Genomic DNA, 56,873 nt, shown 5'->3' with positions numbered 1-56,873 from the left:
TTATATTCCCGCTGTCATCATAAATACCTAATGCGATTCCACTCGCCGCCCCCTCACCGGTCTCAATCGCAAATAGTTTATTGTTCTGTGCATCAGCAATACCTGAAAACATCACCCTCGCTCCGCTGGCCGCTGGACCACAATTTTGCAAATTGAGGATGAAGCGTTTTACTGGTGTAAAATCCCCTGTCTGGCTAAATTGAGCACCAGCCACAATCCCCATATCAACCATCTTATTTTGAGAATCCGGCGCCAGCTCACAGGTGTTATCCTGAATAGTTCCGGATATATTGACCTGCCCATCATGAGCCTTAACCGCAGCCCCCCAAAAAAACATCAGCAGAATACTTATGATTTTCACGCGTTCAGTCGTCATATACCCATACTCACTGATAGGTTAAATCAAAATACATCACCGCTGAGGCCTCGCCTGAGGTCACCGGATAACGGGTAGATTTGTAGCGCAGCAGAAAAGAAAGGGTGTTTGTCCCCTCTTCCAGCTCAAACGTTTGTAGAGAATTCGCGTTGAAGGGAATGGTTTTTCCCCCGTTGTCCAGTAGCTCTACCCCAACGCCCGTTGCTGCGGTTCCGGCTCCCCCTGCGTCACTTATCGCTAATAGCGTTGGGTTATCCGCATCGGATACACCAGAAAATTTCACCTGAATGGTAGAAAGCTTTTCGTAACAGTTCGACAGGTTGATGTTCATTGCCTTAAATGCCGACGTGCTACCAATTGCAGGAAAATCCTTGCCGGAAAATGTTCCTATTTTAACTTTCTGATTGATGCTGCCAGTGTCCACGTCACAACCGCTGGCAACCACGTTGCCTGAGACTGCCAGCGTCGTCTCCGCAGCACGAACCGACACGCCGGACAGAATTGAAATTCCGATGACGACAACAGCACTTAGCGAGGTTAATGCATATCTCATAACGACCATCCCTGTTAACGACAGATGACTTTCATCCGGGTGATAGCAGCATTTTCTGCATCCTGGGGCAGCAGATAGTCTGCGCTACAGGTCTGGTCGGCCCCTTCGCCCCACTGCACTTTCAGTTTGCCCTTCGGTGCCAGACCAGAGAGGTAAACCTGTCCGTCTTCCCCGACGATGCTGCCCGCGCCCTCATCATCGCGCGTAACGGTGGCACCAAATGGAATCGGCTCGTTGTTATGCAGCAGCGTCAGCAGCGCACGGATCCCCACGTGAGCTTTGAACGAGGCACGCACCAGCGCCCCTTTTGTCGGCACCACGTCGACCACGGCATCATCAATGTCTACTGTGTCACCCAGCGTTGTAGTATCCAGCGCAATGCGGTTTTTTCGATAGGTATTGGCATACGGTACCACGGCGTATCCGCGCCAGTCGGTCTTGACGCCGGTAGCGTTTTCAACGCGTACCCGGTTCGCGCCCGGAGCCTCAATCAGCACGTTTGTTTCTCCCAGCGGCTGGCTGAAGGTTACGCCGTGTCGATGAGCGACTACGCCGCCAGAGATACCGTAATTAACCTGTTGGGAATCACCGTTATTGCTGTAGTTGTAGCTAATGTTAGAGTTGCCGTAGCCGCCCTGATGCGCCAGGCTGGCGTTGCCGCTGTTGCCAGCACCGTTGTTAGCAAAGCCTTGCTGTATGCTGTAGCTCAGGTTATTACCCTCCAGCATCGTACCGCTGATCCCTGCATTACGCGTGGCGCTACCGTGGTTGTCACGGTTCACGCTGTATGTCGCAAAGGCGTTATTTGGCGTAGTGGTGTCTTTTGGTGACAACCACTTGCCTACAGGCAGAGAAACGTTGAAGGCGATCATTTTATCCGCCTCCGGCTGACCCGACGATTTGCTGTAGTTGTAGCTCAGCCCCATGTTGATATCGTGCCATGAGGTGTTGTACCCCACCTGCAAGAGGGTATCCTTGCCCTCGGTATGCCAGTAGGTCTGCTGACTGCCGCTCACGTACACCGAACCCAGGCCACCAAGCTGCTGAGAAATATTCACCTGCACCTTACCGCGTTTGGTGTAGTAGAGGTTGTAATAGTCATACCAGTGCGGGCGATCGTTATCCGGCTCGGCATCTTCGTTTTCCGGATCGCTGTTATAACCGTCCATGTGCTTATAAGTAGTATCTGCGAAGGTGTAGTAACCGGAGGTGGAGTAGCGATATCCCAGCAACTGGAAGTTAGTACCAAAGTCGTTAAGGGATTTGGCGTACAGCATGCGCAGGGACTGTCCGGTATGCCGGGTGCCATCAATCAGCGTACTCTTTGCACCGGTGATATCCGCTGACAGCGCTCCCCAGTCCCCCATATTGACCCCGGCTCCCAATGCAATCGCTTTATAATTGCCTGAAAACTGCGTGCCGCCATACAGGGTAAAGCCATGTGCCAGACCCCACATCAACGTACCCTGGCCGAACGGGGTCTGATCCTGCTGATCGTTACTGGTGCGATATTTCGCGGCGGTCAGTGAGTATTTCACCCGCCCTTCACGCTGGAGCAGTGGTACTGCCGAGTAAGGCACGCTGTAAGTGCGAATGTTCCCGTCCTGCTCTTTCACTTCCACCATCAGATCTCCGCTTGATGAAGTCGGAAACAGATCGTTAATGGCGAAAGCGCCAGGCGCGACGTAAGTCTGATAGACAATATAACCGTTCTGTTTGATGGTGACCTGAGCGTTACTTTTCGCGATCCCGCGTACCGTGGGCGCAAACCCTTTCAGGCTGTCCGGCAGCATGTTGTCGTCAGAGGCCAGCTGTACACCGCGAAAGCTGACGCTATCAAACACCTCACCGGAGGTGTAACTGTCGCCTGCCGTCAGCTCACTTTTCATTAAGATGATGGTGCGCTCAATAAAGCCGCTAACGTGCTCCCACTCGGTTGACGTTTGTCCATTGCTGCGGGTGTTGCGGTTGAAGGTCGAGTAGTCCCGATAGCGCCATGGGCCAACGTTAACCCCGCCGTTCAGGCCCAGAAAGTTACTGCTGCTGTTACCACTCTGATCTTTGCTGTTCGACCCACTGAAGCTGTAGTTCATCAGCAGCGCATTTATGCCCTGATCCCATTTTTCGGGCGCAATATACCCCCGCGCTGTATTTTTAAGCGCCACCTGCGGCACGCTGAGATCCAGACGCTGGTGTGCGAAATCAAAGCTGGCGGTTGCGCCATCAATAAGAGAGGAGATGTTGATACATTGCCCGTCGCCAGCCGATTTCTTTTCTTCAGGAATACTGAGATCGATGCCCATGTCTGACAGCGTTTTTGCCGACAGACAGGCCACCAGCCCCGTATCGTCGGCGCCTTTTTTGGCATCAGGATTGACCGACGTCAGCGCCTTAAACTCGACGTCATGGCTAACCACAAAATCATTATTGAGGTAAACGTCAACGCGATAGGTACCTGGCGCCTGGCCGCCACCCGTTTCAAAGCTCGACAAGTCTGCGACCTGCCCTTTGCCATCGGTCAAAAAGGCCGGGTTAAAATACTCATCCGCCAGCACATATCCTGAAAACAGGCTGGTGCCAATCATCAGCGCCAGCGGCGAAATGCGCCAGCGCACCACTGATAACATGCGTTTTTCTTTTCGTAAACCCATCTCAGATACCACTTTAGGCCTTGCAGATCAGTGCAGGTGTGACGGCACCGTAGTCATTCAGCGTCTGATATGAGACCGCACCAGCCGCGTTGATTGTCTGGCTGTCTTTTGGCGGCACCATCATGTTCGGCTGTTTTTTTCCTGCGACGGTAAGGTTGACCAGAGTGACAAAATACGGCGATGGGTTAGTCACAGTCAGTTTTGCACCATCAGCCTTGCAGCGAAGCATGGCAGCAGCATCAGCTGGTTTCACTGACAGATGAGCAGGACGAACAAACAGCTTGATTACTGACTGTGTGGCAATCTGTAACGAATTCGTCACCGGTGCCGATTTATCCAGCGAAGGGATCGCTTTGTTATTGAGGAAGAAAACGGACTCTTTATCCTCAGGCAAGCGCGAGCCGTTATAGATAATACGCAGAATATTGTCCTTGCCAGGCTTCAGCACAAACAGCGGTGGCGTGACGACAAACGTGGAGACTTTATTACCCTTATCGTCTGATACCCAGGACTGAACTAAAAATGAATCATGCGTATCGCTATTCATCACATTAATACTGGCCTGTTTAGCATCCTGCGGGTAAATCACGCGAGTCGCACCCAGAGCAACCCCTGCCGCAGCAGCGCTATTTAACAGGCTAAGGGAAATGACAAAAGCCAATAAGCCAACAATGGTTAACGAAATGCGTACAGCACGTAATGATGTCATAATAAATTTCATTGCCCATTCCTAATAACGAGTGAATAATCTCTGTTCCTTTTTTGCACTGCTTACTGATATATCACTGAGAAGTTCACCACCGCGCTGGCATCACCTGCTACAACTTTATCTGACACCGAACGATATTTGGCGGTAAAATATAAAACTGACTTCCCATCAAATACCGGGTATTGAGAAAGCGGTGCTGAATTAGGAATAATCAAATTTCCTGCACTATCAAAAATACCAATACCCAGGCCTTGCGCGGCATCAGCACCAAACCCGGCCTTAAAAACCTGAGGATCTTTAGCATCAACAGAGCCCGTAAAAGCGACCGTGGCAAATTGAAATAGCGCATTACTGCAATCCTCCAGCTTAAGCCAGAAGGTTTTAGGTGCAGCCCAACTGCCACGGGACGAAAAACTGGCAGCCCGGACCTGGTCCAATACGACATTTTGATGAAGACTTTGTGCTTCTACGGAACAGGGAGCATTAACCACAGCGCCAAAAAAATGCATGTCACCACCGTTAAGGTTACTCATATTGCTGGCGCTGGCGAAACAACTGAATAACGGGGTGATAATTATCATAAACAGACGAAGCATTTTCTCTTGCTCATAAAAATAATTATATGGCGCAAAATTACCGCTCTCCCTTTATTTGGGGAGAGCGTCTCGATCAAGAATAGGTGATCTGGAAGGTGGCTACAGACTCTACCGCCCCAGCCGTTGGCTCAGCATTAGTCGTCACATAATCCACGCTCATTGGGATCTTGTTCGTGCCGGTTGACAGAGACTGGCTGGAAGACTCTTTTTCCACATCCAGTTTGTTGCCGTCTGGCCCAAAGAGCTGCAGCGCAACGCCTGTTGCCGCACCGGAACCTGCAGTGTTCGCCAGCACGCCCGCCTGCTCTGGGCTTGACTGACCGTGGAAGGTCACAGTGGCATTTGTATAAGTCGTCACATCGCAATTTTCCAGGCTGATGTTGAATGCCTTAGCCTGGCCAGATGCTTTACCTGCTTCTGTGCCCATGCTGTCGAGGGTGACCTGATCCAGAATCACGATACCGTGTTCAGAATCTGCGCTCACAGAGCAAGGTGCATCAGCAACAGAACCCATAAAATGGATAGTGCCGCCACTCACGGTTAAAGTCGTGCTTGCAGCTTGTGTGGTGAACGCAGTACCTGCGATAAGAGATGCGGCGATAACAGCCAAAATGTGCTTATTCATTATTCAGACTCCAGATACAAAATTAAATTTCCTTTTCATATTTTCAATAAACCACGTTGCCGCGCTTTATCGATGCCGATATTGTTCCCGGTATCATTAACTCTCTCCATCAAAAAATAGTCCTATCCAGGACTCTATACAGGACAAAAAGTGAAGAGACATTATGCGGGCCTCGGGAATAAAATGCTTCATCAGCACGGATTATGCTCACCACATGATTATGGATGAGACTTACTTCCCTGGAGTTTATCGTTGAAAATAATATTATCTGCACTTCTTAGCTGTGTTATTTCGTCAATCTGTTTTTACGCTAATGCCACCGTTAATATTGGCGGCACACGATTGCTTTATGACGGTGCGAAAAAAGAGGTGTCATTAAGCGTACGTAACCCGGATAGTACGCCTTATTTGATCCAAACTGTGGTTGATAATCTGACTAACGATCCGCAAAAGCCGCCGTTTATCATTACCCCTCCTCTCTATAGACTGGATGGCGGTAAAGAAAACCTGATGCGCGTCATTATGTCCGGCAGTCTGCCGCAGGAAAAAGAGTCGATGTATTGGCTGCGCGTTAAGGCGATCCCATCTGCACCGCGTGAAAAAAACACCTTGCAGATTGCCGTCGCGACAAGCATTAAGCTGATTTATCGTCCGACTGCATTGAAAGATATCAATGTTGAAAAAGAGAGTGAGAAACTCAGCTGGCGCGTCTCTGGTAATAAACTAGAGATCACCAACCCTACACCCTGCTTTATTAATTTCAACGAAATTATCGTTGCAGGAAAAAAACTGCAAAATGTTTCTTACGCTGCACCGGGTATTACTACGACATTTGCTCTACCGAATGGGGTAAATGGTGGGAAATTGCAATTTAGTGTCATTAGTGACTTTGGCGCAGTGGGTACACTGCATTCAACATCTGTGTAAACTGGTTATAACTATGAGTAACGTTAAACGATTTATCATCCCGGCAGTAGCCGCACTTTATATCGCTATGGGCTTATCACATTATGCTCTCGCGGGCGATCCGGTAACGCTGAATATTACAGGTAACGTCGTTGCCTCACCATGTGAAGTGAGCGCAGGCAGCGAAAATATGACTATCGATCTGGGCGGTGGTGCAGATCTCCAGACCGTCGACCTTAATGCGGCTGGCAGCAGCTCCGAATGGGTGCCGATTACCGTTTCCCTGGAAAATTGCCCGGCGGGCACATCCAGCGTCACGGCGACCTTCCACGGTACGTCTGATGCTGGCGACCCGGATACGCTTTACAGTAATACGGGTACAGCAACAAACGTTGCCGTGCAGCTGGAAGGAAAATCCGAAGAACCTTACGGTAACGGTAAGACCTCAACAATTACCATTGCTGAGGCCACTGACGGTAAACCAACCTGGGATTTACAGACTCGTGCATTCAGCAAATCGGGCAATGTGACACCTGGGACAATCAGCTCGGTGATTACCATGACCTTTGCTTATAACTGATCCTCCTCAGCAGTGATAAAACAAGAAACAGCCATTTCGGTGGCTGTTTCTTGTTTTTGTTTTTAGAGCTCTTCATGGATGGAAACCTCAAGGATGACGCTGGCATTGTTACGTTTTAACAATCCTGGAGCTTAGATAAAGTTTTGATATACTTTTTTTAAACCTCGCTGGGATTGCTGTCTCTATGAAACCAATAAATGACATAAATAAAATTATATCCGTTATTTCCGATCCTTCTCACATTCGTACCGCTAAAACACGTCAGGTTATTTCCACCAATACGCATCAGGAGCCAATGACGTTGGTGATCCATGAGGACCTTCTCGCCGCTTATCGGAACAGCGATCATCTCCTTTTACGTTATTTCCAGGCACCCTTGATTGTGGGTCTCAATGTGCTAACCGATATGAATGACGGCATCTTTTACAAAGCCTACAGCGACGTTCGTTACGAGTTGCAGCCACGGGAAACTGTTCTGGAAAAAATTGATCATGCGAAGTTGTGGCGTGAGACAGCCATGCTTTTTATGTTTGGCGTAAAACGTTTTGCTGAAGCGCATAAGAACTCAGCGGGTCTGTCAACGTATGAGCTGATTCGTTTAAATTTGCAGGGGCTGATGGAAGAGGAAGAAGAGCTGCGCCTCGCCATTAACGTTAGCGATTATATCCAGGAAAAAACCCATCTCTCGCGTAGTCGGGTGATGAAAATCCTTAGCGATCTGCGCGAGGGAAATTATATTGAAATTAACAGGGGCATTTTAATGAAGGTGAATAAATTGCCAGAAAATTATTGATTGGCTCTCATCACCCGGCGGGCTTACCGCCCACCCTCTGCTCCGCCAGCCACGTCATCGCCCTTTCCCCCGCCTCATCCACCGGGAGATACACCAGCAGCCGCGAGCCGTTTCGCGGTGCGGAGTACCAGTACATCTGCTGCAGCGTAAAATCCCCCAGCTCAGGATGGGTAAACAGCTTGAGCTGGTTTTCCACGCCGCGCACGTCGTTGCGCTGGTGCCACAGGGTTTTGAACTCCTCCGACACCGCGAAGAAGCGCGCCAGTTTGGCTTCCCACAGCGGGTCACCCCGGTGTTCGGCCATCGCCGCGCGGAAATAGGAAACGAAAATCGGCAGCACGTCGTCGCGTCTGCCGAGACGCGCGCGCCACGCCGGATGGGTAAGGAACAGGTAAATACAGTTGCGGTCTTCCGGCGGGATGTCATTGAAATCAACGCCCATCAGGTGCCCGAAGCTGTCGTTCCACGCCACGATGTCGAAGTTGGGCTTCTGAATGCTGGCGGGTTTAGGCATCAGGGTATCAAGCAGGCGGCGGGTGCCTTCGCTGATGTCCTCGCAGCAGACCGCCTGCGGCGCTTCACCCGGCGGCAAGCCGGCGAGCACGAAAAGATGCCGGGCCTCGGTCGGGGTGCACTGCAGCGCTTTTGCGATGGCGGCCATCACCGCGCTGGACGGGTTGACGTCCCTGCCCTGCTCAAGCCAGGTGTACCAGGTCACGCCCACGTCAGCGAGCATCGCCACCTCTTCCCGGCGCAGGCCCGGCGTGCGGCGGCGACCGCTGCGCGGCAGGCCGAGACGCTGCGGATCGAGGCTTTCCCGCCGGGCGCGTAAAAATGCCCCCAGCTGTTTTCGGGTGTCATCCTGAAGTGTGGTGACGGGTTCAGACATCAAGGCCATAAATCCCCCTGCATGGTAGTGCCAGTACCAGTATAAGCAAGAACTGGTACCCGTTTATCAGATGGTTGATGCTACGACCATCTGATGAATGACGCAATGGAGTTACCATGAATACGTCAGTTGCTTCACCGGGCCGCGCTGGCCTGATATTGCTGTTAACCGGCCAGATGCTGCCGATGATTGATACCTCAATCACCAACGTGGCGCTGGACGCCATTACCCACTCGCTGCACGCCACCGCTACCGAGCTGGAGCTGATCGTCGCGCTCTACGGCGTGGCCTTTGCCGTCTGCCTCGCGCTCGGCAGCAAGCTGGGGGATAACCTTGGCCGCCGTCGCCTGTTTATGTGGGGCGTGGCAGTTTTTGGCCTGGCCTCGCTGCTGTGCGGGATGGCGGGAAATATTGAACAACTGCTGGCCGCACGCATCGTTCAGGGCGCGGGGGCAGCGCTCATCATGCCGCAGATCCTCGCCACGCTGCACGTCACGCTAAAAGGTAGCGCCCACGCGAAAGCCATTAGCCTGTTTGGCGGCATTGGCGGGATTGCGTTTATCGTCGGGCAGATGGGAGGCGGCTGGCTGGTGTCGGCGGATATCGCCGGGCTGGGCTGGCGTAACGCCTTCTTTATCAACGTGCCGATTTGTCTGGTGGTGCTGGCGTTAAGCCGCCGCTACGTGCCGGAAACCCGCCGCGATACCCCGTCGCGCATCGACTGGACCGGCACCGTGCTGCTGGCGATCGTTCTTTGCTGCCTGCTGTTCCCGATGGCGCTCGGCCCCCAGTGGCGCTGGCCGTGGTCGCTGAAGGTTATGCTTCTTGCCATTATTCCGCTGGCCTGGCTGATGGCGCAGAACGCGCGCAAAAAGGAGCGTGCGAATGCCCACCCGCTGATCCCGCCGCGTCTGCTTCAGCTTCGCAGCGTTCGCTTTGGCATCGTGATTGCGCTGCTCTTTTTCAGCGTCTGGTCCGGATTTATGTTCTGCATGGCGCTGACCATGCAGACCGGCCTGGGGATGGCGCCGTGGCAGTCCGGTAACAGCTTTATCGCCCTCGGCGTGACCTACTTTATTTCGGCCTGGTTCGCGCCGCGGTTGATTGCCCGCTACAGTACCAGCACGATTCTGCTGACGGGTCTGGCGATCCAGATAATCGGCCTGCTGGCGCTGATCGTCACGTACCGCTACTGGGGATTACAAAATACTGCGTTGACGCTGGCCCCTGCCACCGGGCTGGTGGGCTACGGTCAGGCGCTGATTGTAAACAGCTTCTACCGCATCGGGATGCGCGATATTCAGCCTGACGATGCGGGCGCCGCGAGCGCCATTTTAAGCACGCTGCAGCAGGCCGCGCTGGGGCTTGGCCCTGCCATTTTCGGGGCGATTTTGCTGCACGGGCTGCAGAATCATCACGGGGATTACGCGCAGGCGATTAACCTCTTCCTGGCGGTGGAAACCGGTCTGATGGTTATCCTGGCGCTGGCGACGCTCCGTATGCGTCGCAGGCTGTGCCTGCCGGTGGCGAAGGTCTGCCAGGCCGCCAAATAAGCCCTCGAATTTGCATAATAGATCCGCAGCCGCCATTATGGGGCTGCAACAATACAGGAGATGTTATGCAGGAATTAATTGCTCAGGTTGAAGAGTTAGGCATTGAAATTAATCACACCACCTCTTTAGTGATTATCTTTGGTATTATTTTTCTCACCGCCATCATCGTTCATTTTATTCTGCACAAGCTGGTGCTGCGCGCATTCGAGAAGCGCGCGCAGGCCAGCAGCCATTTGTGGCTGCAGATCATTACCCAGAATAAATTATTTCACCGTCTGGCCTTTACCCTTCAGGGGATAATCGTCAACGTTCAGGCGGTACTGTGGCTACAAAAAGGCAGCGAAGCGGCGGAAATGCTCACCACCTGCGCTAAGCTGTGGGTGATGGTGTATGCCCTGCTCTCCTTCTTCTCGCTGCTGGATGTGATATTTAATCTGTCGCAAAAGATGGCGACCGCGTCGCAGCTGCCGCTGAAGGGGATCTTCCAGGGCATCAAGCTGGTGAGCGCCATTCTGGTGGGGATTTTGATTATCTCCCTGCTGATCGGCCAGTCCCCGGCCATTCTGATCAGCGGTCTGGGCGCCATGGCCGCCGTTCTGATGCTGGTGTTTAAAGACCCGATACTCGGGCTGGTGGCGGGTATTCAGCTCTCCGCTAACGATATGCTCAAGCTCGGCGACTGGCTGGAGATGCCGAAGTACGGTGCCAACGGCACGGTGACGGACATCGGCCTGACCACCGTGAAGGTGCGCAACTTCGATAACACCATAACCACCATCCCGACGTGGGCGCTGGTCTCCGACGCCTTTATCAACTGGAGCGGGATGTCCGCCTCCGGCGGGCGACGCATCAAGCGCAGCCTGAATATCGATACCACCAGCATTCATTTTCTCGACGAGCAGGAGCAGCAGAAGCTGATTCAGGCGAAGCTGCTGAAGCCCTATCTGGTCGCGCGCCATGAGGAAATTAGCCTGTGGAATCAGCAGAACGGCGAAGGGGAATCGGTATTAAACCTGCGCAAGATGACCAATATCGGCACTTTTCGCGCCTACCTGAATGAATATTTGCGCAACCACCCGCGCATTCGCAAAGATATGACGTTAATGGTGCGCCAGCTCGCGCCGGACGCCAACGGTCTGCCGATGGAAATATACGCCTTCACCAACACGGTAGTCTGGGCGGAATATGAGGAGATTCAGGCCGACATCTTCGACCATATTTTCGCGGTGGTGGATGAATTTGGTCTGCGCATTCACCAGTCGCCGACCGGGAACGATATTCGCTCCCTGGCGGGCGTTATCGCAAAATAATCAGGTGCTGGCGCGGGAAATAAAGCGCCAGTCCATCATCACCCTTTCCGTGGGCGCATCCGGGTTATCGATCTTGTTTAAGAGCAGATCGACCGCCTTGCGCCCGATATCCCGCGACGGCTGTTCGATGGTGGTGAGCGAAATCATCTCCGCCAGCTCGGTGCCGTCGAAGCCCACGACCGCAATATCCTCCGGCACCCGCAGCCCGGCCTGCTGAATGGCGCGCAGCGCGCCCGCCGCCAGCGTGTCGGAAACGGCAAATACCGCGTCCGGCGGATTCTCTTTCAGCAGGTTTTGCATCGCGGCCATGCCCGCACCGGAGCTGAGATCGCTGGCATACTCCACGGCCTGATAGTCCAGATCCCGCAGGTGGATCACGCTCTTGTATCCGCGCTCGCGCAGGCGGGCATATTTGTAGCTGAGATCGTGGTTGATCATCGCGATGCGCTTGCGGCCGCCGTCGGCCAGCTGGCTAACGGCATGTTGTGAAGCGTCCACATCATTGATGCCGACGCAGGAAACCGCCCCCGCATCCGCGTATTCCGCGCACTGCACCCACGGCGCGCTGCCGATGAGGGCCGCCAGTTCAGGCAGCTTCGAGAAGGCGTCCATGGTGATAATCCCGTCGACGATTTTGCCGGAAAGCAGGCTTAAGCCCGAGCGGGAGCGCTCAATGTCCGAGCCGGAGTTGCACAGCAGAATGCGGTAGCCGTTTTTCTCGGCCTCGGCTTCGATGCCCTTCACCACCTCGGCGCAGAACGGGTTGGCAATGTTGGACACCATCACCAGGATCATATAGCTGCGGGCGGTGCGCAGCTGACGGGCGAGCAGGTTTGGCTGGTAGTTGCTCTCCTGAATCGCCCGCAGAACGCGCTCGCGGTTTTTCGCCTTCACGGTGTCGCTGTTATTCAGCACGCGGGAGACCGTCGCCACGGAGACCCCGGCCAGCTGAGCGATTTTCTGAATTGACATAGCGACGACACATCCTGCGGTTAGCGTTTTGTGCAGGCTACCATAAATTTATTGCCCGGCGAACCGGGCAACGCGTTATTGTTCCACGCGCACCCAGCGCTGCTGCTGATGGCTTTTCACAATTGCATCAATGATATACATCACGTTTGCGCCATCGTGAAACGTTGCAAACTGCGGCGACTCCGGCATCGCGCCCGCCTGCACGGCGCGGTAGAACTGCCACATCATATTTTTGAAGGCGTCCGGCCAGCCTTCAATATGCCCGCCGGGGAAGTGGGCGCTGTCGGCAACGTCAGGGTTCATCAGCCCCGGATCGTCGGTGAGCGTCTGGTTGGCCTGCGCGCGATGGCCTATCCACAGCTGCTGCGGCACCTCCTGATCCCACGCCAGCGAGCGCTCGCTGCCGTTGATCTCAAACGTCAGGCGGTTTTTACGCCCGGCGCTCACCTGCGAGACGCTAAAGCTGCCCTTGCTGCCGTCGTCAAAGCGGAACAGCACCGAGCCGAAGTCTTCAGTGGTGACCGGTTTGTCTTCATACTCCGCCCGCTCGTCGTGGGAGAAGGTTTGATTCCCGCCCCTGCTGGCCTTGCGCGTCGGCCAGACGATGGCGAGATCCGCCATCACCTCGGTAATGCGCCGCCCGGTGACGAACTGCACCGTGTCGCACCAGTGGGAGCCGATGTCCGCCACCGCGCGCGATGCGCCGCCGAGCGCGGCATCCACCCGCCAGTTGTAGTCGGTTTCCAGCAGCATCCAGTCCTGCAGATAGCTGCCGTGCGAGGCAAAAAGCCGCCCGACGCTGCCCGCACGCAGCATGCTCGCCGCCTGGCGCACCATCGCAAACTGCCGATAGACGAAGCTCACGCCGTGCACCGCGCCTGCCTGCTCCGCCAGCGCCACCAGCTCGCGCGCCTCGTTCGGGGTCATGCACAGCGGCTTTTCGGAAAAGACGTGCTTGCCCGCGCGCAGGATCCGGCGGTTAATCTCGGCGTGAAGGTGGTTCGGCGTGCAGTTGTGCACCACGTGCAGATCGGGGTGCGCCAGCAGATCCTCCACGCTGGCGTAGACGTGCGGCACGTTAAGCTGGCGCGCCTTTTCCTGCGCCTGAGTAAGCGTGCCGTCGCAGAGAGCCACAACCTGCACAAAACCGAGACGCCGCAGCGCCTCGATATGCGCCGGGCCGATAAACCCGCTCCCGATAATACCGACGTTAATCATGCTTGCCTCCAGCGGCGAAATCATCAAACGCGCGCCCGGAGACCGGAATGATGTGGCGGCGAATAAATTCGCTGCCTTCGCGCGCGCCGGTATCGCCGTCCTTCAGGCAGCACTCCCACTCCAGCACCGCCCAGCCGTCATAGTCGTACTGGGTCAGCTTGCTGAAAATGCCCTTAAAGTCGATCTGCCCGTCGCCGAGCGAACGGAAGCGTCCGGCGCGGTTGATCCACGGCTGGTAGCCGCCGTATACGCCGCTGCGCCCGCTGGGGCGGAACTCCGCATCCTTCACGTGGAACGCCTTGATGCGCGCGTGGTGGATGTCGATAAAGGTCAGGTAGTCCATCTGCTGCAGCAGCATATGGCTCGGGTCAAAGAGAATATTGCAGCGCGGATGGTTATCCACCAGCGCCAGAAAACGCTCGAAGGTCACGCCGTCGTGCAGATCTTCCCCCGGGTGCAGCTCAAAGCAGACGTCCACCCCCTGCTCGTCGAAGGTATCCAGTATTGGCCGCCAGCGGTTTGCCAGCGCCTCGAACGCTTCCTGAAAACGCTGTTCGTTATGCGGCGGCCACGGGTAGAAAAACGGCCAGGCCAGCGAGCCGGAGAAGGTGGCGTGCGCTTTCAGGCCTAATCTTGCCGAGGCGACCGCCGCCTGCTTCAGCTTATCCATGGCCCACGCCCGACGCGCCGCATCGTTACCGCGCACGGACGCGGGGGCAAAGTGGTCAAATGCCTCGCTGTAGGCGGGATTTACCGCCACGAGCTGCCCTTCCAGATGGGTCGACAGTTCGCTGACAACCAGCCCGTGCGCGGCCAGCCTGGCGGCGATGTCATCGCAGTAGGTCTGGCTCTCTGCGGCTTTCTCCACGTCAAAAATGTGCGGATGGTTGCTGGGGATCTGTACCGCCTTATAACCTTTACCTGCCGCCCATTCAGCCAGCCCGTCGAGCGAGTTAAACGGCGCTTCTGCACCAATAAACTGCGAGAGAAAAATGCCGGGTCCTTTTATCGTCCTCATACCACCTCCTGAACGTTACGCCTTGTCATCGTCATACTTAAACGTGAGAAGGAAAATCAGCGCGATCGCCGCGGCAGCCACCGCCGGGATCCACCAGAATGTTACCCACGCCTGCGGCACGGACTGCCCGGCCACCAGGCGGTTATAGAGTGCGCCAGAAATCTGCGAGCCGAGGAGCATGCCGATGCCGTAGGTGAACATCACGATCATGCTCTGCGCCTGGCCTTTCACCTTTTCGCCCGCCACGCGGTCGGTGTAGATAAAGCCGACGACAAAGAAGAAATCGTAGCAGACGCCGTGGAGCAGAATGCCGAGATACAGCAGGATGCGCCCCTCCTCACTCACGCCCAGCGCGAACATGGCGTAACGCACAAACCACGCCAGCATGCCGATCAGCAGCATGACCTTCACGCCCAGACGGCGAAACAGCAGCGGAATGACCAGCATGAAGAAGATCTCGGACATCTGCCCGAACGACATGGCGGTGCTGACGTCCGCAATCCCGGCATCCGCCAGGTACGAGGCGGTGTAGGCGTAGTAGGTGCCGAGCGGAACGGAGATCAGCATCGCGCAGACGGAGAAAACGAAGAAGTGGCGGGTTTTGAGCAGCGCAAAGGCATCCGCGCAAAAAAGATCGCGCACCTTCACCGGCAGGCCTTTCGCCGGAGCAGGCGTGTGCGGCAGCGTCAGGCTGTAGAGAGCCAGCAGCACGGAGCTGATTGCCGCCACCTGGAAGATGGTGACGCTGGACGCCACGCCGGTGACGCCGATGAAAATGCCCGCCACGATCCAGCCGATGGTGCCGAACACGCGCACCACCGGGAAGGTTTTGTCCACGTTCGCCAGGCTGTGAAACGCGATGTTGTTGGTCAGCGCCAGCGTCGGCATGTAGCAGAGCGTGTAGCCAAACAGCAGGCCAATCAGCAGCGCGCCGTTTTCAGCAATCAGCGCACCCGGCACGAACCAGAGAATTGCCGCCCCCGCCAGGTGCATCACCGCCATCACCTTCTGCGAGGCGAAGAAGCGGTCCACCAGCATCCCGAGCACGAACGGCGAGAGAATGGAGGCGATTGGCCCGGCGGAGAACGCATCGCCAATCAGCAGAGACATGTTGTGCTGGGTCATCACCAGACCGAGCGTAACCGACCAGCTACCCCAGATAAAAAACTGCAGAAACATCATCAGCGACAGACGCGGCACCAGCAGCCGGTGCTGCGCTATGGCCTTTTCACTACTTTCAGTTGACACCATGATAAGCCCCACCCGGAAAAAGTAATCGATTACAAAACAGTTCAGATAAAAAGTAATCGATTACAAAATAAAGATCCTGTGGATCGTAGAAGATTTGGGAGAGGGGTCACGATAAAGATGGAGCAGTCTTTTGTAGGCCCGGTAAGCGCAGCGCCACCGGGGGTGAAGGCGGGGTGATGGTGCGGCCTGGTGCCCTCACCCCAGCCCTCTCCCACAGGGAGAGGGTGCAAACACTAAAAACGGCAACCAGGTTGCCGTTTTGCTTTTACCTTCGAGAGAGCTTAAACGCAATAAACAGGAACACCACCCACACCGGCAGCAGCATTGCCGAAAGCCGCATCTCATCCATAGTGCACATCAGCACCAGAATCAGCCCCAGGAATGCAATACAAATGTAGTTCCCCGCCGGGTAGAGCAGCGCCTTAAACTGCGTCTCGCGCCCCTTGCGGCGCATCGCCGCGCGGAAACGCAGGTGCGCCAGGCAGATCATGATCCAGTTCAGCAGCAGCGTGGCAACCACCAGCGCCATCAGCAGGCCGAAGGCCTGTTTCGGCAAAAGGTAGATAATTAGCACTACCAGAGAGGTAATCGCGCCGGAAAGGAACAGCGAGTTAACCGGCACGCCGCGACGGCTGACGCGGGTGAGGAACTTCGGCGCGTTGCCCTGTACGGAGAGGCCAAACAGCATACGGCTATTAGAGTAAACGCCGCTGTTATAGACCGACAGCGAGGCCACGAGGATGACAAAGTTCAGCGCCGAAGCCACCACGTTGCTGTTGAGATCGTGGAAAATCATCACGAACGGGCTGCTGTCGGACTTCACTTCCACCCACGGGTAGAGCGCCAGCAGTACCACCAGCGAGCCGATATAGAACAGCAGAATACGGTATACCACCTGGTTGACCGCTTTCGGAATGCTTTTGTGCGGGTCGCGCGCTTCGGCAGCGGTGATGCCGATCAGCTCCAGCCCGCCGAAGGAGAACATGATCACCGCCAGGGAGAGGATCAGCCCTTTCCAGCCGGTTGCCAGAAAACCGCCGTGCTGCCACAGGTTGTCGATAGTGGCCCGCTCGCCGCCGTGGCCGGAGAACAGCAGCCACAGGCCAAAGCCGATCATGCCGATAATTGCCAGCACCTTGATCAGCGCAAACCAGAACTCGGTTTCGCCATACAGGCGCACGTTCACGAGGTTAACGGCGTTAATGATGATGAAGAAGGCCGCCGCCCAGATCCACGTAGGCACGTCCGGGAGCCAGTACTGCATGTAGATGCCTGCGGCGGTCAGCTCTGCCATTCCCACCAGCACAAACATTACCCAGTAGTTCCAGCCGGAAAGGAAGCCTGCGAACGGGCCCCAGTATTTATAGGCAAAGTGTGCGAAGGAGCCTGACACCGGCTCTTCAACGACCATCTCGCCGAGCTGGCGCATGATCAGGAAGGCGATAATCCCGGCGATAGCGTAACCCAGCAGAACCGCCGGGCCGGCCATCTGAATGGCGGGGCCGATACCGAGAAACAGCCCGGTACCTATCGCGCCGCCGAGGGCAATTAACTGAATATGTCGATTTTGCAAACCACGTTGCAGCGTCGGATTCTGATCCGACGAGGCTTCAGCGCTACCATGGCCTGAAGCGGATGACGCGTCTTTCACGCCCTACCCCTGTCTCTTTTTTAGAAGGGGCACGTTTTAACACTTCATGCTGGTGGTAGCAAGCTTAACGCCGGGCCAGCGCGTGCGCCCGGCGGATAAACGTCACGACCCGATAATTCCGCCGTCCGCTTTGACGATCACTACCGTTGACGAACGCGGGCGTCCGTTCGGGCTGGCGTCCGGCCAGTTGGAGACGGCGCGCGGATTGGCCGGATCGGTAATATCATCCCCGCCCTCCCCCGGATGCTGAATGTTGATAAACAGCGTCCGGTTGTCCGGCGTAAACGCAATGCCGGTGATTTCGCACCCGCGCGGCCCGGTCAGGAACCGGCGATACTCGTTGGTGCCCGGAATGGTGGCCACCATCTGGTTATTGCCCATCCCCTCGTAGGCTTTCTTATTGATGGTGCTGGAGGAGACGTCGGTCTGGATCCACAGGACGCCCTGATGATCGAACGACAGTCCGTCCGGGCTGCCGAATGCCGCGCCCTGCATGGAGCCTTTGGCCTTCGGATCGTCGCCGTCGGTGCGTCCGGCCATGACCAGAATATCCCACTTAAAGCGTGCGGCAACAGGGTCCGCTCCGTCTTCGTGCCAGTGCATAATATGACCAAACACGTTGTTGGCGCGCGGGTTGGCGGCATCCACCGGCGCCTTCCCCTCTTTTCCGCGATCGCTGTTGTTGGTGAGCGTACAGTAGACGCTGCCGCTGGCGTGCGGATCGACGGCTATCCACTCGGGACGATCCATTTTGGTTGCCCCCACCGCGTCGGCCGCCAGGCGGGTTTTAATCAGCAGATCGCCCTGGCTTTCAAATCCTTTGCTCTTATCCAGGCCATTTTGCCCGAAGACCAGCGGCAGCCAGTCGCCGCTCCCGTCCTCGTTGAACCTGGCGACGTACAGCGTACCGGAGGTCAGCAGCTGCATATTGGCTTCACGGTTCGCGGGAGCGTATTTTTTGTCCGAGACAAACTTATAGATGTACTCGAACTTCTGATCGTCACCCATGTAGACCACCACGCGGTTATCGGCGGCGAGCGTGACGGCAGCCCCCTCATGCTTGAAGCGGCCCAGGGCGGTGTGCTTGCGCGGGGTGGAGGTCGGGTTGTAGGGATCGATCTCCACGACCCAGCCGAAACGGTTGGGTTCGTTAGGTGTTTTATCGACGCTGAACCGCTCATCCACCTCGTTCCAGCGGTAGGATTCATCGCTGTCGCTGATGCCGTAGCGTTTTTCCAGCGGGTTGCGATCGGCTTTTTTGACAAAAATATCCGACCAGTTTTCCTCGCAGGTGAGATAGGTGCCCCACGGCGTATGCCCGTTGGCGCAGTTTTGCATGGTGCCCAGCACGCGTTCCCCCTGCGGGTCAGCGGCGGTTTTCATTAAGTCCTGATGCCGCGCCGGGCCGGTAAGCTGCATCGGCGTATTGACGGTGATGCGGCGGGCATAGGAGGACGGGCGTACCACCTGCCAGTCGCTGCCCGCTTTTTTCACTTCCACTACCGAGACGCCCATCGCGTTCTGCCCCTTGCGGGCCTTGTCGAGGCTCCAGTTCGCCGTACCGTCGGTAAACAGCATCCCGTTGTCGATGTATTCATGGTTCAGCGCCAGCAGGCCATGCTCCGGATTTTGCTCCCCCTGCGGCAGGCTGAACCACGCCATGCCGTCGTGGTGCATGCCCGCCTGCACGGCCTGTTCGTCCGTGGTGTTGCTGGCGTCCGGCTTAAAGGCCGGCATGTTGCCCTTGATCCCCGTCGGGTCACCCCAGCGATAGAACGGGCGGGCAATATAGCCTTCCGGCACCCTGACCGTATCCTCCGTAGAGACGTCGATGCTGGTAAAGCCCAGGGAAACCGCCTTTGCCAGCGCGGAAGGCTTCGATACCGCGGCAACGGCATTTTCGGGTTTGATCAAAAAGGGGAATGAAACGGCAGCCCCCGCCACGGCGCCCATCTGAAGAAAACGGCGGCGGGAGAGGAACACCTCTGCTACCTCGGAGAATACCGGGTTTGCGCTGCGGTTAGCGATGTCGTCGCGATGTTCTTTTTTAAATACGGATTTGAGGGGTCTGCCCATAGCGGCTTCCTGTCATTGGCCAAGAGGTAAGGAGTTGGCGACCAGTGTAAGAAGCTTTTATTACAATTTTATAACACAGTGACGGAAGGATGGGGGCATCCGTGCCCCGGATAACGAGGTGGAACGCTTAGAACTCGTAGCCAACCGAGACCTTAAAGGTACGCGGCTCGCCCTGAGTGATGTAGGTACCGGAATCGTCCACGCTGGCCCAGTAGTTTTCGTTGGTCACGTTGTCGATGCCCGCGCGCACGGTCATCTGGTTTGCGTTGTGGTTCACCGCGAAGCGATAGCGCATGCCCAGATCCAGCGTGGTGTAGCTGTCGAGCTTTTTGGTGTTCGCGAGGTCAGCATACTGCGTGCCGGAGTGGTTCACGCGCGCGGTCGCCGTCAGGCCGTCAACCGGCTTGATGTCGTACTCCGCGCCCAGCACGGCGTAGAAGTTCGGAATGCCGATCGCATCGTTGCCCTGGTTCACGCCGTTTTTGGTTTTCGTCAGCTCCGCCTGCAGCCAGGTGGCGCTGGCGTTCAGGCGCATCCCGAGCATCGGCTCGCCGAAGACGTTCAGCTCCACGCCCCGGTTACGCTGTTCCGCGTCCAGGCCGTAGTGATTGTTAGCATCGAGGATCGCCGAGGGCATTTTGATCTCAAACAGCGCCAGCGAGCCGCCCACGCGCCCGAAGTCCGCCTTCACGCCCACTTCGTTCTGCTTAGAGTGAACGATGCCGGTGCTCTGGCCGTAGTTGGTGGCGGTGTTAGGTGCGGTTTTGCCCGGCTGCAGCGCTTCGGTGTGGTTAGCGTAGAGGGAAATTTCCTCCCACGGTTTGTAGACCACGCCGTAGGTTGGCATCCAGCGGCTGCCGTCGAAACCGTCCGCGTCGTTCTCTGCGCCGGTAATTTTGTTATACCCGCGAACGACCACTTTCTGATGGCGCGCGCCTGCGGTGAACAGCAGCGTGTCGTCCAGCACGCCCAGCGTGTCGCTCAGCAGCCAGCCCTGAGTGCGGGTGCGCCCGCTGGTCAGCGGATCGCTGTATTTACCGCCGGAGCCGTTGAAGTTGGTGCTGTCCGGCATATCAACGCCGGTGTTGTGGTAGATGTTGGTGGTCGGGTTATCCTTCGTCGCCGACATTTTCCACGCGATTTTTTCGTTTTTGGTCATTGCGGAATACCCGACGTTCACCTTGTGCGAGACGAAGCCGGTGTTGAAGTTGCCGCGAATGCCCGCCATGCCGCTGACGGAATCGCTGATGCGGTTGGTATCCAGACGGCTGACCGTCGCCTTGCCGCTCTTGTCGACCAGCTTCGGCGCGCTGTAGATCCCTTCTTCATGCGCGTGCTGCGCGCCCAGGCCGGTATAGGCCGTCCAGCTATCGGTGATGTCGTACTCGCTGCGCCACATCCCGAACTCGTTTTCGATATCGCTGTAGGCCCACTTCTGCGAGAAGTTACGATCGTTTTTCGGCGGTTCAGGCACGAAATCCACCGCCGAGATGTTGACGCTGGTCGGGCTGCCGTGGAAGGTTTTTTTCTGGTAGCCCAGGTCCAGCGAGGTGCGGAAGCGGTCGCCTTTGTAGTCCAGGCCGGTGGAGAGCAGCGTGGTGCGGCGGCGATCGTTCGGTACGCCGGTTTCCCCTTCACGATGCACGAGGTTCACGCGCGCGCCGAACTGGTCGCTATCGCCAAAGCGACGGCCCGCATCCAGCGTGGTGCCAATCTGGGAATCCGAGGTGTAGTCCACGCCCACTTTCGCCTGCGGGGTGTCGCCCGCGTGTTTTGGCTCAAGGTTGATCATCCCGCCCACGCCGGAGCTTGCCGCGCCGTTCATCAGCGAGTTAGCCCCTTTGAAGATCTCAATGCGGTCGACCATCTGGGCATCCACCACCTGACGCGGCAGCACGCCGGACAGGCCGCCAAAGGTCATGTCGTCGCCGTCAAACTTCAGGCCGCGAATGCGGAAGGTTTCCGCGCTGTTGCCGTACCCCTGAACGAACTGCACGCCCGCGTCGTTGGCGACCACATCAGCAATGGTTTTCGCCTGCTGATCTTCCACCAGCTTTGAGGTGTAGCTGATGATGTTGAACGGCACGTCCATGGCGTTCTGCTGGCCGAGCATCCCCATGCGTCCGCCGTTCGCCACCTGCCCGTCAAGGAAGGCCGGCACCAGCTGGTCGCCGCCGGGTTTGAAGTCACCGACAGGTGCAGACTGCACAACGATGGTGTCTTCTTTTTTATTCTCCGCCGCCCAGGCGGAATGTGTAACCGCGCCAATGGCGAGCGCCAGCAGCGTTTTGTGCATTTTGGTGTTGTTCATCGTTAACTCGTTTGAAAGTGCGCGCAAAAATGACCCGTTGACGGGCCTTAGAATGTATTGGTTGCAATGCAAATGAGAACTATACGCATTATCCATACTTTGGCAAGCGCAAATGTCCGCAGGATCCTGCTCATCCTTTAGCACAATAAAAAGCGGGGGTATTTCCGAAGATGAAGAGGTAGGCAGAAGCGTTCACCGGAACGATCTGTATACTAATGCCATGGTCGCGTTGACGGAAAAAATCGGGAATAGCATGACGAAAAGGTTCGTCTTTTTTGGGGCGTTCATTCGTATCGCTGGAGATCATAATGACTCGCCCCTCTTCTCGCCAGTAACGGAAGGCAATTTTATTGCTGATGGCAACCGGCTCCTGACCCGCCTGGCTGTATTCTCCGGTGGAGTCGTAACTGCCAGTACCGTTATTAAACGTAAACGTCATGAGGGTATCTACTCGCGAATTTTCGTCAACAATAATGAGATGACTCTCACAGGTAAAATGATTCCGCTGATAATGCGTATACCAGGCATAAAAAAGTGGCGCGATAATCATCAAAAGGATGAACAGCCAGTGAACATTCTGGCTAGTCATTTTCATGATATTGCTCCCTGTACATAATGGAATCACATTGTGCACCAGCAACCTCAGGCAATTTATCGCACACAATCACCGATGTCCCATTTTGATAACGATTGAGCGTGATATAGGCCACCTCACCGGCGTTGCACTGGATGGGGTAACGTTTAGTCAGTGCAATATAAATACGCTGACTTTTTATTTTGTCATGCCACGAGGAATAAACGTCGCACCCTGCTATATTGCCGATCGGTTGATAGGTTTCAAACCCGGCGCGTTGTTCATGCAGCTGTTGAAAGAGAACCAGACACGAAAGAATAAATAACAATGCAGCGATGCCATACGCTATTTTCCCTGAGAGAAAGCGGAAACGGTTCTCCGCTGCGCACGGTGTCGGGACAGAAGCTTCAGTATGCAGGCCGGCAGGCGAAGCCGCATCCGTCGTGATAAAGGCGTCGAGCGTACCCGTCTGAATTTGAGCGACCGACTTAAACCCCGCCTTGGGTACGGTTTGCACAACATTATCTGCCAGCCCCGCCATCTTAAGGGCTTTACGAATTGAGGCGATAGTCTGGTAGAGGGCGTTAGTCGTGACAACTGCCCCCTGTTTTTCCCATACCGCTGAGAAAAGATAACGCTGCGTAAGCACCTCGCCGTTGTGTTCAAGCAGCTGTAGCAGGCACTCGCTAACCGGGGCATGCAGGAACACAGCGCGCTCAGGGTAGCCTGAAAGTGAGCACAGTCGACGCAGCTCAGGCTCAAAAAGCACGGTGCCGTTTATCAGAAAGACGGGCTTCATGACGCACCGGCCGTTAACGTGCAGGGATTTAGTACATTCATCATTATTATACTTTCGCGTCCGTATCCGTTTTCTGATTCAGAAATTAGTGATTTATTATCAATAAACTACGCGTTTACACGCCCAGTTTTTGGTCTCCTTCCGCCCCGCTTGAGGATCAACTTAATCAGTATAAATCATTTATCTTCACTCCTCTTTGCCGCAGAGGAACCGTAACCTATGCGGTATCGAAAATGCGCTGTCAGGCTTCTCATTACCCGGCGGTGCCAACAGAAAGAAATGCTGAATCTTTTTCAAAATTTGCATTTTTATGTTGAGTGGTCGGTTGTATATCAATTTTCAGGATAAACGTAATAAAAATAAAAAACATCTGACGTTTTATTCCAAAAATACAACTTATATCGACAAAAACTCCATGCCCGGATGAGGTACAACCGGTTTCTCATAGCGCACAGGGATGTGTATTGGAAAGCATTTATTGCAGCCATATAATCCACCCTATAAACGGTATGGATTATCTCAGCGCTTATATGTAGTGATGCAAGTTCGTCTTCATTTAATATGGGTATTAGATATGGGTTATCGTCTATATGGGTTTATGATCGGAGATGACATTCATTTTGACATTTCTAACCGCAGGCTCTACCGCCTTACTGGCATCCAGAGTGATAAAAGCATTGCATTTGCCTCCATTTATTTTAATGAAACAATGCTCAGGCTTTTCCTGTATTTGTTGATGAATGGCAGAACCCAGCCCATTCCCAAAGAAGAGCTCTTTGAAGAAATTTGGGAGGCGCATAATCTGAGCCCGTCCACACAACGGCTGTGGCAGGTTCTGCGCAATCTCAATAACAAACTGAGTATGCTAGGGTTACCAGAAAATTTTATTCGCAATATTAAAGGGTGTGGTTACATCATTAATTATTCGGATGTGATCCCCGTTTATTACAGAACGAGCGAACTCCCGGCTCATTCTGTTAAAAAAGAGGAGAAGACAGATAGCCTGAGTGAGTGATGTCAACTCAGGTTCTTGCCCTGAGCACTCGCGTGCGAGGGGCTTTTTTTTGTCATCTCTCTTCTGCATCACTTTTTTCGTTAATGATTTATTAGCACTGTTGTTTGGTTTATACCAACACTGGAATTATATATGAGCATAATCAACCATTTTGCCAATTTAAAAGTTCGTAAGAAGTTATTCTTTGGTTTTTCTCTCGTCCTGCTCGTGACGATTGTTATTCTGGTTTCAGGTTTGCTGGGTCTCAGCAATATTCAGGATAAAGTCGAAAAGAACGGCCATACCACCGACCTGTTTAACGCCCTGACCCAGGTTCGCTTAGGGCGGACAAATTTTCAGTACACGCTCGACCAGAAGTACCTTGATCAGACCAATGCCGCCACCCAGCGCATGCAGAGCATTGTCGCCAGTATGGAAAAATTGTCCTGGTCCCCGGAAGGAAAAAAAGCGCTGGACGATACGGCAAATGCGGTGAACAGCTACGTCGCCACCCTGCTGCCTTTCACAAAATCCCTTTCTGAGAAGAAAATCAGCGAACAGAAACTGAGCACTCAGGGGCTGTGCGATAACTCCGGCCTGGCTTCCACGCTCAGCCGCAACGGCAGGCTGGACGCTTCGCACGCCCTTGTGGCCGCGCAGATAGCGTTTGTCATGAGCGACATTGATTCTCAGGTTACCCTCTATAAACAGCATCCTACGGATGCGTTAATGAAAGGGATCCGCGCGCGTCTGGACATCGCAAAATCTGACACAGAACAACTGTTATCGGTTGCTACCGAGGAACAAAAGGTCTGGCTGCAGTCAGGCCTGGAAGATATGCAAAACGTCGCGGCTGAGTTAATAAATTATCAAAGCGTCTGGAATCAACAGTCGACGCTCTCCGATACCTTAACCGGTAAAGCGATAACGCTGACGCAGGCCATCCAGACGTTATTTAGCCTGCAGCAGAAAAAAGTGTCTGATACGGTTGATAGCGTTCAGATACAGATGGGCATTGTTGCTGCCATCGGTCTTGTGCTCGGCGTCCTGTTAGCAATGGGCATCACCCTGTCCATAACCCGTCCGCTTGATGAGACCCTGCGTGTCGCTGAGCAAATCGCCCAGGGCGACCTCACCAGCACCCTGACCAGTACACGTCGCGATGAGCCAGGTCTGCTCATGCAGGCCGTTGCGACCATGAATGCAAACCTGAAAAACATCATTCATGACGTGCGCAATGGGGTGGATAGCGTCGCCCGTTCGTCTTCAGAAATTGCCGCAGGCAATATGGATCTGTCGTCGCGCACCGAACAGCAGTCAGCCGCCGTCGTCGAAACCGCCGCCAGCATGGAAGAGTTGACTTCTACCGTCGCGCTCAACGCCGAGAATGCTAATCATGCGCGCCAGCTGGCTGATGAAGCCGCGCAAAATGCGACGGAAGGGAGTCAGATCTCATTGAAGGTGATCGATACGATGAAAAACGTGCGCAGCAGTTCGCACCGCATTTCAGAGATCACCACCGTGATTAACAGTATCGCCTTCCAGACCAATATTCTGGCGCTTAATGCCGCCGTTGAGGCCGCCAGAGCGGGCGACCAGGGTAAAGGCTTCGCCGTGGTTGCCGCCGAAGTGAGGACCCTTGCCCAGCGCAGCGCGCAGTCAGCAAAAGAGATTGAAAACCTGATTAACGAATCGGTCGTGCAGGTGGATGCGGGCTTTAGTCTGGTTGAAAGCGCCGGCGATGCGATGACGAAAATAGAGACATCAGTGGCGCAGGTGCGTGACATCATGAACGAAATTGCCGCCGCCACCGATGAGCAAAGCCGCGGAATTTCGCAGATTGCTCAGGCGATGGCAGAAATGGACACCACCACTCAGCAAAATGCCGCCCTGGTGGAGGAGTCTTCCGCTGCGGCAAGTTCGCTGGAGGAACAGGCTGTGCAACTTGAAAAAGTGGTGTCGATTTTCCGTGTATCAAACGGGCACAAAACCCGCCAAAGAGAAAACCAGCTCACCGCCAGCGTGACCCCTCTTAAACGATCTTCTTCCCATGTTCAGGACGACTGGGTCAAATTCTGATAACCACCGCGCGGCTGTCCGGAGAGGGCGCCGCGCGCTTAAGGCTCACGATGATAACCACGACAAAATGGCTCACCCGCTTCAACGCCCTGTTGGCTCGCCTGTTTACCCTCGCCCCGGAAAGAACCCTGAGCGCGGCCATCGAGAAGCGCGAGATTATCCCGGTTTACCAACCCTTTTTTGACAGCCAGACGGGCACTATCGCGGGTATCGAGGTACTCGCGCGCTGGAATCATCCCCTGTACGGCCCCGTGTCTCCAGATACCTTTATCCCGCTGGCGGAGAAACACCGGCTTATCGCCCCGCTAACGCATCATCTGATTCAGCAGGTCATTGCCGATCTTCAGCATCAGATCCACCTATTCCCGGACCGGCTCTATATCAACCTGAATCTGAGCGCCTGTAACTGCCTCGATCCGCGCTTCGAGACGGATACGCTTGAGCTTTTGCAAAAACTCGCGTCGAGTCAGGTGCAGCTGGTTATCGAAATTACGGAACGCGATCCGCTGCATTTCACTCCCCAGTTAAGCGAATGGTTTGCAACGCTCCGAGAATCCAATATTTCCCTGGCATTGGATGACTTTGGGACTGGCTATTCCAACTTATCTTACATTCACGCGCTGGAGCCCGAATTCATCAAGATAGACAAACTGTTTGTCGGCCAGATTAGTGAAAATGGCGATACCCGACTGGTAGACAGCCTTATCGAATTGGCGAAAAAAATGCGCCTGAGGATCATTGCCGAGGGCGTAGAAACAAAGGCTCAGGCCGACTACCTGCGCTTAAAGGACAGCGATTTTTTGCAGGGTTACTATTTCGGTAGGCCTATGAAGATCGATGAACTCGTCGGGAAAGTTAATGCTTGCTGAAGAACAGCCACTCTGCATTGGGGGCGGCTGCAATGACATTATTTTTTTGATATCGGTGCCGTGAATTTTATTGTGAGTCACGGGGGAAACAGGATCCTTATCCTGTCACTGCCCTCATTATCGCTTAGATAATTTTAACAGGAAGCGTCTCCAGCGTGCGGAGAATCAGGCTTCGATTCGACCATTTCGCGTCGCCGTCCAGAGCGATCGTCCCGCGTTCGCTTAAGGCCATCGCCAGCGTTTCAGCCTGACACTGCGCCAGCAGTTGCCCAATACACTGGTGTACACCGGCGCCAAATCCCAGCTGTCGCTGTGCGTTCTTGCGGCCGGGAATAAAGCGCCACGCCTCTTCAAAGACGCTTTCATCCCGATTCGCCGAACCGAGGCATAACAAGATGTTATCCCCGGCTTTAAGTTCGCGCCCCAGAAACTGCACGGGAGCCACAACCCTTCGCCTGCCCATCTGCAGCGGAGACTCAAAGCGCATGGTTTCACTGACGATTTCTTTCAACCGAAGAGTGTTATTTCTGACGCGTTCCTGTAATTCAGGATGCTGTGCCAGCATATATATGAGGTTTCCGGTTAGCGCTTCGCTGGTTTCACTGCCGCCGATAAGCATCGTGACGCAGTCGGTGCTAAAGCGCGCGGCAAGCGCATCCCGATCGCCGCCATATCCTTTCAGAAGGCTGCGATAAAAAAGCGAGTCGTAACCCTTTCCGTGCGCCTGCGCGAGTTGTCGAAAACTGTCATCCAGACGGGAAAGCGCCACGATCAGCCGCTCAAGTCCCTCCCGATCGATGGCGCTGGGATCCAATAAGAGCCGGATGGCATTTTTCTCTTGTTCAACCACCTCCTGCTGCGCTTCCGGCAGATTGAGCCAGGCGGTAAACAGTTTCCCCCAGAGCGGCGCTGCTATCTGGCGTTTGCCGTCAAAAGGGCCGGCGGCCGTTAAATCTGCCACCACTGAATGCGACTCCTCAGAAACAAGGCGGGTTAACGCCGCCCAGGATTCGCCGGTAAAAAGAGCCTGCAGCGCCTGACGGTGCGCGCGATGCACATTCCCATCTTCAAACAGCACAATGCCATAGAGAAGGTCCCGCAAAGGGGGCGACAGGCTGAAGCACCGTTTTTCCATTTCGGTATGAACATCTTCAGGTATGCCAGAAGAGACAAACGCCCGCTCTTTTAGCGCCTGATAAACATCCTGATAGCGGGTAAGCACCCACGTTTTACCGATTCGAGCCACCGGCTGGTGGTGTCGCATATGGTGATAGACGTTATGAAGATTTTCCTGAAAGACAGGTGAGGCGGGATTAAACCGAAGTGCTTTGTCGACATATGCCACAGGTGAACCCTCATTGCAGGATTAATCACCTTTCAGTAAAGCAGGGATGTGTTTCAGTTCAAATATTTCAGAAAAGGGAAAGGCTAAATGGCACGCCCTGTAGGATTCGAACCTACGACCTACGGCTTAGAAGGCCGTTGCTCTATCCAACTGAGCTAAGGGCGCACTGAGAAGAGTGAACTTCGCGGTGGTGAAACGCGAAGAATTATACGGTCAATGGCAGGTGAGTCAATGCCTTTTCAGTTTTCGGGGGCAATTACCCCTAGCCGATTGTAAATACGGCTATTTTCTCAACATTTCTCGCTGTTTCACCGTAAAATTTAGCGCTGCGAAAAGGCTTAGTTGCATTTAAGTAACGCCTGCTGTTTTCCTGCTCGTCGGCTCGTCACACTAGAGCGAGGTTTCCCGGCCGCCTGGAGGCTGACAGACAACAGGACAATGGAGTGACAGCGCAAAACCCGTTCGATACGCCCCCCCGGTTACAGTTTATTTCTCAGGACATCGTCGGCATCAAACTGGAGCCTGTCGTCGCCCTCACCTCTCAGCGTCAGGTTGGCGTAGAGGTGCTTAGCATTCTGTCCGAACCGCAGCACAGCGAGGATTTTTTCCATCATCGGTCGCCAGGCTGGTCAATGACGCTGCTCGAAGCGCAGCTTGCCGCACTAAAAAAGACGCCGCACGGTAATAACCTTTTTATTAATCTGCCGATAACCGTTCTGACAGAGCCAGTGTCTTTTCAGCGGCTCATCAATCTGAAAAACACGCCGCTGAATATCGAGATTGTTGAGCTCTCTGCCTTTCTGGCGTTCTCTGCCGCACAGAAGCAGCGCGTCATTCAAAACCTGTCGAAACTCCGGAAACAGGGGCACAGTATATGGCTGGATGACATCGACGAATTTGTCATTCAGCCGTTTTTATTTTGTCGATTACCGTTGAACGGCATCAAAATTGATAAGGGCGCATTCTGGCGTTTACGCGCCACACCCGCGCTGAGGCAGCTAGTTTCACGTTGCTTTCAGCTGGCCGGGAGCGTACTCATCGAAGGTATTGAGACTGAACGCGATCGCACCTGGGCACTGCAGGCAGGCGCAGATCTCGGCCAGGGATATTACTGGCCGTCCTGGACATGGCCGGAGGATTAAAGAGCCATTTCCAGGAGGGAGACCATGCGAATGACAGTGCGCCGTTACCGGCGGCGGCGTACAGGAAGTGATGCACTGGGATTTACGCACTCACCTTTTGCTCCCCCCTTTTTCGACCGGCTCGAGTTTTTGAGCCAGTCCATCAGCCAGCCCCGAAAAACCGACGCTCCGTTTATCATTCTGGTCACGGAGGATCATTTTCTGCGCACCGGTTTTCTCAATGGGCAGTTTCCCCTGAGCAGCTGTTGCGACTATACCTCGCTGGATGATGCCCTCGGCGCTCAGGCCCAATGGCCTTCAGCGCGTCTGGTGGTGGATGTTGAAAGCCGTTCCACCGGGCTGATCGATCAGTTGGATCAGTTAAGAAGGCATAGCCTGTATCCCCCCTTCCTGACGCCGTGGCTACTGGTCCGGGCAGATAATTATGATACCCGCCTCTTCTGCAAAGCGGCGGGACCTTTTCACGTGCTGGAACGTCAGATGAACGCGGCAGGTCTTCAGCACAGCCTGATGGATACCCGTCCACCGCAGGGGTCCGATAAAGACTGGTTTTCCCGCAACGAATGGCCCATTTTGCAGGAGCTTGCCCGCGGTAAGACGCTACGTCAGATCGCCCTTCTGCAGAATCGCCCCTATAGCCGCATTATCTACCGTCTGAGCTGCATCCTGCTTAAGCTGGGGCTGAGCCATCGCCAGGAATTGTTACACCTTCTTAATAACCTTTCAGACTGCACGTTCTAACTTACTCACTAACCTCTTATTTCCTAAAGCGGTTTAGGAATTTACTTACCATCCATGTTATTGAATGGTTAAATTTTAACAATGTATTCGATTTTATAACTATTCCTAATTTATGGCTCGGAACCATGTGAAATGTCACAGAATGAATCAAAGGCAGCACTTTCCTCCATCCGTTAAGTGAATGCAGAAGGCGTTAATAAGATGATAATGATGTAAAAACAAGCAGCTTCGCTTCACGCTCCAGGAGCGGAAAGCAAAGTGGGTAGCATGTTCTCCTGCGCGATGATGGCGTGACGTTGATGCGCCTTAAGCACTTTCAGATGAAGGTTTGACACCTTGCGAGGGCACTTTTTCGCCTCTTTTACCCTGGCTCGCCCTAAGAACTGACGCCCTCTTTCGTTAACAAACACGCAACATAAAGAGACATCTGTTATTTTTTGTTATTACATAAAGATGAAAAGGTGCGGTAAATGGGATAACAGGATATTTCCGCTAAATTTAAAAACATAGCCATTCAGATCCAGAAGATAATACAAACCAATAAGCGAAGGTTAATTTACAGGGTTTTCGGAAAAAACTTACTCTGTATAATAAGATGCGTACCAAATCTGAATAAGAAAAATCTTTTTGCCAACACCAGCCAAATGAGATGACCGCGCTGAGGCACTGTTCTTTTCATTACGTAAACAAGGATGCTTTCGCTCTTTCCAGGGAAATACTACGGTATAGGGATCTGCACTTTATATCCTTCCGGCATTTCGAGAGTTTTACAAAACTCTGCATAACGCTTTTAACAATCTGAGGCATTAAAAATGAAACCGGCATCCGTTATCATTATGGACGAACATCCTATCGTCAGAATGTCGATAGAGGTCCTGCTACAGAAAAATAAAAATATCACAGTCAAGCTTAAGTCTGGCGATAGCCATGAAGTTCTTGACTGCATTCGCAATCATCCTATCGATTTGGTGATCCTTGACATCGAACTCACGGGCACAGACGCCTTCGCTTTACTGAAGAGAATCAGAAACTTAAACAAAGACATCAAGGTTCTGTTCCTCTCCTCTAAATCAGAGTTATTTTACGCGGGTCGTGCGATTCGCGCCGGGGCCAACGGCTTCGTCAGTAAACGAAAAGATTTGGGAGAGATCTACAACGCCGTAGAGATGATTTTGATGGGCTATTCTTTTTTCCCGTCTGAAACGCTGAATTTTATTAACCATATGGGTTCGGGAAAAGGGATGGCAGTGGATATGCCATTATCGAATCGCGAGGTCACGGTATTACGTTATCTGGCGAATGGATTATCCAATAAGGAGATTGCTGAGCAGTTACTGTTAAGCAATAAGACCATTAGTGCGCACAAATCCAATATTTATTCCAAGCTTGGCGTACAAAGCATCGTGGAATTAATAGATTACGCCAAAGCGCACGAGCTGCTATAACCTGAATTCACTCCCTGCAGTTTATCCGAGCTGCAGGGAGTGCGGTCAGTGCTAATTATAATTAATCATGAAGGTGGCATCCGCATCAGCCCGTCCGGGCTGAGGGTTATCGGCCGTGGCAATATAATTGGCATAAAATGACAGAGTCGCATTCCCCTGTGCATCAACCGTGACCGGCTGGCTGGCCTGCTGAAGCGCCAGACGCGTTTTATCCGCATCCCTGATCTCGACGGCGACGTGGCTCGCTGTACTGGCGTCATTCAGCGCCAGCAGCCCGCTATTGCTCCCGTCGGCCTTACCCGAGAACGTAATGGACGCCGCCCCGGGCGGACAGCCGGTCAGCTTCAGCGTGAAGGGCATAGGCTGCGTGCGGCTCCCCGTGGTGTTGAGCTGCTTCGTGGGCCAGGTGCCCAGCGTGACCGTTTTGTCGCTATCGTTACCCTCTGCCACGCAGGTGAAATCGACAATATTGCCGTAGAGCCGAATATTAATTTCGCCCAATGCGGTTTCCGCCTGAGCCTGGGTGCAAAGCGCAAAGAGCGCCACGGTGATAAAACGGATCCCGTTTCGCATGTCTGCTCCTTAGTCGTAATCCACGCGCAAATATCCGCGCGAGGTAAAGCGCCCTTCCGCTGGCTTGTTGCCCGTCACGCTCACCGGCCAGACCCGGATCCCCACCTGCGCCTGCGCGCTGTCGTCCAGGCGGAACGGAATTTTGCTCGTCAGGTTGTTAGGCGTGAGCGGCGCACCGCTCTCGTTGGCAATGATGAACCCCACATCCGGGTTATCCGACACCAGCGCATTATCGGAGACCTTTTCAGCCTCGACGCGCATCGTCAGCATGGCGTTTGCCTCCACGTTAGTGCATTTAATCGCGATGGTTTTGCTCTGCGATGAGACCCCCTCCGGCTTGTTACCCACGCCCGCCTTGCTGAACAGGGAGGCGCCAATGTCGCCGAAATCAAATTCAACCACATTCCCGGCGTTGATGGCGCAGCTCTGGGGGACCTGAATGGTTCCGCTGTAGCTGATGGTGTAGACCGGCGTGGTCAACGGATCCGAGGAGGTGGTGGTGACGTAAACCCGGAACATAGTGGCACGCGGGATCACCACCATATTGATAAAGCGTCGGGTCACCTTAAGACGGAAAACAAGGCTGGAATCCTGCACGCCAAACGGTTGGTTTTTTGAAACGTTAGGATGGCTCCCCATCTGGATATAGTTTTTGGGTGGGTAAAACGCGCCGGCATAGCTGTCCGTGATCTTCATCGCCCCGTCCAGATAGTCGTTAAGCTTCAGATACTGATAGCCATCGCTGGTCCCGGTGATCGGGTAATCCGTCACGTAGCTGCGCTTGGTGGTATTCCCGACGGTGCCCTTCGGGCAGACGGCGTTTACCCCCACCCACTGCGATTTCTCGCTGAGGGTGACAACCTGCCCGACCTGGTTATTCGAGCTGTTGAATTTATCCGTCAGGTCGTAATGCACCTCCGTCGGCACGCCCTTTTCATTGACGCACACGGTGGCTAACGCGTTTGTCGCGGGCAGGAGTGCCAGAAGCGACAGGGCAAAGATATGGATTTTAATCACAGCGGATCCCCTTAAGTGTGATCGCCTGTTGCAGGCTCTTTTCAGGCAAGCTGTAAGGCGCACGGCACTGGGACTGCGCCCCGTTACCCCACTGGACCAGCAGTTCGCCCTCCAGCGGCAGCCCACTCAGATAAATTTGCCCGTCATCCCCTACCATGCTGGTCACGCCGCTCTGGATTTCGCGCACCACGGCGCCGAACGGTACCGGCTGGTTGCCGCGCGTTACCGTCAGCAGGGCGCGCACGCCAATGCGGGTATCAAAGCTGGCGCGGACCAGCGCGCCTTTGGTCGGCACCACGCTGCTCACGTTGTTTTCGATATCGGTGTTGTTGCTCATGGTATTGGTATCCAGCGCCACGCGGTTGTAGCGGTAGACGGTGGCATACGGCATGACCGCGTAGCCTCGCCAGTCGGTCTTCACGCCGGTCTGGTTTTCCACGCTGACGCCTGATGCCCCCGGTGCCTTAATCAGCACGTTGGTATCGCCCAGCGGCTGGCTGAAGGTCACGCCGTCGGCATGGCCAACCACTCCGCCGGAAAGCTGCCAGTTGAGATCGTGCTGATCGCGGGAATAGTTGTAGCCCACGCCCAGCGTGCCGTAGGTCGCCTGCCAGTTGGCGCTGGCGCTTCCGCTTGAGCCGTTGGTGCTGGCGTGTCCCTGGGTCACGCTGTAGTTCAGGTTGCGGTCCTCAAGCAGCGTGCCGCTGACGCCGGTTTGCCAGCTGGTGTCGCCATCGCTGTTTCGGCTGGCGGATGCGGTGGCATAGGCGCGATCGATCGCGCTGTCCCGGCGATAGCCCTGGCGGGTAAAGAGGCTAAACGGCACGGAGACGTTAAACGACGCGATCCGGTCGGTGCCGTCGATCCCAACGGATTTATTCCACGACCATGACAGGGAGTAGTTGACCCCCTTCACGCCCCCCGCGTAGCCCAGCTGATACCAGAGGTTCGTTTCGTCCGTCCCCCAGTAGGTTTGCTCGCTCCCGGAGATATAGACCGAGCCGTAATCCCCCAGCGACTGGGAAATGTTGAGCTGGAAGCGGCCTTTTTTATTCCACGTCAGGTTGTGATAGCTCTGCACGTCCGGCACATCGTTATCGTCCTGGCTATCGGCATACTGGTAGCCCTCCATTGAGCGCCAGGCCACGTCGTCCAGGGTGTAAAACCCCTTCGTTGAGTAGCGGTAGCCCAGCAGCTGGAAGTTGGTGCCAAATCCGTTCAGCGATTTTGCATAGAGAAAACGCAGGGACTGACCTTCATGTTTGCTGTCGTCCGCGAGCTGGCTGCGGGCGTGGGTGATATCGACGGAGACTGCGCCCCAGTCACCGAGGTTTTTCCCGGCGCCGACGGCCACTGCGGTATAGCGTGACGCCAGCTGGGTGCCGCCATAGAGCGTAAAGCCGTTGGCAAGGCCGGTAATCAGGGTGCCCTGAGCGAAGAACGGTGTATCCTGGTCGCTGTTACCGCTGCGGTAGTCCCCCGCCACGAGGTCATATTTCCAGCGCCCTTCACGCTGCAGGAGCGGCACGGTGGAGTACGGCACGGTGTAACGCTGCTGGCTGCCGTCTTTCTCTTCCACCGTGACGTCCAGGTCACCGCTGGAGGAGGTCGGGTTAAGATCGGTGATGGCGAACGCGCCGGGCTGGACGTAGCTTTGATAGATAACGTAGCCGTTCTGGCGAACCACCACTTTGGCAGGCGTACGGGCAATACCGCGCACGGTCGGCGCGTAGCCCTGCAGGCTGTCGGGGTACATGCTGTCAGACGAATAGAGCCGCCCGCCGCGAAAACCGACGCTGTCGAAAACGTCATTCCCGGTGTTGCTGTCGCCCAGCACCAGCTCACTTTTCAGCGGGATAACGGTGCGCTGCGCCCAGGTGCCAATATTCTGCCACTCGCTGCGCCGCTTGCCGTTATTTTGCGTGTAGCGCCATGCGCCGTTGTTGCGTAAACGCCAGGCACCATAGTTCAGCCCGCTCTGCAGGTTCAGGTAATAGCTGTCGTCTTCGCTTCCCCGGTTGCCCGTGAAGCTGTAGTTCACCAGCGCGGCGGGAATGCCTTCATCCCACTGTTCAGGCGGAATATAGCCGCGCGCGCTATTCTGCATCGCCACCTGCGGCAGGCTGACGTTCAGGCGCTGTGAGGCAAAGTTAAATGCCGTTTCGCTGCCGGGAATGGCCGTGGTCAACGGAACGCACGTTTCACCCTGCACCTTCGCCAGCTCGGGAAATGCGGCAACGTTGACGCCAAAGCGATCGAGCATCGCGCGCGTAATGCACGGCGACAGGCCGCCCGCCACCGGCGGCGTGTTCTCGGCCTGTTCAAAACGCACGTCCTGGGTGCCGATAAACTCATCGTTACGCCAGATATCCACGCGATAGATGCCGGGTGCCTGCTGGTGCCCCTGTTCAAAACGCGACAAATCCGCCACGCTGGCGGTGTCGTCGGACAAGAAGGCCGGGTTGAAGTAGCTTTCGCTCCAGCCGGCCTGCGGCCAGAGCGCGGCCATCAGCGCCAGTGCAACCGGGCAGTAACGTCCCTGGTGGTTTTTCATCGCCCTGACTCTGCTCACAGGTTGACGCTGCGCGCCGGTGTAATGGCGCCGTAGTCATTCACGCTCTGCCAGGAGAGCGTACCGCCGGCCCCGGCGGGCAGCACCTGCTGAGCCGAGTTTTTCGGCGCTACCATCAGGTTTTCCAGCGTCTGACCGCCCAGCTTCAGGTTGACCAGAGTGATGTAATACGGCGAGGCGTTGCTGACTTTGAGATGGTTCCCCACGCGCTCAAAACGAAGCTGGGAAAGCGCCTCATCCGGCTGCATCGCCAGGTTATTCGGGCGCACAAAGAGCTTGATGCGCGAAAGGATCGCCAGCTGCAGCACGTTATTGTTTTCTGTTTTCGCTTTGTTCACCGAGGGGATCGCCTTCACATTCATGTAAAAGAGCGATTCGCGATCGGCAGGCAGCGCCGGACCGGCGTAAATAATACGCAGCGTGTTTTCGCTGTCCGGCTCGCTAACGAACAGCGGCGGCGTGACGGCAAAGGTTTTTTCCTTTTGCCCGCTGGCATTTTCGATCCACGCGTTAATTAAATAGCGTTCTTGTTTATTGCTGTTGGTGATCGCCAGCGACGTTTGCTTCGCATCTGCCGGGTAAATAACGCGCGTGGCCCCCAGCGCAATACCGCCGGAAGCATTCGCGCATGCGGAAACCATCATTAAAATAAACGATAAAAGCAGTCCTGGTTTAATTAGCATATTCATCAAAACCGTACCTTTAATAATGTGTTCGCAGGTGTTATGGATAAATCAACGTAAACCAGACATCCGACTGAATATTGCCTGGCACGAGGTGTTCGGAAATAGCGCGATAGCGGGCGCTAAAATGAAATGCGAGCTCGCTGGTATTCACGGGCAACCAGCTGACGGCCGTCGCATTCGGGATAATCTGACGCTGCTGCTCATCAAAAGGCGCCAGCCCCACGCCGCTGCTGACAGGCGTTTCACCTGGCCGCGATGTCGCCAGAAAAACCTGCGGATCTTCCGCGGGCGTCACGCCCTGAAACTGGATCCCCACGATGCGCGAGACATCCACGCTGCAGTCCAGCAGCCGCACGGTGAACGGCACATTAACCGTTGAAAAGCTGCCCACACCGGAAAATGAATTGGTTCGGTACTGCCCCATGTCGATGCGCATATTCTGGCTGTCGGGCGCCACGGCGCAGCCGCCGTTTACCAGCTCCCCCCGAAGATGCACCTTGCCGCCTTCGATCACCACGGTATGCGCCGATGCCGGGCAGGCCACCGCAAGGGTTAACAGCAGTAGTGTTCCAGTCCTTGTCATCCTTCGTTCCTGGCAGTAGCGTATGACGGGCCTCGTCCCTGAGGCCTGAACATCCCTGTGCGAGGGTATTATTCGTATTTCATTACGAAGGTGGCGTCAGCGTTCGCCTGGCCTGGCTCGGTGGTCGCAGCCGTTGATTTGTAGCGCGCGGTGAATTGCAGGGTGTTAGTCCCTTTAATCAGGTCTTTCGCGGCAGAGAAGGTGGCACCGTCCGGGGTCAGCACGCTGGATTTGCTGTCGAGGATCTCGATACCCACGCCTTTCGCGGTGTTGTCGTTGTTACCGGACGTCACGGCCAGCAGGGTTTTGTCGGTCGCGTCGATCTGGCCGGTGAAAGCAACGGCAGCGGTTTTAGCAACCAGCGGATCGCAGTCATTCAGTTCAATGTTGAACGGAATATTAGAGGTGGTGTCGCCCACTTTGGTGAATTTCGCGGTACGATACTGACCGAGATTAACCGTCTGCTCGGAAGAATCGGTATTTACTGAACAAGCAGCATTAACCAGTTCACCTTTAAAATGCACGGTACCGCCATTTACGGTAACCGGCGTAACTGGGTCGGCTGCATTAGCGGCACCCGCGACCAGGGCCAGTGTTGCAATAACAGAAGAAGCAATGTTGCTGAGTTTCATGTCTATTCCTTTAAAATGTAAATAACCCTTCCCGCGAAAAATCGGGAATAAGAAATACGTTCAATTGCGTAATTGAAAACTTATTTCGGAGGAGACAAAGTAGCTCAGGAAGCAATTTTTAAATATGTCAAAACACTGCCATTTCGCCAGGTCACATCCTAATACCGCCTAAGAAATTGACCATCACTTAAGAAGGGTTTTTGCCCCTCACGGATGAAAACTCGTAAAGGGTGACTGACAGCGGGGCTCGCTTCTGACAAAATACAGGCCATCCCCCCTTTCAAACGTTACAGACGGAATCTTCTCTCTGATGGCAGCAAAGATTATTGACGGTAAAACGATTGCGCAGCAGGTGCGCTCTGAGGTCGCGGAAAAAGTGAAGGCGCGTAAAGCGGCCGGAAAGCGCGCTCCAGGGCTGGCCGTTGTGCTGGTTGGCAGCAACCCGGCATCGCAGATTTATGTCGGCAGCAAACGCAAAGCGTGTGAAGAGGTGGGGTTCGTCTCCCGCTCTTACGATTTGCCGGAAACCACCAGCGAAGCGGAACTGCTGGAACTTATTGACACCCTGAATGCAGATAAAGAGATCGACGGCATTCTGGTTCAGCTGCCGCTGCCTGCGGGCATCGACAACGTGAAGGTGCTGGAGCGCATCGCGCCGGATAAAGACGTCGACGGTTTCCATCCGTACAACGTGGGCCGCCTGTGCCAGCGCGCGCCGCGTCTGCGCCCGTGCACCCCGCGCGGCATCGTGACGCTGCTGGAGCGTTATAACATCGACACCTACGGCCTGAACGCCGTGGTCATCGGTGCGTCCAACATCGTGGGCCGTCCGATGAGCATGGAGCTGCTGCTGGCCGGCTGCACCACCACCGTGACCCACCGCTTCACCAAAAACCTCCGTCACCACGTTGAAAACGCCGATCTGCTGATCGTCGCGGTCGGCAAGCCGGGCTTTATTCCGGGCGAGTGGATCAAAGAGGGCGCGATTGTCGTGGACGTCGGGATTAACCGTCTGGAAAACGGCAAAGTGGTCGGCGACGTGGTGTACGAAGATGCGGCGGCTCGCGCCTCTTACATCACGCCAGTACCGGGCGGCGTTGGCCCAATGACCGTCGCAACGCTGATTCAGAATACTTTGCAGGCATGCGAAGAGTACCACGATGTAGAGGAAGCATAAGATGGCCACATTTTCATTAGGCAAACACCCGCACGTCGAGCTGTGCGATCTGCTCAAGCTGGAAGGCTGGAGCGAAAGTGGCGCGCAGGCGAAAATCGTTATCGCCGACGGGCAGGTGAAAGTAGATGGCGTAGTGGAAACCCGCAAGCGCTGCAAGATTGTCGCCGGCCAGACCGTGAGCTTTGAAGGGCAGAGCGTGACCGTGACGGCCTGAGTTCCCCTCACCTTAACCCTCTCCCCAACGGGGAGAGGGGATCAAAAATTCCCCCATATCCATCGCGGTTAATTATCGATCAACTTCAAATAATCACGATCCCCTCTGGGTGAAACGTGAAAATTATGTTGCACGTTTTTCAGACTTTCCCCACGATAAGTAGAACGTTCTACTAAAACGTTCTACTTACAATAACAGCGCCAAAAAAAGCGCTACTCGGGGGAAATCAGCATGAGTCTGATATCAGGGTTTGTTAAATCGCTGTCTAAGTTATCGATGATTGGTCGCGCCTTAATGCTGCCAATTTCACTGCTTCCCGCTGCGGGCCTGCTGCTGGCCTTCGGCGATAAGTTCCACCTGCCGCTGATGATGAACGCCGGCGGGGTTATCTTTGATAACCTGCCGATGCTGTTTGCCATCGGCTCCGCCGTGGGTCTGGCGTCCGAGTCCGGCATCGCGGCGCTCTCGGCGGCGGTTTCGGTGTTTGTCACTAACATCACCATCAGCACCGTGTTAAGCATTACGCCGGAAATGGCTTCGCAGGGCGGAAAATACGCCATGGTGGTCGGCATCCCGACGCTGCAGATGGGCGTCTTTGGCGGGCTTATCTGCGGGATCCTCGCGGCCTGGTGCTATAACCGCTTCCACACCATGCAGCTGCCGGAGTTCCTCGGCTTCTTCTCCGGGAAGCGCTTTGTGGCAATCGCCACGGCGTTCCTCTCATTCCTGATGGGGCTGCTGCTGCCGTACGTCTGGCAGCACATTCAGGCCGGTATCGACGCGCTCTCCGTGATCGTAAACGGTGATAACCAGGCGGCATCGACCTTTATCTTCGGGCTGGTGGAGCGCGCGCTGATCCCGCTCGGCCTGCACCATATCTGGTATCCGTCCTTCTGGTATTCGTTCGGGGATTACACCACCCAGGCGGGCCAGGTGATCCACGGCGACCAGACCATCTGGTTCAAGATGCTCGAAGAGGGCGTCAAATCCTTCAGCAGCGATACCTACCAGAACGCCGGTAAGTTCATGCAGGGCGAGTTCCCGCTGATGCTGTTCGCGCTGCCCGCGGCGTGCCTGGCGATGTACCACGAAGCGCACACGAAGAATAAGAAAATCGCGGCCGGTATTCTCTTCTCCGCTGCCCTCACCTGCTTCCTGACGGGGATCACCGAGCCGGTAGAGTTCACCTTTATCTTCGTGGCGCCGATTCTGTACGTCTTTAACGCCATCATGGCGGGCCTGGCGTACATGACCATGTACCTGCTGCACGCGCATATCGCCAAATCGTTCTCGGCGGGCTTTATCGACTACCTGTCGTTCGGGATCCTGCCATCCTTTAACGGCTATCAGACCAACTTCCTGAGCGCCATTATCATCGGCATTCCGATGGCGCTGATTTACTACTTCACGTTCCGCTTCGTGATCCGCCGCTTCGACGTGAAAACGCCGGGCCGTACGGAAGTGACCGCCAGCGCGAATGACAAGTCCGATTCCGAACTTGCCACCGAAATCATCGGCCTGCTGGGCGGCGCGCAGAACATTGACTCCGTCGGCTCCTGTATCACCCGCCTACGTCTGGAAGTGGCGAAGAGCGATGCGGTGGACAGGGACGGACTGAACGGGCTCGGGGCGCGCGGCGTGGTCTTCGTCGGCGACAACGGGATCCAGGTGATTTTCGGTGCCAGAGCACAGTTTATCGCCCAGACCATGTCCACCATGATCGGCAAATAATAAGATGCCTGAACGACACGTCTCCTGTACGCTGGGAGCCGTGTCTTATCCGGCTGATAATCGGTACATTTCAGGGAGCGGTTTTGAAGAAAGTCAGCATCATTGATGTCGCAAAGCACGCGGGCGTCTCGGTCTCTACCGTCTCGCTGGTGCTACGTCAGAAAGGGAAAATCTCAGAGGCGACGATCGAGAAGGTCAATGCCGCCATCACGACGCTGGGCTATGTTCATAACGTTGCCGCTGCCAACCTCCGCGCCAACACCTCCAATCTTATCGGCCTGATCCTGCGCGACTTCAGCGACAGCTTTTCCATCAAGGTGATGGCGAGCATCGTTCAGGAGCTGGAGAAGCAGGGTTATATGGTTTTTCTCGGCCAGCCGCTCAACGACGGCGAACATCTGGAACGCACCCTGCTGTCGTTTAAGCAGCAGGGCGTCGCGGGCGTTATTTATCTCGCGTCTGACACCCGTAACGCCGCTTTACCGGAGCAGATCCGCCAGTGCCCGCTGCCGCTGGTAGCGGTCTCGCAGTCTCTGCTGGATGAAAAATGCAATCTGGTAATGCGCGATAACCGTCAGGCGGCGAACCTTGCCGCACGCTATCTTATCGAGCGCGGACACCGCACGATCGCCTACATTGGCGGGCGCGAGGGCTGTCTTATCCGCGAGCAGCGCCTGCTCGGCTTTCGCAGCGCGATGACGCAAAACGGGCTGGTCTGGCGCGACGACTATTCACCGGCCTGCAGCGACGACACCCAGGCCGCCGCGATGGCAACGCGCCAGCTGCTGGAGAAAAACAGCTCCATCACCGCCCTGCTCTGCCATTCGCCGGATGCGATGATTGGCTCCATTTCAGGCATTCATCAGGTGGGCCGCACCGTGGGGAAAGACGTCTTCTTAACCCAGCAGGTGGCGCTGATCGGTTTTGAAGATATGCTCCACGTCAACCTCACCTCCCCTTCCTTCACCTACGTCTCCTCGGCCAGCGATGAAACCGGGCGACAGGCGGCGGGGCTGATTATCCGCAAGCTGAAGGAGCCGGATCTGCAAACCCAGCGCATTACGCTTTCCGGGCAGCTTATCGCGCGCGAGTCGGCGTAAAATCAGAATTTGACACAGGTTTGCTGCAGCGGATTCGCTGCTATATTGCCATGATTTGCCATGGATAATTGCAATGCCTACCGTTATCACTCACGCTGCTGTCCCTCTTTGCCTGGGCTTAGGTCTGGGAACGAAAGCCATCCCTCCCCGCCTGCTGTTTGCCGGTATCGTGCTCGCCATGCTGCCGGACGCCGACGTGCTGGCGTTCAAATTCGGCGTCGCCTACGGGAATATTTTCGGCCACCGCGGCTTTACCCATTCGCTGCTGTTTGCCTTTGTTGTGCCGATACTGTGCGTGCTGACTGGACGACGATGGTTCCGGGCCAGCCTGACGCGCTGCTGGCTGTTTTTAACAGTGTCACTGCTGTCGCACAGCCTGCTGGACTCGATTACAACGGGCGGGAAAGGCGTTGGCTGGCTGTGGCCGTGGTCGGATGAACGCTTTTTCGCGCCGTGGCAGGTGATTAAGGTCGCGCCGTTTGCGCTGTCGCGCTACGCCACGCCGTACGGGCATCAGGTGATTATCTCGGAACTGCTGTGGGTGTGGCTGCCGGGGGTGGTGCTGATGGGGTTGCTGTGGTGGCGACGGAGGTAAAAGCAAAACGGCAACTCAAGTTGCACCCTCTCCCTGTGGGAGAGGGCTGGGGTGAGGGCATCAGCGCGCACCAGACCTACTTACGACGCCAGGTCGTCCCCTGCGGGCCGTCTTCCAGAATGATGCCCATCTCGGTCAGACGGTTACGCGCCGCATCGGCCGCCGCCCAGTCTTTCGCCTGACGCGCTTCCAGACGCGCTTTGATAAGCCGTTCAATTTCCGCCACTTCACCGTCGTCCGCCTGCGCGCCGCTCTGCAGGAACGCGTCCGGCTCCTGCTCCAGCAGGCCGAGCACGGAGGAGAGCTTGCGCAGATGGGACGCCAGGGCATTCGCCGCCGCCATGTCCTCTGACTTCAGGCGGTTCACTTCGCGCGCCATGTCGAATAGCACGGAGTAGGCTTCCGGGGTGTTGAAGTCGTCGTTCATCACCTCAACGAAGCGCGCTTCGAACGCTTCGCCACCCGCCGCAGGCACAGATTTGTCGGTACCGCGAAGCGCGGTGTACAGACGCTCCAGCGCCGAGCGCGCCTGCTTCAGGTTCTCTTCGCTGTAGTTCAGCTGGCTACGGTAGTGGCCGGACATCAGGAAGTAGCGCACGGTTTCCGCGTCGTAGTACTTGAGCACGTCGCGCACCGTGAAGAAGTTGCCCAGCGATTTCGACATCTTCTCGCGGTCAACCATCACCATCCCGGAGTGCATCCAGTAATTTACGTACTCGCCGCCGTGGGCGCAGGTGGACTGCGCGATTTCGTTTTCGTGATGCGGGAACATCAGATCCGAACCGCCGCCGTGAATGTCGAAGTGGTTACCCAGCTGCTTGCAGTTCATCGCGGAACACTCAATGTGCCAGCCCGGACGGCCTTCGCCCCACGGGGATGGCCAGCTTGGTTCGCCCGCTTTGGACATTTTCCACAGCACGAAGTCCATCGGGTTACGCTTCACGTCCACCACGTCAACGCGCGCGCCGGCCTGCAGCTGGTCCAGATCCTGACGGGAAAGCGCGCCGTAGGTTGGATCCGTCGGCACGGAGAACATCACGTCGCCGTTGTCCGCCACGTAGGCGTGACCGCGCGCGATCAGCTTCTCGGTGATCTCAATGATTTCGTGGATATGGTGGGTCGCGCGCGGCTCGCTGTCCGGGCGCAGAATATTTAGGGCGTCGAAGTCTTTGTGCATCTCAACGATCATGCGATCCACCAGCGCAACAAAGCTTTCGCCGTTTTCATTAGCGCGCTTGATGATTTTGTCGTCAATGTCGGTAATGTTACGCACGTACTTCAGGTTATAGCCCAGGAAGCGCAGGTAGCGAGAGACGACGTCGAACGCGACAAAGGTACGGCCATGGCCGATATGACAGAGATCGTAAACCGTAATACCACACACGTACATGCCGACTTCCCCGGCATGGATAGGTTTAAATTCCTCTTTCTGGCGCGTCATTGTATTAAAGATTTTTAACATCGAAGATTCCATGTAAACACGTGTGTGGGTTGTTTGTTCCTATAATACCCATAATTCGGAATAGGATCAGCACACAATGCAAGGTGATCGCGTCCTGTGGTTATGCTATAACAAGCCCCTATATATGACCCGAAGGCGGGTCGACGTACCACAATAACGGAACAGGATGCAAAAATGGTTACTTTCCACACTAATCATGGCGATATCGTAATCAAAACCTTTGATGACAAAGCGCCTGAAACAGTTAAAAACTTCCTGGACTACTGCCGCGAAGGTTTCTACAACAACACTATTTTCCACCGCGTGATCAACGGCTTTATGATCCAGGGCGGCGGTTTCGAGCCTGGCATGCGCCAGAAAGAGACCAAAGAAGCGATCAAAAACGAAGCGAACAACGGCCTGAAAAACACCCGCGGTACGCTGGCAATGGCCCGTACTCAGGCGCCTCACTCTGCAACCGCGCAGTTCTTCATCAACGTGGCTGACAACGACTTCCTGAACTTTTCCGGCGAAAGCCTGCAGGGTTGGGGCTACTGCGTGTTCGCAGAAGTGGTTGAAGGTATGGACGTGGTCGACAAGATCAAAGCCGTCTCTACCGGCCGCAGCGGTATGCACCAGGACGTTCCTAAAGAAGACGTTGTGATTACAAGCGTGACCGTCAGCGAGTAATTCGTGGCGACACTCTTTATTGCGGATCTGCATCTGCAAACAGAAGAACCGGCGATAACCGCCGGTTTTCTGCGTTTTTTACGCGGTGAAGCGAAAAGCGCCGACGCGCTGTACATCCTGGGCGATCTGTTTGAGGCCTGGATTGGCGACGACGATCCTAACCCGCTGCACCGTGAAATGGCTGCCGCCATTAAAACGTTGGTGGATTCAGGCGTCCCCTGCTACTTCATTCACGGCAACCGTGATTTCCTGCTCGGCAAGCGCTACGCCCGCGAAAGCGGTATGAAACTGCTTCCGGAAGAGCAGGTGCTCGCTCTCTATGGCCGCAGGGTGTTGATCATGCACGGCGACACGCTCTGCACCGACGATACCGGCTACCTGGCGTTTCGCGCCAAGGTCCACACCCCGTGGATCCAGAAGGTGTTCCTTGCCCTGCCGCTGTTTATCCGCAACCGCATCGCCGCCAAAATGCGCGCGGGCAGTAAAGCCGCTAACAGCAGCAAATCGTTGACCATCATGGACGTCAATCCGCAGGCGGTGGTGAACGTGATGGAAAAGCACCGCGTTCAGTGGTTGATCCACGGTCATACCCATCGTCCTGACGTGCATTCTCTTATCGCCAACGGCGAACCGGCCCATCGCGTGGTGCTCGGCGCGTGGCACAGCGAAGGCTCAATGGTCAAAGTCACGCCAGAGGGCGTGGAGCTGATCGCTTTTCCGTTCTAATCCACCTCTTCACACTCATTCTATTTTTTTGAACGATACAGGCAAATTGTTTCGATTTTAATCAGTCCGTGGTCGGCCTATTATTTATCACATCAGGGCAACACGCCCTATCCCAAACAAAATACTTAAGGAATACGACCATGAAATCCATCAAAACTTTCGTTGCAGTTGCTGCTCTCTCCCTGGTTTCTTTCGGATCTTTCGCTCAGACCGTAAGCGCAACCGGTTCAACCCTTGACCGTGCGGAAGCGAAAATAGCTGCCCAGGCTGCTGAACAAGGTGCGTCCTATAAAATCACCAGCGCACAGTTCAACAACCGCGTGTACATGACCGCAGAACTGACGAAATAATGATTGCCGCTCGACGAAAACAGACCGCCAGAACGCGGTCTGTTTTGTTATGAATTGATGACAACAACGGCTCAAGATTTAACCGCGCAACCGTTTTCCTTGCCCGTATAACATGCTATTCTCTGTGCCCTCGAAAGCAGTGTGTTTCGCACCACAGGAGTTTTAAGACGCATGTCTTCCCGCAATAATCCGGCGCGTGTCGCCATCGTGATGGGGTCCAAAAGCGACTGGGCTACCATGCAGTTCGCCGCCGAAATCTTTGAAATCCTGAATGTTCCGCACGACGTTGAAGTGGTTTCCGCACACCGTACGCCGGACAAACTGTTCAGCTTCGCCGAGAGCGCCGAAGAGAACGGTTACGAGGTGATCGTTGCCGGTGCGGGCGGCGCAGCACATCTGCCGGGCATGATTGCCGCCAAAACGCTGGTGCCGGTTCTGGGCGTTCCGGTCCAAAGCGCCGCGTTAAGCGGTGTCGATAGTCTCTACTCCATCGTCCAGATGCCGCGCGGTATTCCTGTCGGCACGCTGGCGATTGGCAAAGCGGGCGCGGCGAACGCCGCCCTGCTGGCCGCGCAAATTCTTGCGACGCACGACAAAGATTTACGCCAGCGCCTGGCGGAGTGGCGTCAAGCCCAGACCGACGAGGTGCTGGATAACCCGGACCCGCGGGGTGCGGCATGAAGCAGGTTTGCGTCCTCGGTAACGGCCAGCTGGGCCGCATGCTGCGTCAGGCCGGCGAACCGCTGGGTATTGCCGTCTGGCCCGTCGGGCTGGACGCCGAGCCGGAGGCGGTACCGTTTCACCAGAGCGTGATCACCGCCGAAATCGAACGCTGGCCGGAAACCGCGCTGACCCGCGAGCTGGCGCGCCATAACGCCTTCGTGAACCGCGACGTGTTCCCGATCATCGCCGACCGTCTGACGCAAAAGCAGCTGTTCGACAAGCTCGGCCTTGCGACCGCGCCGTGGCAGCTGTTATCTGAAAAAAGCGAGTGGAATGATGTCTTCGCCATGCTGGGCGAGCTGGCGATCGTGAAGCGCCGCGTCGGCGGATACGACGGCCGCGGCCAGTGGCGCCTGCGCGCGCATGAAACCGCCGAGCTGCCGGACGACTGCTACGGCGAGTGCATCGTTGAGCAGGGCATCAACTTTAGCGGCGAAGTGTCGCTGGTAGGCGCCCGCGGGCACGATGGCCGCACGGTGTTTTACCCGCTGACGCATAACCTGCATCAGGACGGCATTCTGCGCACCAGCGTCGCCTTCCCGCACGCCAGTCCCGACCAGCAGGCGCAGGCGGAAGAGATGCTCTCTGCCATCATGCACGAGCTGGGCTACGTGGGCGTGATGGCGATGGAGTGTTTCGTCACGCCGTCGGGTCTGCTGATTAACGAGCTGGCCCCGCGCGTGCACAACAGCGGCCACTGGACGCAAAACGGCGCGTCTATCAGCCAGTTCGAGCTGCACCTGCGCGCCATCACCGACCTGCCGCTTCCGCAGCCCGTCGTTAATAGCCCGTCGGTGATGATCAACCTGATCGGTACCGATCTGAACTACGACTGGCTGAAGCTGCCGCTGGTGCATCTGCACTGGTATGACAAAGAGGTTCGCGAGGGTCGTAAGGTTGGTCACCTCAACCTGAACGATACCGATACGGACCGCCTGAGCGCCACCCTGGAGGCGATCGTTCCTCTCCTGCCGCCGGAATACGCGAGCGGAATTGTCTGGGCACAATCAAAGCTCAAGTAAGACATCTGCGCCGGGGAGTTGACCTTCCCCTTCCCCGGCGTACAATCCCCGCCCATTGCTGCTGAGTTTTCTTCTGGAATAACCATGAACGATGGAACGGACTATCGCGCGATCCTCGCGTCTGATACCCCTTTAATCGACGTTCGCGCGCCGATCGAATTTGCCCAGGGCGCGATGCCTGCGGCAGTCAACCTGCCCTTAATGAACGACGACGAGCGCGCCGCCGTCGGCACCTGCTACAAACGTCAGGGCCCCGAGGCCGCGCTGGCGCTCGGCCATAGTCTGGTGAAAGGCGAGACGCGCGACGCGCGCGTCAGCGCCTGGCGCGAAGCCTGCCTTGCCCATCCCGAGGGCTATCTCTGCTGCGCGCGCGGCGGCCAGCGTTCACATATCTCTCAGGCCTGGCTGAAAAAGGCGGGCATCGACTATCCGCTGATCCGCGGCGGCTATAAGGCCCTGCGCCAGACGGCGATTCAGGTGACGATTGAGCAGTCGCAAAAGCCGATGGTGCTTATTGGCGGCTGTACCGGAAACGGTAAAACGCTGCTGGTGAAGCAGCACGCGCAGGGTATCGATCTGGAAGGGCTTGCGCACCACCGCGGTTCGTCGTTTGGCCGCACGCTGACGCCGCAGCTTTCCCAGGCCAGCTTTGAAAATCACCTTGCGGTTGAGCTATTGAAAAAAGACGCCGCGCGCTGGGTGCTGGAAGATGAAGGCCGGATGATTGGCTCCAACCACCTGCCGGAGTGCCTGCGCGACCGCATGATTGAAGCCCCCATCGTTGTCGTCGAAGACCCGTTTGACGTCCGTCTTGAGCGTCTGCGCGAAGAGTATTTTGACCACATGTGGGCGGATTTTTCTGCCGCGTACGGTGAGGAGGCGGGCTGGAAAGAGTACAGCGAGTACCTGCACCACGGCCTCTTCGCCATTCGCCGCCGTCTGGGGCTGCAGCGGTATGCAGAATTCACCGCGCTGTTAGATTCCGCCCTGCTGGAACAGCAACGTTCTGGCAGCACCGGGGCGCACTTCAGCTGGCTTGCACCGCTGCTGAAGGACTATTACGACCCGATGTACGGCTATCAGCTGGAGAAAAAGGCGGAGAAAATTGTGTTTCGCGGGACGTATGCCGAGGTCGCCGACTGGCTTAATCGCTAAAAAAAGCCGGGTGGCGAGGTAAAAGCAAAACGGCAACCAGGATTGCCGTTTTTAATGTTTGTTCCCTCTCCCCGTGGGAGAGGGTCAGGGTGAGGGCATCAGGCCGCACCCTACAAGACGACTTAGAAATCGTAACGCAGACGCACCAGGTTCATGTCGCCCAGGTTGTCGGTGCTGGAGGTGAACACGTGTTCGTAATCCACGCGGAAACCGTAGTCCAGCTGGAAGCTGATACCCACGCCGTTGTCGATGCGCTGGTAGTTGCGGCCGTTCACGTACTCGATGCGGTCACCCATGAAGTAAGGCTGGATGGATTTCACCGCGTACTGACCGATTGGGAATTTGTACCCTGCGAAGTATTCAATACCCCACGCGTCGCCCGCAAAGTAGTCGTTAACAGACACTTTTTTGGTGGTCAGGAAGTTCTGGTACCAGCCGCCGCCCGCGGAGAAGGTCCAGTTGTCCGGCGTCCAGCTCAGCGCGGTACCGACAATATTCTGATCGTAGGTTTTGCTGTCGCCGTTGTCCGGGTTACGCATGTCGGCACGGGTGTAGTTCCACGCAGCGCCCCAGGTCAGATCGGTGGTCAGGTGGTAATCGATACCCAGCGAGCCGCCGCCTTTACGCTTGTAGCGCAGGCCGTTGCCCGGCAGGTATTCGCTGTCTTCAAACAGGTAGGATGCGTAAATGTCCGCATCGCCCACGGTTTTCTTGTATTTCAGCATCTGGCGTGAACGGTAAGAGCCGTCGTAGTCGCCGTTGATCCCGTTACCCGGCGCCTGGGCGATCATGTCGTAGTCCCAGATATCGGTTTTCGCGCCCACCACATCATAGTAAACGCTGTTCTGTTGGCCGAAGGTCAGCGTACCCCAGGTATCGCTCTTCAGGCCGGTGTAGAGCATGCGGCGAGTGGTGTCGTGTGCGCCGTCTGCATAGTGATTATCCCAGTTAAACTGGGCAGGGATGTTCACCCCCAGCTCGTAGTAGCTGATCCAGCTGATGTCATCAAACAGGTAGTAATCAGCCGCGAAACGGAAACGGGTGCCGCCGTCAAAGCCGTTACGCTTGTAGCCGTTTTTACCGTCGTCGCCGGTCATGTTCTGGAACTGCGGACGAATGCTGCCGCCAACGGTGAAGTTCAGGCGGCTCAGCGGGTTACCCGCCTGAGGATCCTGCTTAAGTACGGTGATTTCTGCCTGAGATGCAAAAGTAGTCAATGCCACTGCCGCGCCGATCGTTGCCGCCAGCGCTGATTTTTTTATAGTCATTATTTTTCCTTAATAGACACGCTGCTAAATATTTAGCTGGTGAATATTAACCGGAAATATTCGGGCTGTGTGGACGGGTTTTTAATGTTTTGTGCTGCTAAATGCGTTGGCGTTATCACTTTGTGCTATTTAAGCATTACGCACCGGCATAAAAACCGGTGCGTAATTATTACCATACTAAATCAATTCACAAACTGCCGGAACAGGGCCTTGCCCTTTAACAACCGCGCACCGAGCCAGCCCCCGCAGAGGGAGAGCAGTACCGCGCCGCAGAGAGGAAGTATCAGCCAGAGACGCCAGTCAGGCTCCCACGGGAAGTCGAAGACCTTCGTCTGCAGCACCGCCAGCGCCGTCTCAGCGCCAATCGCCGCGACCAGACCCGCCACCAGCCCTAGCAGCGCAAACTCGCTCCAGAGCGTCATGCGCAGCAGGCGCTTGCCCGCCCCGAGCGTGCGGTAGACTATCAGCTCCTGATGACGCTGGCGCATGCCCACCTGCACCTGAGCCAGCAGCAACAGCACGCCGCAGATTGTCACCAGCACTACCATCACCTCCAGCGCGCGGCTCACCTGCTCCAGCACCTGCCCCACCTGTTTCAGGATCGCGCCAATATCCAGCAGGCTGACCGTCGGGAATTCCCGGTTAAGCTGGGTCAGCATGCCGTTGCCGTTTTCCCAGCGGAAGCTGGTCAGCCAGCTCTGCGGCTGTCCGTCCAGCGCGCCCGGCGGGAAAATAAAGAAGAAATTCGGCCGCAGGCTTTCCCAGTCCACTTTACGCAGGCTGGTGACTTTGGCGGTAAAATCCTGAGTATCGCCGGTGAAGGTCACGCTGTCCCCGAGCTTCACGTTCAGGCGCGTCGCCAGCCCCTCCTCCATCGACACCTCCCCCGCTTTCGGCGGCCAGGTCCCGGCGGTAATCGGGTTGTGATCCGGGCGCTTCTCCTGCCAGGTCAGGTTGAGCTCGCGGTTAAGCGACTCGTCCTTGCTCCCCTCGGTTGACTGGCCGTTGATCTGCGTCAGACGCGCGCGGACGATGGGGTAGAACGACTCGGGGATAATATGATGCTCCGACAGGAAGCCCTTCAGGGGCGCGACCTGTTCCGGCGCGATGTTGATCAGGAAATAGTTCGGGCTTTCCGGAGGAAGCTGCTGCTGCCAGCGATCCAGCAGATCCCCGCGCAACACGAGAAGCAGCGCCAGCAGCATAAACGACAGCGAAAAGGCCGACAGCTGGCTGAGCGTTGACCAGGGCTGATGCAGCAGGCGGTTGACCGCCAGCCGCACGGGCAGGGATTTTACCGTCAGCCTTTTCAGGACGTTGAGCAGTATCCAGCCCAGCACGCCGCACAGCAGCGCCAGCACCACCGCCCCGGCCAGCACGGCCCACAGCAGCGTGCTGCCCCCCATCAGCCAGGCCAGCAGCCCGACCGCAACAGCAATAATTACCGGAAGATAGAACTTCAGCGGCCAGACGTTCGCCACTACATCGTTGCGCAGCACGCGCAGCGGCTGCGTCGCGAGCAGCAGCCGGTACGGACGCAGCCCCACCAGCACCGAGATCACCGTCATCGCACCTATCGCCCACAGCCACGGCCAGAGGCTTGCCGGGGGCAAGGCGGCTGGCAGCACAGGTTTCAGCATCACCATCAGCAGCTTTTCAAACAGCAGCCCTATTATTCCGCCAGTCAGCGCAGAGAGGACCAGCAGCATCAGCCACTGGCCGACAATCAGCCTGCGCAGCTGCGCCCGCCCCGCGCCGAGGGTTTTAAGGATCGCTACCAGGTCGTAGCGGCTGCGGCAGTAGTGTCCCATCGCCACGGCAACCGCCGCCACCGCCAGCAGCAGGGTCAACAATGCCGACAGCAGCAGGAACTGTTGAGAACGCTCCAGGGATTTACCGAGCGCCCCTTCGTCCTGCTCCAGTCCGTACCAGCGGTGCTCCGGCTTGAGCTGCGGCAGAAGCCATTTTTCATACGCCTCCAGCTGGGCAGGCGTGCCGCCAAACTTGTAGCGCCAGGTCACGCGGCTTCCCGGCTGGACGGCATGGGTTGCCGGAACATCGGCGGTGTTCATCAGCAGGCGCGGCGCAAGCTGGAACGGGTTAAAGCCGGAGTCGGGCTCCTGCACCACTTCCCCGGCGATTTTCAGCGTCGCGTCGCCCACGTCGATACTGTCGCCGGGCTTCAGGTTGAGAAGCGCCATCAGGCGCGATGCCAGCAGCACCGTACCGGGCGTCGGCTTTAGCCCCGGCGGGCTGGTTTGTAATTCACCGTACATCGGGTAGATGTCGTCCACGGCCTTGACGCTGGCGAGCTGCGGGGTGTCCCCCGCGAAGGTCATGGTCTGGAAGGTGATTTGCTCCCCCACCTTCAGCCCCTCTTTGCGCGCTTCCTCAATCCAGCCAGGCGGAACAGGACGCGAGCTTTGCAGCGCCCGGTCCCCGGCCATAAATTCGCGGCTCTGCTGGCTAAGCCCTTTTTCCATGCGGTCGCTGACGCTGCCGAGTGCCAGCACGCAGGCCACCGCCAGGCTTAACGCCAGCCAGACAATCAGCAGCGAGGGCGAGCGCCACTCGCGCCAGAACCAGCGGGCGATCATGCTTCCTCCTGAAGGATACCGTTCACCAGCCGCAGGCGGCGGTCGCAGCGGGCGGCGAGCTGCGGATCGTGGGTAACGAGGATCAGCGTGGTGCCATGTTCGCGGTTCAGCGAAAACAGCAGGTCAGCAATTTTGTCGCCGGTTTTACGGTCAAGGTTGCCGGTGGGCTCATCGGCAAACAGCACTTCCGGGCGGCCGTTAAAGGCGCGCGCCAGCGCCACGCGCTGCTGCTCGCCGCCGGAAAGCTGTGCGGGAAGATGGTCGAGGCGCTTGCCCAGGCCGAGCTGTTCCAGCAGCGCCTTCGCATGCTCGCGGCTTTCGCGGCTCTTTTCGCCGCGCAGCAGCGCCGGGAGCTCAACGTTTTCCAGCGCGTTCAGCGTCGGGATCAGCATAAAGGACTGAAAGACAAAACCGATGTGGCGCGCGCGCAGCGCGGCCCGCGCCTCTTCATCAAGCTGGTGCAGCGGCTGCCCGACAAGGTGGACTTCCCCACTGCTGCCGTCGTCCAGACCGGCCAGAATCGCCAGCAGCGTAGACTTGCCGGAACCGGATTCGCCAATCAGCGCGATGGTTTCGGCGCGTTTGACAACGAGTTCAACTCCGGTAAGGATTGAAAGCTCCTGCTCCCCCTGACCGACGGACTTCTTAAGACGATGAACTTCAACACTGTTTTCCGCTGGCATTTGCCCTTCCTGTTTTTGATGCTGATGACCTTCCGCGCGGCGGCAGCGGACACGTTACTGATTCTTGGCGACAGCCTGAGCGCGGGCTACCGCATGGCGGCCAGCGCGGCCTGGCCGGCTCTGCTCAACGACAAATGGCAAAGCAAGACGACCGTTGTCAACGGCAGCATCAGCGGCGATACCTCGCAGCAGGGGCTGTCGCGCCTGCCTGCGCTTCTCAAGCAGCATCAGCCGCGCTGGGTGCTGGTTGAGCTTGGCGGTAATGACGGCCTGCGCGGCTTCCAGCCTCAGCAAACCGAGCAAACGCTGCGCACCATTTTGCAGGACATCAAGGCGGCAAACGCCCAGCCGCTGCTGATGCAAATTCGCCTGCCCGCCAACTACGGTCGTCGGTATAATGAGGCCTTTAGCGCGATCTACCCTAAGCTTGCCAAAGAGTTTGATATTCCGCTCCTGCCATTTTTCATGGAAGAGGTCTATCTCAAACCCCAGTGGATGCAGGACGACGGTATCCACCCCAATCGCGATGCGCAGCCGTTTATTGCCGACTGGATGGCAACGCGGCTGGCTCCTTTAGTTAAACATGACTCGTAATTCAGCGGAGTTCCTGACAGGTAAAGTTATGCAAAAATCGGTCTTAATTACAGGGTGTTCCAGCGGAATCGGCCTTGAAAGCGCGCTCGAACTCAAGCGCCAGGGATTTCGGGTGCTGGCAGCCTGCCGCAAGCCTGACGATGTCGAGCGCATGAACGGGCTGGGCTTCACCGGCGTTCAGTTGGATATGGACTCGCCGGAAAGCGTTGAACGCGCCGCCGACGAGGTGATAGCCCTGACCGACAATCGTCTGTACGGGCTCTTTAATAATGCCGGTTACGGCGTGTATGGCCCGCTGGATACGCTCTCGCGCGAAACGCTAGAGAAGCAGTTTTCGACCAATTTCTTCGGCGTCCATCAGCTCACCATGCGGCTCCTTCCGGCCATGCTGCCGCACGGCGAAGGGCGCATCGTGATGACATCGTCAGTGATGGGGCTGATTTCCACCCCGGGGCGCGGCGCCTACGCGGCCAGTAAATATGCGCTGGAAGCCTGGTCCGACGCCCTGCGCATGGAGTTGCGCCACAGCGGCATTAAGGTGAGCCTGATTGAGCCCGGCCCGATCCGCACCCGCTTTACCGAAAACGTTAACCAGACCCAGGCGGACAAGCCGGTCGAAAACCCCGGCATTGCCGCACGCTTTACCCTCGGGCCAGAGGCGGTGGTTGCCAAAGTGCGCCATGCTTTTGAGAGCGAGCATCCCAAAATGCGCTATCCGGTGACGCTGGTCACCCATGCCGTCGGCTGGCTAAAGCGCCTGCTGCCGGGCAGGATAATGGACAAAATTTTGCACGGCTGAGTTGAAGCGACGACGCTCATCCCCATGTAAAGAGTAAACCGACAAAAGAGAAAGCCGCATGTCCGTACAGAATATCGTCAATATTACAGAAGCAAACCTGCAGCAGGTCCTCGAACAGTCGATGGCTAAACCGGTGCTGTTCTACTTCTGGTCTGAGCGCAGCCAGCACTGTCTGCAGCTGACGCCGGTGCTGGAAAGCCTTGCCGCGCAGTACAACGGTCAGTTCATTCTCGCTAAGCTGGACTGTGACGCCGAGCCGATGGTCGCGTCGCAGTTTGGTCTGCGCGCCATTCCAACCGTCTATCTGTTCCAGAACGGCCAGCCTGTTGATGGCTTCCAGGGGCCCCAGCCGGAAGAGGCGATTCGCGCCCTGCTGGATAAAGTGCTGCCGCGCGAAGAAGAGCTGAAGGCGCAGGAAGGCATGGCGCTGATGCAGGAAGGCAAATACGACGAGGCGCTGCCGCTGCTTAAAGAGGCGTGGCAGCTGTCGAACCAGAACAGCCAGATCGGCCTGCTGCTGGCGGAAACGCAGATCGCCCTGCACCGCTCAGAAGACGCGGAAGCCGTGCTCAAGACGGTTCCAATGCAGGATCAGGACACCCGCTATCAGGGGCTGGTGGCGCAGATTGAGCTGCTGAAGCAGGCGGCGGACACCCCGGAAATTCAGCAGCTGCAGCAGCAGGTGGCCGACAACCCGGCGGATGCCGCGCTGGCAAGCCAGCTGGCGCTGCAGCTGCATCAGGTGGGGCGTAACGAAGAGGCGCTGGAGCTGCTGTTCAGCCACCTGCAGAAAGATCTGGCTGCCGCAGACGGCCAGGCGCGCAAGATGTTCCAGGAGATCCTGGCCGCGCTGGGCACCGGAGACGCGCTGGCGTCGAAGTATCGTCGTCAGCTGTACGCGCTGCTCTACTAACAAAAAAATGCCCGGTGGCGCTAACGCCTACCGGGCCTACACAAACAGGCTTAATCCGCTTTTTTTAGCTGTGTCACCACCAGCTGGTGGCGCGCGTTGTAGAACTTCCGATAGGTCAGGTAGCAGGCAATGATGGTTGACAGGCTCGCCGTGGAAAGCAGCATAAACGTCACCATGATCTGATACTTAATCGCTTTTACCGGATCGATACCGGCAAAAATCAGCCCCGACATCATGCCAGGCAGGCTCACCAGCCCCACCGTTTTGGCAGAATCCACGGTCGGGATCAGCGATGAACGAATGCTCTCACGAATCAGCCGCGCTGAAGCCACTTTTGGCGTCGCCCCCAGGCTTAACTTCTCCTGCAGCTGCTGCTGTTCGCTGCTGAAACGCTGGCCGAGGTTGTTGTAGCACAGGCCAACGGCCACCATGGCGTTCCCCGCAATCATCCCGGAGATAGGGATCACCTGCATCGGCGTAAACTCAATCGAGCCGGAGAGCACCAGCACCGCCAGGGTGAGCGCCGTCCCGGTGGTAATCGCGATAAACGACGAGATAAACGCCTTATCAATATATTTACTGCGCTTCTGCGCGTTCCACGCCGCGTTAAAGCAGATAAAGAGCACCATCAGCAGCGTCAGCACCGCGTGGTTGACGTTGAAAATATACTTCAGCACATAGCCGACGATGATGAGCTGAACCACCGCGCGGCAGATGCTCCAGACAATATCTTTTTCCAGCCCCAGCTTTTCCCGGTAGCTGACGACGATAGCAATCAGCACCAGCACCATCGAAAACGCCAGAGATTCATTGGTAATATTATGCTCACCCACGGTTGGCCTCCTGCATTTTCCCGCCGTGCGGCTGGAGCGTAATCACGTCATCCGCATGGGTAATTTCGTTTGAGTCGTGCGTCACCCACAGCACGGCAATGTTCTGCTCGCGGGCGTAACGATGAATAATCTCGTTGACGTTGCGTTTGTTGGCCTCATCGAGCGCGCTGGTA

The 56,873-nt window shown here is 56.2% G+C and carries 54 protein-coding genes and 1 tRNA gene (2 of these 55 only partly in view); 25 read left to right on the top strand and 30 right to left on the bottom strand.

From position 1 onward, the window contains the following. From USG84_RS15770 to USG84_RS15745, 6 genes are all read right to left on the bottom strand, one after another. A protein-coding gene (locus tag USG84_RS15770) for a fimbrial protein (protein ID WP_151413905.1) crosses the window boundary here: on the bottom strand, positions 1-376 show its 5' portion. It extends 152 nt beyond the left edge of the window; the window shows 376 of its 528 coding nt (coding positions 1-376); its start codon is at positions 374-376; the stop codon falls past the left edge of the window. 10 nt (positions 377-386) lie between these two features. Beyond that, positions 387-929, bottom strand: a complete 543-nt coding sequence (locus USG84_RS15765) for a fimbrial protein (protein ID WP_253541121.1) — start codon at positions 927-929, stop codon at positions 387-389. 14 nt (positions 930-943) lie between these two features. Beyond that, positions 944-3,580: a fimbrial biogenesis usher protein gene (locus USG84_RS15760; protein WP_320738363.1), complete on the bottom strand. Its 2,637-nt coding sequence runs from the start codon at positions 3,578-3,580 to the stop codon at positions 944-946. A 13-nt stretch (positions 3,581-3,593) separates the two neighbouring features. Next, positions 3,594-4,301: a fimbria/pilus periplasmic chaperone gene (locus tag USG84_RS15755; RefSeq protein WP_151413907.1), complete on the bottom strand. Its 708-nt coding sequence runs from the start codon at positions 4,299-4,301 to the stop codon at positions 3,594-3,596. A 50-nt stretch (positions 4,302-4,351) separates the two neighbouring features. Then, a complete protein-coding gene (locus tag USG84_RS15750; RefSeq protein WP_151413908.1) occupies positions 4,352-4,885 on the bottom strand; it encodes a fimbrial protein in 534 nt (177 codons plus the stop codon). A 73-nt stretch (positions 4,886-4,958) separates the two neighbouring features. Beyond that, on the bottom strand, positions 4,959-5,510 hold the full coding sequence (locus USG84_RS15745; RefSeq protein ID WP_151413909.1) for a fimbrial protein: 552 nt from the start codon (positions 5,508-5,510) through the stop codon (positions 4,959-4,961). A 252-nt stretch (positions 5,511-5,762) separates the two neighbouring features. Here USG84_RS15745 and USG84_RS15740 point away from each other — a divergent pair, with 252 nt between their 5' ends. From USG84_RS15740 to USG84_RS15730, 3 genes are all read left to right on the top strand, one after another. Then, a complete protein-coding gene (locus USG84_RS15740; protein WP_151413910.1) occupies positions 5,763-6,437 on the top strand; it encodes a molecular chaperone in 675 nt (224 codons plus the stop codon). A gap of 13 nt (positions 6,438-6,450) precedes the next feature. Next, the gene (locus USG84_RS15735; RefSeq protein WP_253541114.1) at positions 6,451-6,996 is read left to right on the top strand and encodes a fimbrial protein; all 546 of its coding nucleotides are present in this window, start codon (positions 6,451-6,453) and stop codon (positions 6,994-6,996) included. Between the two features lie 295 nt (positions 6,997-7,291). After that, entirely contained in the window at positions 7,292-7,789 is a 498-nt protein-coding gene (locus tag USG84_RS15730) for a helix-turn-helix domain-containing protein (protein ID WP_320738362.1), read from the top strand. Between the two features lie 10 nt (positions 7,790-7,799). On the opposite strand, the gene USG84_RS15725 is transcribed toward USG84_RS15730, so the two are convergent. Further along, positions 7,800-8,687, bottom strand: a complete 888-nt coding sequence (locus USG84_RS15725; protein ID WP_151413912.1) for a helix-turn-helix transcriptional regulator — start codon at positions 8,685-8,687, stop codon at positions 7,800-7,802. A 107-nt stretch (positions 8,688-8,794) separates the two neighbouring features. Here USG84_RS15725 and USG84_RS15720 point away from each other — a divergent pair, with 107 nt between their 5' ends. Beyond that, positions 8,795-10,231 carry an MFS transporter gene (locus tag USG84_RS15720; RefSeq protein ID WP_253541107.1) on the top strand — a complete coding sequence of 479 codons (1,437 nt, stop codon included), beginning with the start codon at positions 8,795-8,797 and terminating at the stop codon, positions 10,229-10,231. A gap of 65 nt (positions 10,232-10,296) precedes the next feature. Next, positions 10,297-11,541 carry a mechanosensitive ion channel family protein gene (locus USG84_RS15715; protein WP_151413913.1) on the top strand — a complete coding sequence of 415 codons (1,245 nt, stop codon included), beginning with the start codon at positions 10,297-10,299 and terminating at the stop codon, positions 11,539-11,541. Here USG84_RS15715 and USG84_RS15710 read toward each other — a convergent pair whose 3' ends face one another. The 9 genes from USG84_RS15710 to USG84_RS15670 all read right to left on the bottom strand — a co-directional run bounded on the left by USG84_RS15710 (position 11,542) and on the right by USG84_RS15670 (position 23,411). After that, positions 11,542-12,513: a LacI family DNA-binding transcriptional regulator gene (locus USG84_RS15710; RefSeq protein ID WP_116341375.1), complete on the bottom strand. Its 972-nt coding sequence runs from the start codon at positions 12,511-12,513 to the stop codon at positions 11,542-11,544. A 75-nt stretch (positions 12,514-12,588) separates the two neighbouring features. Next, positions 12,589-13,731: a Gfo/Idh/MocA family protein gene (locus tag USG84_RS15705; protein WP_151413914.1), complete on the bottom strand. Its 1,143-nt coding sequence runs from the start codon at positions 13,729-13,731 to the stop codon at positions 12,589-12,591. Next, positions 13,724-14,749, bottom strand: a complete 1,026-nt coding sequence (locus tag USG84_RS15700) for a sugar phosphate isomerase/epimerase family protein (RefSeq protein WP_151413915.1) — start codon at positions 14,747-14,749, stop codon at positions 13,724-13,726. Before USG84_RS15700 ends, USG84_RS15705 begins: the two co-directional genes overlap by 8 nt. 15 nt (positions 14,750-14,764) lie before the next feature. Continuing rightward, positions 14,765-16,000, bottom strand: a complete 1,236-nt coding sequence (locus USG84_RS15695) for an MFS transporter (RefSeq protein WP_253541101.1) — start codon at positions 15,998-16,000, stop codon at positions 14,765-14,767. Between the two features lie 265 nt (positions 16,001-16,265). Further along, positions 16,266-17,651, bottom strand: coding sequence for a phenylalanine transporter (gene pheP, locus USG84_RS15690; protein WP_151413916.1), 1,386 nt, complete (start codon positions 17,649-17,651; stop codon positions 16,266-16,268). A gap of 102 nt (positions 17,652-17,753) precedes the next feature. After that, entirely contained in the window at positions 17,754-19,727 is a 1,974-nt protein-coding gene (locus USG84_RS15685) for a PhoX family protein (RefSeq protein WP_253541099.1), read from the bottom strand. Positions 19,728-19,854: 127 nt separating this feature from the next. After that, positions 19,855-22,038 carry a TonB-dependent receptor gene (locus USG84_RS15680; protein WP_151413917.1) on the bottom strand — a complete coding sequence of 728 codons (2,184 nt, stop codon included), beginning with the start codon at positions 22,036-22,038 and terminating at the stop codon, positions 19,855-19,857. 130 nt (positions 22,039-22,168) lie between these two features. Then, positions 22,169-22,633: a hypothetical protein gene (locus USG84_RS15675; RefSeq protein ID WP_253541096.1), complete on the bottom strand. Its 465-nt coding sequence runs from the start codon at positions 22,631-22,633 to the stop codon at positions 22,169-22,171. Then, complete coding sequence (locus USG84_RS15670) at positions 22,620-23,411, bottom strand: winged helix-turn-helix domain-containing protein (RefSeq protein WP_151413919.1); 792 nt, start codon at positions 23,409-23,411, stop codon at positions 22,620-22,622. The genes USG84_RS15675 and USG84_RS15670 overlap by 14 nt, the downstream gene beginning before the upstream one ends. Before the next feature lie 574 nt (positions 23,412-23,985). Here USG84_RS15670 and USG84_RS15665 point away from each other — a divergent pair. From USG84_RS15665 to USG84_RS15655, 3 genes are all read left to right on the top strand, one after another. Further along, entirely contained in the window at positions 23,986-24,426 is a 441-nt protein-coding gene (locus USG84_RS15665; protein WP_151413949.1) for a winged helix-turn-helix domain-containing protein, read from the top strand. A 132-nt stretch (positions 24,427-24,558) separates the two neighbouring features. Then, entirely contained in the window at positions 24,559-26,484 is a 1,926-nt protein-coding gene (locus tag USG84_RS15660; RefSeq protein WP_316330390.1) for a methyl-accepting chemotaxis protein, read from the top strand. A gap of 50 nt (positions 26,485-26,534) precedes the next feature. Further along, the gene (locus USG84_RS15655) at positions 26,535-27,353 is read left to right on the top strand and encodes an EAL domain-containing protein (protein ID WP_151413920.1); all 819 of its coding nucleotides are present in this window, start codon (positions 26,535-26,537) and stop codon (positions 27,351-27,353) included. A 124-nt stretch (positions 27,354-27,477) separates the two neighbouring features. Here the strand turns inward: USG84_RS15655 and USG84_RS15650 are convergent, their stop codons facing one another. Together USG84_RS15650 and USG84_RS15645 are read right to left on the bottom strand one after the other, a co-directional pair. Next, positions 27,478-28,698 (bottom strand): cytochrome P450, encoded by a 1,221-nt coding sequence (locus USG84_RS15650; RefSeq protein ID WP_151413921.1) that lies wholly within the window; start codon positions 28,696-28,698, stop codon positions 27,478-27,480. 88 nt (positions 28,699-28,786) lie between these two features. Then, positions 28,787-28,863 (bottom strand) — tRNA-Arg (locus USG84_RS15645). A gap of 278 nt (positions 28,864-29,141) precedes the next feature. Here USG84_RS15645 and USG84_RS15640 point away from each other — a divergent pair. From USG84_RS15640 to fimZ, 3 genes are all read left to right on the top strand, one after another. Then, a complete protein-coding gene (locus USG84_RS15640; protein ID WP_151413922.1) occupies positions 29,142-29,840 on the top strand; it encodes an EAL domain-containing protein in 699 nt (232 codons plus the stop codon). A gap of 24 nt (positions 29,841-29,864) precedes the next feature. Then, positions 29,865-30,581 (top strand): helix-turn-helix transcriptional regulator, encoded by a 717-nt coding sequence (locus USG84_RS15635; protein WP_151413923.1) that lies wholly within the window; start codon positions 29,865-29,867, stop codon positions 30,579-30,581. A gap of 812 nt (positions 30,582-31,393) precedes the next feature. Next, positions 31,394-32,026, top strand: coding sequence for a fimbria biosynthesis transcriptional regulator FimZ (gene fimZ, locus USG84_RS15630; RefSeq protein WP_061098981.1), 633 nt, complete (start codon positions 31,394-31,396; stop codon positions 32,024-32,026). Positions 32,027-32,077: 51 nt separating this feature from the next. On the opposite strand, the gene sfmF is transcribed toward fimZ, so the two are convergent. The 6 genes from sfmF to fimA all read right to left on the bottom strand — a co-directional run bounded on the left by sfmF (position 32,078) and on the right by fimA (position 38,089). Continuing rightward, positions 32,078-32,599 carry a fimbria assembly protein gene (gene sfmF / locus USG84_RS15625; RefSeq protein WP_028012231.1) on the bottom strand — a complete coding sequence of 174 codons (522 nt, stop codon included), beginning with the start codon at positions 32,597-32,599 and terminating at the stop codon, positions 32,078-32,080. Between the two features lie 9 nt (positions 32,600-32,608). Next, the gene (fimH, locus tag USG84_RS15620) at positions 32,609-33,616 is read right to left on the bottom strand and encodes a type 1 fimbria D-mannose specific adhesin FimH (RefSeq protein ID WP_061098982.1); all 1,008 of its coding nucleotides are present in this window, start codon (positions 33,614-33,616) and stop codon (positions 32,609-32,611) included. Continuing rightward, positions 33,609-36,170, bottom strand: a complete 2,562-nt coding sequence (locus USG84_RS15615; protein ID WP_253540982.1) for a fimbrial biogenesis usher protein — start codon at positions 36,168-36,170, stop codon at positions 33,609-33,611. The genes fimH and USG84_RS15615 overlap by 8 nt, the downstream gene beginning before the upstream one ends. Positions 36,171-36,184: 14 nt before the next feature. Next, on the bottom strand, positions 36,185-36,877 hold the full coding sequence (gene fimC / locus USG84_RS15610; protein WP_028012228.1) for a type 1 fimbria chaperone FimC: 693 nt from the start codon (positions 36,875-36,877) through the stop codon (positions 36,185-36,187). Between the two features lie 34 nt (positions 36,878-36,911). Continuing rightward, complete coding sequence (gene fimI, locus USG84_RS15605) at positions 36,912-37,457, bottom strand: type 1 fimbrial protein subunit FimI (protein ID WP_320738361.1); 546 nt, start codon at positions 37,455-37,457, stop codon at positions 36,912-36,914. Positions 37,458-37,525: 68 nt separating this feature from the next. After that, complete coding sequence (gene fimA, locus USG84_RS15600) at positions 37,526-38,089, bottom strand: type 1 fimbrial major subunit FimA (RefSeq protein ID WP_028012226.1); 564 nt, start codon at positions 38,087-38,089, stop codon at positions 37,526-37,528. 310 nt (positions 38,090-38,399) lie between these two features. On the opposite strand from fimA, the gene folD reads away from it, so the two are divergent. From folD to USG84_RS15575, 5 genes are all read left to right on the top strand, one after another. Further along, positions 38,400-39,266: a bifunctional methylenetetrahydrofolate dehydrogenase/methenyltetrahydrofolate cyclohydrolase FolD gene (gene folD, locus USG84_RS15595; protein ID WP_028012225.1), complete on the top strand. Its 867-nt coding sequence runs from the start codon at positions 38,400-38,402 to the stop codon at positions 39,264-39,266. Between the two features lies 1 nt (position 39,267). Further along, positions 39,268-39,480, top strand: a complete 213-nt coding sequence (gene ybcJ, locus USG84_RS15590) for a ribosome-associated protein YbcJ (RefSeq protein ID WP_028012224.1) — start codon at positions 39,268-39,270, stop codon at positions 39,478-39,480. A 231-nt stretch (positions 39,481-39,711) separates the two neighbouring features. Beyond that, on the top strand, positions 39,712-41,211 hold the full coding sequence (locus USG84_RS15585) for a PTS transporter subunit EIIC (RefSeq protein ID WP_028012223.1): 1,500 nt from the start codon (positions 39,712-39,714) through the stop codon (positions 41,209-41,211). A gap of 83 nt (positions 41,212-41,294) precedes the next feature. Further along, a complete protein-coding gene (gene malI, locus USG84_RS15580; protein ID WP_253540979.1) occupies positions 41,295-42,311 on the top strand; it encodes a Mal regulon transcriptional regulator MalI in 1,017 nt (338 codons plus the stop codon). 73 nt (positions 42,312-42,384) lie between these two features. Then, entirely contained in the window at positions 42,385-42,906 is a 522-nt protein-coding gene (locus tag USG84_RS15575) for a metal-dependent hydrolase (RefSeq protein ID WP_151413925.1), read from the top strand. A gap of 76 nt (positions 42,907-42,982) precedes the next feature. On the opposite strand, the gene cysS is transcribed toward USG84_RS15575, so the two are convergent. Then, positions 42,983-44,368, bottom strand: coding sequence for a cysteine--tRNA ligase (cysS, locus tag USG84_RS15570; RefSeq protein ID WP_253540976.1), 1,386 nt, complete (start codon positions 44,366-44,368; stop codon positions 42,983-42,985). Between the two features lie 174 nt (positions 44,369-44,542). On the opposite strand from cysS, the gene ppiB reads away from it, so the two are divergent. The 6 genes from ppiB to mnmH all read left to right on the top strand — a co-directional run bounded on the left by ppiB (position 44,543) and on the right by mnmH (position 49,013). Next, positions 44,543-45,037: a peptidylprolyl isomerase B gene (ppiB, locus tag USG84_RS15565; protein ID WP_000256009.1), complete on the top strand. Its 495-nt coding sequence runs from the start codon at positions 44,543-44,545 to the stop codon at positions 45,035-45,037. 3 nt (positions 45,038-45,040) lie between these two features. Beyond that, entirely contained in the window at positions 45,041-45,763 is a 723-nt protein-coding gene (lpxH, locus tag USG84_RS15560; RefSeq protein ID WP_253540973.1) for a UDP-2,3-diacylglucosamine diphosphatase, read from the top strand. A 140-nt stretch (positions 45,764-45,903) separates the two neighbouring features. Next, positions 45,904-46,113 (top strand): YdgH/BhsA/McbA-like domain containing protein, encoded by a 210-nt coding sequence (locus USG84_RS15555; RefSeq protein WP_151413926.1) that lies wholly within the window; start codon positions 45,904-45,906, stop codon positions 46,111-46,113. A 171-nt stretch (positions 46,114-46,284) separates the two neighbouring features. Beyond that, positions 46,285-46,794, top strand: a complete 510-nt coding sequence (gene purE, locus USG84_RS15550; protein WP_253540970.1) for a 5-(carboxyamino)imidazole ribonucleotide mutase — start codon at positions 46,285-46,287, stop codon at positions 46,792-46,794. Further along, positions 46,791-47,858, top strand: coding sequence for a 5-(carboxyamino)imidazole ribonucleotide synthase (purK, locus tag USG84_RS15545; protein WP_253540967.1), 1,068 nt, complete (start codon positions 46,791-46,793; stop codon positions 47,856-47,858). Before purE ends, purK begins: the two co-directional genes overlap by 4 nt. 84 nt (positions 47,859-47,942) lie before the next feature. Continuing rightward, positions 47,943-49,013: a tRNA 2-selenouridine(34) synthase MnmH gene (gene mnmH, locus USG84_RS15540; RefSeq protein WP_253540965.1), complete on the top strand. Its 1,071-nt coding sequence runs from the start codon at positions 47,943-47,945 to the stop codon at positions 49,011-49,013. A gap of 122 nt (positions 49,014-49,135) precedes the next feature. On the opposite strand, the gene USG84_RS15535 is transcribed toward mnmH, so the two are convergent. The 3 genes from USG84_RS15535 to ybbA form a co-directional block, all read right to left on the bottom strand. After that, a complete protein-coding gene (locus USG84_RS15535) occupies positions 49,136-50,281 on the bottom strand; it encodes a porin (RefSeq protein WP_061098992.1) in 1,146 nt (381 codons plus the stop codon). Between the two features lie 182 nt (positions 50,282-50,463). Further along, the gene (gene ybbP / locus USG84_RS15530) at positions 50,464-52,878 is read right to left on the bottom strand and encodes a putative ABC transporter permease subunit YbbP (protein WP_253540963.1); all 2,415 of its coding nucleotides are present in this window, start codon (positions 52,876-52,878) and stop codon (positions 50,464-50,466) included. Continuing rightward, positions 52,875-53,561: a putative ABC transporter ATP-binding protein YbbA gene (gene ybbA / locus USG84_RS15525; RefSeq protein WP_151413927.1), complete on the bottom strand. Its 687-nt coding sequence runs from the start codon at positions 53,559-53,561 to the stop codon at positions 52,875-52,877. The genes ybbP and ybbA overlap by 4 nt, the downstream gene beginning before the upstream one ends. On the opposite strand from ybbA, the gene tesA reads away from it, so the two are divergent. Genes tesA through USG84_RS15510 form a run of 3 tightly spaced genes read left to right on the top strand, consistent with a single transcriptional unit; the run spans position 53,532 to position 55,867 of the window. Then, positions 53,532-54,155: a multifunctional acyl-CoA thioesterase I/protease I/lysophospholipase L1 gene (gene tesA, locus USG84_RS15520; protein ID WP_061098994.1), complete on the top strand. Its 624-nt coding sequence runs from the start codon at positions 53,532-53,534 to the stop codon at positions 54,153-54,155. The two genes, ybbA and tesA, sit on opposite strands and share 30 nt — an antisense overlap. Continuing rightward, complete coding sequence (locus tag USG84_RS15515; RefSeq protein WP_151413928.1) at positions 54,145-54,954, top strand: SDR family oxidoreductase; 810 nt, start codon at positions 54,145-54,147, stop codon at positions 54,952-54,954. Before tesA ends, USG84_RS15515 begins: the two co-directional genes overlap by 11 nt. Before the next feature lie 58 nt (positions 54,955-55,012). Further along, positions 55,013-55,867, top strand: coding sequence for a co-chaperone YbbN (locus USG84_RS15510; protein ID WP_151413929.1), 855 nt, complete (start codon positions 55,013-55,015; stop codon positions 55,865-55,867). Positions 55,868-55,917: 50 nt separating this feature from the next. Here USG84_RS15510 and fetB read toward each other — a convergent pair whose 3' ends face one another. Together fetB and fetA are read right to left on the bottom strand one after the other, a co-directional pair. Then, on the bottom strand, positions 55,918-56,700 hold the full coding sequence (fetB, locus tag USG84_RS15505; protein ID WP_061098997.1) for an iron efflux ABC transporter permease subunit FetB: 783 nt from the start codon (positions 56,698-56,700) through the stop codon (positions 55,918-55,920). After that, positions 56,693-56,873, bottom strand: partial view of an iron efflux ABC transporter ATP-binding subunit FetA gene (gene fetA / locus USG84_RS15500; RefSeq protein ID WP_151413930.1) — the end only. The gene runs 491 nt beyond the window's last position; 181 of the gene's 672 nt are visible here — the last part of the coding sequence; its start codon lies beyond the right edge, outside the window — the gene reads right to left on this strand; it ends in the stop codon at positions 56,693-56,695. Before fetA ends, fetB begins: the two co-directional genes overlap by 8 nt.

This window comes from Enterobacter sp. 168J2 (assembly GCF_034107265.1).
Taxonomy (GTDB): domain Bacteria; phylum Pseudomonadota; class Gammaproteobacteria; order Enterobacterales; family Enterobacteriaceae; genus Enterobacter; species Enterobacter nematophilus.
Note: the sequence above shows the minus strand (reverse complement) of the source record. Positions and strands in the feature narration are given on the sequence as shown.

What these genes read in the sequence shown, in the direction of transcription:
- USG84_RS15765 (WP_253541121.1), bottom strand. Translation starts at nt 929, where the DNA reads ATGAGATATGCATTAACCTCGCTAAGTGCTGTTGTCGTCATCGGAATT.
- USG84_RS15760 (WP_320738363.1), bottom strand. Translation starts at nt 3,580, where the DNA reads ATGGGTTTACGAAAAGAAAAACGCATGTTATCAGTGGTGCGCTGGCGC.
- USG84_RS15755 (WP_151413907.1), bottom strand. Translation starts at nt 4,301, where the DNA reads ATGAAATTTATTATGACATCATTACGTGCTGTACGCATTTCGTTAACC.
- USG84_RS15750 (WP_151413908.1), bottom strand. Translation starts at nt 4,885, where the DNA reads ATGCTTCGTCTGTTTATGATAATTATCACCCCGTTATTCAGTTGTTTC.
- USG84_RS15745 (WP_151413909.1), bottom strand. Translation starts at nt 5,510, where the DNA reads ATGAATAAGCACATTTTGGCTGTTATCGCCGCATCTCTTATCGCAGGT.
- USG84_RS15735 (WP_253541114.1), top strand. Translation starts at nt 6,451, where the DNA reads ATGAGTAACGTTAAACGATTTATCATCCCGGCAGTAGCCGCACTTTAT.
- USG84_RS15730 (WP_320738362.1), top strand. Translation starts at nt 7,292, where the DNA reads ATGACGTTGGTGATCCATGAGGACCTTCTCGCCGCTTATCGGAACAGC.
- USG84_RS15725 (WP_151413912.1), bottom strand. Translation starts at nt 8,687, where the DNA reads ATGGCCTTGATGTCTGAACCCGTCACCACACTTCAGGATGACACCCGA.
- USG84_RS15720 (WP_253541107.1), top strand. Translation starts at nt 8,795, where the DNA reads ATGAATACGTCAGTTGCTTCACCGGGCCGCGCTGGCCTGATATTGCTG.
- USG84_RS15715 (WP_151413913.1), top strand. Translation starts at nt 10,297, where the DNA reads ATGCAGGAATTAATTGCTCAGGTTGAAGAGTTAGGCATTGAAATTAAT.
- USG84_RS15710 (WP_116341375.1), bottom strand. Translation starts at nt 12,513, where the DNA reads ATGTCAATTCAGAAAATCGCTCAGCTGGCCGGGGTCTCCGTGGCGACG.
- USG84_RS15705 (WP_151413914.1), bottom strand. Translation starts at nt 13,731, where the DNA reads ATGATTAACGTCGGTATTATCGGGAGCGGGTTTATCGGCCCGGCGCAT.
- USG84_RS15700 (WP_151413915.1), bottom strand. Translation starts at nt 14,749, where the DNA reads ATGAGGACGATAAAAGGACCCGGCATTTTTCTCTCGCAGTTTATTGGT.
- USG84_RS15695 (WP_253541101.1), bottom strand. Translation starts at nt 16,000, where the DNA reads ATGGTGTCAACTGAAAGTAGTGAAAAGGCCATAGCGCAGCACCGGCTG.
- USG84_RS15685 (WP_253541099.1), bottom strand. Translation starts at nt 19,727, where the DNA reads ATGGGCAGACCCCTCAAATCCGTATTTAAAAAAGAACATCGCGACGAC.
- USG84_RS15680 (WP_151413917.1), bottom strand. Translation starts at nt 22,038, where the DNA reads ATGAACAACACCAAAATGCACAAAACGCTGCTGGCGCTCGCCATTGGC.
- USG84_RS15675 (WP_253541096.1), bottom strand. Translation starts at nt 22,633, where the DNA reads ATGAAAATGACTAGCCAGAATGTTCACTGGCTGTTCATCCTTTTGATG.
- USG84_RS15670 (WP_151413919.1), bottom strand. Translation starts at nt 23,411, where the DNA reads ATGAAGCCCGTCTTTCTGATAAACGGCACCGTGCTTTTTGAGCCTGAG.
- USG84_RS15665 (WP_151413949.1), top strand. Translation starts at nt 23,986, where the DNA reads ATGGGTTATCGTCTATATGGGTTTATGATCGGAGATGACATTCATTTT.
- USG84_RS15660 (WP_316330390.1), top strand. Translation starts at nt 24,559, where the DNA reads ATGAGCATAATCAACCATTTTGCCAATTTAAAAGTTCGTAAGAAGTTA.
- USG84_RS15655 (WP_151413920.1), top strand. Translation starts at nt 26,535, where the DNA reads ATGATAACCACGACAAAATGGCTCACCCGCTTCAACGCCCTGTTGGCT.
- USG84_RS15635 (WP_151413923.1), top strand. Translation starts at nt 29,865, where the DNA reads ATGCGAATGACAGTGCGCCGTTACCGGCGGCGGCGTACAGGAAGTGAT.
- fimZ (WP_061098981.1), top strand. Translation starts at nt 31,394, where the DNA reads ATGAAACCGGCATCCGTTATCATTATGGACGAACATCCTATCGTCAGA.
- sfmF (WP_028012231.1), bottom strand. Translation starts at nt 32,599, where the DNA reads ATGCGAAACGGGATCCGTTTTATCACCGTGGCGCTCTTTGCGCTTTGC.
- USG84_RS15615 (WP_253540982.1), bottom strand. Translation starts at nt 36,170, where the DNA reads ATGAAAAACCACCAGGGACGTTACTGCCCGGTTGCACTGGCGCTGATG.
- fimC (WP_028012228.1), bottom strand. Translation starts at nt 36,877, where the DNA reads ATGAATATGCTAATTAAACCAGGACTGCTTTTATCGTTTATTTTAATG.
- fimI (WP_320738361.1), bottom strand. Translation starts at nt 37,457, where the DNA reads ATGACAAGGACTGGAACACTACTGCTGTTAACCCTTGCGGTGGCCTGC.
- fimA (WP_028012226.1), bottom strand. Translation starts at nt 38,089, where the DNA reads ATGAAACTCAGCAACATTGCTTCTTCTGTTATTGCAACACTGGCCCTG.
- folD (WP_028012225.1), top strand. Translation starts at nt 38,400, where the DNA reads ATGGCAGCAAAGATTATTGACGGTAAAACGATTGCGCAGCAGGTGCGC.
- ybcJ (WP_028012224.1), top strand. Translation starts at nt 39,268, where the DNA reads ATGGCCACATTTTCATTAGGCAAACACCCGCACGTCGAGCTGTGCGAT.
- USG84_RS15585 (WP_028012223.1), top strand. Translation starts at nt 39,712, where the DNA reads ATGAGTCTGATATCAGGGTTTGTTAAATCGCTGTCTAAGTTATCGATG.
- USG84_RS15575 (WP_151413925.1), top strand. Translation starts at nt 42,385, where the DNA reads ATGCCTACCGTTATCACTCACGCTGCTGTCCCTCTTTGCCTGGGCTTA.
- cysS (WP_253540976.1), bottom strand. Translation starts at nt 44,368, where the DNA reads ATGTTAAAAATCTTTAATACAATGACGCGCCAGAAAGAGGAATTTAAA.
- ppiB (WP_000256009.1), top strand. Translation starts at nt 44,543, where the DNA reads ATGGTTACTTTCCACACTAATCATGGCGATATCGTAATCAAAACCTTT.
- USG84_RS15555 (WP_151413926.1), top strand. Translation starts at nt 45,904, where the DNA reads ATGAAATCCATCAAAACTTTCGTTGCAGTTGCTGCTCTCTCCCTGGTT.
- purE (WP_253540970.1), top strand. Translation starts at nt 46,285, where the DNA reads ATGTCTTCCCGCAATAATCCGGCGCGTGTCGCCATCGTGATGGGGTCC.
- purK (WP_253540967.1), top strand. Translation starts at nt 46,791, where the DNA reads ATGAAGCAGGTTTGCGTCCTCGGTAACGGCCAGCTGGGCCGCATGCTG.
- mnmH (WP_253540965.1), top strand. Translation starts at nt 47,943, where the DNA reads ATGAACGATGGAACGGACTATCGCGCGATCCTCGCGTCTGATACCCCT.
- USG84_RS15535 (WP_061098992.1), bottom strand. Translation starts at nt 50,281, where the DNA reads ATGACTATAAAAAAATCAGCGCTGGCGGCAACGATCGGCGCGGCAGTG.
- ybbP (WP_253540963.1), bottom strand. Translation starts at nt 52,878, where the DNA reads ATGATCGCCCGCTGGTTCTGGCGCGAGTGGCGCTCGCCCTCGCTGCTG.
- tesA (WP_061098994.1), top strand. Translation starts at nt 53,532, where the DNA reads ATGAACTTCAACACTGTTTTCCGCTGGCATTTGCCCTTCCTGTTTTTG.
- ybbA (WP_151413927.1), bottom strand. Translation starts at nt 53,561, where the DNA reads ATGCCAGCGGAAAACAGTGTTGAAGTTCATCGTCTTAAGAAGTCCGTC.
- USG84_RS15515 (WP_151413928.1), top strand. Translation starts at nt 54,145, where the DNA reads ATGACTCGTAATTCAGCGGAGTTCCTGACAGGTAAAGTTATGCAAAAA.
- USG84_RS15510 (WP_151413929.1), top strand. Translation starts at nt 55,013, where the DNA reads ATGTCCGTACAGAATATCGTCAATATTACAGAAGCAAACCTGCAGCAG.